Here is a 57,671-nt window from a genome sequence, read left to right as displayed (position 1 = left end):
CTACGTAAACCGGCCAGACGCCTGGATCGAGATGGTCAGTGGACTCGAGCGCGACGACCGTGCCCGACACGTTCCAGATCGGGGCGAGATCGCGGCTGATCTGCAGGTTGAGTGCCTGCGCGACACGGACGACATCGGTGTAAGGTACGGCGGCGGATTGCGATACGATTCCAACGCGGGCGGTCAACATGGCATGTCTCCTGGGTGAGGACGGAACAGCTCATACCAGCGTGACGCGTTGTTATGGCGTGGCCATGACAGCAGTGTGTCCGTCCCGCAAAGCGGACACGAACGAGTCACACATTTGCGCTCTAGACGACTGGTCTAATTGAGGCCATAATCCGGTTCCTATGAGAGCTAGCCACCCCCACATTCGCCGCCACATCCTCGACGCCGGGCGCGCGCTGATCGCGCGCAAAGGTTTTGTCGCGGTTGGGTTGAACGAGATTCTGACGACTGCCGAGATTCCGAAGGGCTCGTTCTATCACTACTTCGGCTCGAAGGAATCGTTCGGCAGCGAGTTGCTGCGGCAATACGTTGCCGACTACGCGGTGCGTCTCGACGAGCTGTTCGGTCGGCCCGGCGTCAACGGTCGTGACAAGCTGCTGAGCTATTGGGCTGCCTGGCAGCAGGAGCAACTGGATCAGGACGGCGACGAAAAGTGCCTGGTGGTGAAGCTGAGCGCGGAAGTCGGCGACCTGTCCGATGAGATGCGCGTGGTGCTGCGCGACGGCGTCGACCGCCTGATGGGGCGTCTTGCTTCCGTGATCGAAGAAGGCCAGGCAGACGGCTCGCTTTCGCCGGAGATCCGGGCTCGGGAGGCGGCGGAACTCCTGTACCACATGTGGCTCGGCGCGGCGCTCGTCACCAAGCTCCGCCAGGATGGAAGCGCGATGGCGCAAGCCATGGCGGTCACGCAGAGCGTCCTGCGCGCGGCATGACATGGCCGCGGCCGAGGCGGTGATGTTGATTAGGTTCTTCGGACAGCAGCATCAACCGAAGCACTCAGAAAACCATTTGCAGAAGCACCCAAACAAGCACTCGCAGAACCCCTCACTCCGCGCAGAACGGAGCCCTCATCGTTGCACATTCCAGGAGATCGACTTTGCGTAGCGTTATCTATTCCTCTTTCGGCAATCCCGCCGAGGTACTGCAGGTCGCGGAACGTCCCACGCCGAATCCTGGCGCGGGCCAGGTGCGCATCAAATCGACCTTGTCGCCGATTCACAATCACGACCTCTGGACGATTCGCGGTCAGTACGGCTACAAGCCGAAACTGCCGGCCGTGGGCGGCACGGAAGTCGCCGGCGTGATCGACGCGATCGGCGAAGGTGTCGAACACCTGAAGCCCGGTCAGCGCGTGGTGGTGGCCGGCATCTACGAGGGCTGGGCCGATTACGTTCTGGCCCCGGCGGCAGCGGTGGTCCCGCTGCCTGACGCGATCAGCGACGAAGTAGGTTGCCAACTGATCGCCATGCCGTTGAGCGCGGTCATGTTGCTCGAATATCTGCACCTCGAACCCGGTCAGTGGTTCATCCAGAACACGGCGAACGGTGCGGTCGGTAAGACTCTGGCGATGCTCGCCAACGCGCGTGGCATCAATGGGATCAATCTGGTCAGGCGTGAGGCGGGCATTGCGGAATTGGCCGAGGTCGGTATCGGCAATGCAGTGTCGACCGAAAGCGACGGCTGGAAGAAGCGGGTTCGCGAGATCGTCGGCGATGCACCGATTATGGCGGGTGTCGATTCGGTGGGCGGCGACGCCAGCGGTGACATCTTCGGTCTGCTTGGCGAAAACGGCACCCTGGTGTCGTTCGGTGCGATGTCCAATGAACCGATGCGCCTCAGTTCCGGCGATGCGATCTTCAAACAGGCGACCGTCAAGGGTTTCTGGGCGAGCAAGATTTTCGAGGTCACTTCGGGGGCGGATAAAGCGCGAATGATCGGCGAATTGCTGAGGCTCGCTGCGTCGGGTGAACTGAAGCTGCCGGTGGAAGCCGTCTTCAACGTCGAGAACGTGGCGCAAGCTGCAGCGGAGAGCGGGAAGAGCGCGCGCAAGGGCAAGGTGCTGTTGCGGTTCTAACGAGCAGAGGCGTGTTGCTGCATCGACGCACAAGTTTATGCCGTGCAGTGTCACGCTGATGCCCGTTCGCAAGATCCTTCCAATGCCTGCCCACGTGAATCGTCGAACGGTTTCGCGGCAGGCGTTGTCCGCGCTTTCTCTCACCGACTCAACAACCCACTCCATGATCGAAGTCCATCACCTCAACGAATCCCGTTCGCGCCGCATTACCTGGTTGCTGGAAGAACTCGGCCTCGACTACACGCTCGTTCAATATCAGCGGAATCCGCAAACCCGTCTCGCTCCGCCGGAACTGATGGCGATCCATCCGCTGGGCAAGGCCCCTGTGGTTCGCGACGGCGAGAAAGTGATTTTCGAGTCGGGTGCGATCGTAGACTATCTGATTCGCCGCCATGGCAACGGCCGCCTCGCCCCTGCATACGGAACCGACGAGTACGATCGTTACGCGCAGTTTCTGCACTATGCCGAAGGCTCGGCCATGCTGCCGCTGATGCTGAAGGTGTACACGGCGCGTCTTGGCGAAGGTGCGGCTCCGTTGCAACCGAGAATCGAAAGTGAGTTGCAGAATCACCTCGGCTTTCTGAATCAGGAATTGGCCGGCCGCGATTACCTGATGGGCGATGAATTGACGGGTGTCGATATCCAGCTCTCGTTCGTCGCGCAAACGTGCCTCAAGTTTTGCGGACGCGACGCGTTCCCGAATATCACTGCGTTTGTCGATCGCATCGAGGCGCGCCCCGCGTACCAGCGTGCGATGGAGAAGGGCGGCGCGTAAGTGATTGAGGGCTGCCGCGGCGCCATCGCTCGCCCGGCGCAGTCCCAGATCAATCAATCGATACAGTGACGCCCCTGCAGTTCCACATGTAACTGGACGAGCCACGCACGCGCGCAGTACGCGTCGATCGATGCCTGGTCGGCGGGCTCGTCGGGCAATCTGACCTGGTGTGCCGCTAAAGCCGCATCGAACGCGCGGCGTGCGCCCCATCGCAACGAAAACATGACGAGCAGTGCGAGTGCGATCGTGGCCCCGTGGTAGGGCAGCGATGGCGGGTTGTCGTCGAACAGGCCGAACAGCACCGAAAGGGTCAGGCTCGGTATGATGGCGACGCACGTCGAGAGGCAGAGGAGCACGGCGTTTGCGCGCAGTGCGGTCGTAGTGGTGAGTTTCATCGAGTGAGATCCCGCAATCGGATAGCGGTCTCGATGCTGAACTCGCATGACTTACCTGATACTTACGGCCGGCGGGCTTTTCTGAGGCATGTGCTGCCGCGATCGTTCCCTATCCCGTGTGCTGCAACCCAAAACGTCCGTTCCACCGCTTCGAGTAAGTAACGAGTAAGTCCAGTGGTTCTAGAGTCGATGCCGCCTCATCCATCAACTCAGGACTCGACGTGAAAAAAACTCTTCGCCGTGAGCGCAGGCTGTTACTGGCTATCGCATCGTTCGCATCATTCTGCGCGTATTCGGGCACGGCCTGGGCCGACGGCCAGAGTCCGGAGCCGCCCACAGCGGACGACACAGGTTTCACCGTGCTGAACAATTCCACGAACGTGACGCATTGGGGTCTGGGCGTGGGCGCGGGCATCGAGCAGGCGCCTTACAAAGGCTACGGCACGAAATACACACCGATTCCGCTGATTTCGTTCGACAACAAATGGGTGCATGCATTTGGCACGGCTGTCGATCTGAAGATCGGCAAGTGGAGCAACGTGAGCCTCGCCTTGCGCGGACAATACGCCATCGGCGACGGCTACAAGGCGTCGGATGCACCGATCCTAAGCGGCATGCAGAACCGCAACGGCGCGTTCTGGTACGGCCCGGCGCTTGCATGGCACACCGCATACGGCACACTCTCGGGCGATTTTCTGGAGGGCGGCAACAAGGGCCAGAAAGCCACGATCGATTTCAGCAAGACCTTCGAGTACGGCAAATTCGAGTTCGAACCGCACGCCGGCGTGGATTGGTTGAGCAGCAAATATGTCGATTACTATTACGGCGTACGCTCGTCCGAAGCGCGCGCCGGGCGCCCGGAATATGCCGGCAAGGCGACCTACGACATCTCGGTCGGAACGCGTATCGACTACAAGTTCACACGCCATCAGATCCTGATTCTCGACGTCGGCGTCGCGCACCTTGGCAGCGGCATCACCGACAGTCCGCTGGTAGGCAAGCGCTATATTCCGCAAGCCAGGGTCGGCTACCTTTACGAATTCAACTGAGCACCACCGCATGTCGCGTGTCGCACTGATCGAAGACCACGAGCGCCTGGCCGGCATGATCCGTCAGGCGCTTTCCGCTGCAGGCATCGAGACCGATGTGTTCGGCACCATTTCGGAGGCGCATTATGGTGTGAGCCGTGCCGACTATGCGGTGCTCATCATCGATCGCGGGTTGCCGGATGGCGACGGCCTGACTTTTCTGCGGACGTTGCGCACGGCAGGGCAGATGACGCCCTCGCTCATGCTGACCGCGCGCGACGCGCTGCATGACCGCGTCGACGGATTGGAAAACGGTGCGGACGACTACGTGACCAAGCCCTTCGCCATGAGTGAACTGGTCGCGCGGGTGCGTACGCTGATGCGCCGGCCGGTAGCGCTGACGGATCTGGTGATTTCGTTCGGCGACGTCACGGTCGATCCGCAGCAACGCGCCATGCGCTGCGGCGCGCAGTCTGTTCTGCTGGCGCCTGCCGAGTTGCAGATCGTGCTGTGCCTCGTGAAGGCGGCGGGCGCCACCGTCCGGCACGCGGCGCTCGAACATGCCGCGTGGGGACTCGGCGAAGCCGTCACGCCCAATGCGCTCGAAGTCACGCTGCATCGCCTGCGTAAAAAGCTGACCACGCTCGGCGCGACGACACGGCTCGCCAATATTCGCGGCGCGGGCTTCGCGCTTCAGGTTGCGGCCGGCTCCGCCGCGCAGCACTAAATCAACGGCCCATTGCTCACCATGCTCAAACACTGGATTCGCAGTTTGTCCGCGCGGCTTTGGGTGACCAGCATTGTTGCTCTCGCGATCAGCCTGACCGTGCTGGCGACGGCTGCTACCTATGCGTTCAGTCACTTCCCTCAGCAGATGCTCGGGTTGCACGAGGAAATGGAAAGCGCCACGGCGATTACCAGTGGACTCCGGTTCGACGGTGCCGGCCGTCTGGTTTCCGTGGCGCTTCCTTCGCAGAAGGCCTGGCTTTTCGAGGTGGCGCCGACGGAACTGAAGTACCGGGTACTCGACGAACGCGGCAACGTGTTGCTGGCGTCGGAAGGTGCCCAGGGGAGTGAAGCATGGATTGCGGGTGATCTATCCAGGGCCGTTGGCAATGTTCGGCGGGCGGAGATAGGGGCGAAGCCATTCGAAGTCCTGACGCTGCGGGTTGTGCGCGGCCCGGCAGTTTTCTATACCCAGACCGCAACGTCGGAGCGCTTCGTCGACGCGCTTATCGACGCCAAGGTCAGGCCGATGCCGGCGATCATCAAGACGATCATTGTCGTGGCCACGATCATTTTTGGCCTGACTTTCCCATTTACCGTGCATCGGGTGCTCAAGCCGCTCAGAGAGGCGTCGCGCGCGGCTGCGCGGATTACGCCGCGCAACCTCACGACGCGGCTCTCCGTCGAGGGCGTTCCGAGTGAAATCAAGCCGTTGATCCATGCCTTCAATGAAGCGCTCGACCGACTCGAAAACGGCTTCGCCGTGCAGCAGCAGTTTCTCGCGTCAGCCGCGCATGAATTGCAGACGCCGCTCACCTTGATCCGCGGTCAGATCGAACTGCAGCCAGGGATCAACGACAAGGAATTGCTGTTTCGCGAAATCGATCTGATGGCGCGTCAGGTTCGGCAACTGCTGCATCTCGCCGAAGTTAGCGAGTCGCAGAATTTCAGTTTCGGCGAGGTGAATATCGTCGACGTGGTGCAGGACGTTGTGGCTTATCTTGCGCGCAAGGCCGACCGCAAGCACGTGACGCTCCGGCTCGAAACCACGGTCGCGTCGCCGTCGATCTGGGCGGATCGAAGTGCGTTGTTCATTCTGCTCAAGAACATCGTTGAGAACGCGATCAATGCGTCGCCGGCGCATAGCTCGGTCGTGCTGATCGTCGATGCCGTCTCGGTGCAGGTTCAGGACGAAGGACCGGGCATCAGGCAGGAGTATCTGCCGTTTCTCTTCAAGCGGTTCTGGCGCGCGCCGGATGCACGGCATGACGGCGCCGGACTCGGTCTCGCGATCTGCAAGGAGATCGCGACGGCTCACGAATGGCGCTTGACCGTGAGCAGTCTGATGTCAGGCACACGCTTCGCGGTGTGGTTCTCGTAGCGCCGCGCTTGTTGCGCTTGTATCGATCTTCAGCCGATTTTCAACCGGCCATCAAGCCGGTTCGCTCAACGCAGGTTCATTAGCGATCTGTTTGATGATCGCCTCCATCAAGCCCGGAAAGCGGGCATCCAACTCGTCACGCCTCAGCGAATTCTGATGCACGGTGCCGGCAACGCGCGTGCGTACCAGCCCCGCTTCACGCAGGATCCGGAAGTGATGGGAGACGCTCGACTTGGGGCGGCCGCCGTCGAGGTCGCCGCAGGTGGCCTCGTCGACCGTTGAAAGCTGACGGACGATCTCAAGGCGCACGGGGTCGCTAAGAGCATGAAAGAGCCGTCCGAGCGTGAAATCCTCGGCGGCAGGATGGGTATAGGTGCGCATTGTGCAAATGATAAAGGTTTCTGCCATACTCCATAGTTCGATGTTTGTCGAACTACCGTACAAGCATGTTCACAGGAGTTTAGCCCGATGTCAGCATTATTTCAGCCCTACAAGCTCAAGGACGTTTCCTTGCGCAACCGGATCGCCATTCCGCCGATGTGCCAGTACACCGCCGAAGACGGCCTGATCAACGACTGGCACCGCGTCCACCTCGCCGGTCTGGCGCGCGGCGGTGCGGGGCTGGTGATCGTCGAGGCGACGGCGGTGTCGCCCGAGGGCCGTATCACGCCGGGCTGCGCGGGCATCTGGACCGACGAGCAGGCGCAGGCTTTCGCGCCGGTCGTTGCGTCGATCAAGGCAGCGGGCGCCGTGCCGGGCATCCAGATCGGCCACGCGGGCCGCAAAGCCAGCGCCAACCGTCCGTGGGAAGGCGACGACCACATCGCAGAAAGCGACTCCCGCGGCTGGCGGACCATCGCGCCGTCGGCGATCGCCTTCGGCGGCGGGCTGCCGAAAGTACCGAAAGCGATGACGCTTGACGACATCGCCCGCGTGCGCGAAGACTTCGTCGCCGCTGCCAAGCGGGCCCGTGATGCGGGTTTTGAATGGCTCGAACTGCACTTCGCACACGGCTACCTCGGCCAGAGCTTTTTCTCGACGCACTCCAATCAACGCGATGACGCGTACGGCGGCAGCCTCGAAAACCGCAGCCGCTTCCTGCTGGAAACCCTGGCCGCTGTGCGCAAGGTGTGGCCTGAGCATCTGCCGTTGACGGCGCGTTTCGGCGTGATCGAGTACGACGGACGCGACGAGGAAACACTCGCCGAATCGATCGAGCTCGCGAAGAATTTCAAGCGCGAAGGGCTGGATATGCTGAGCGTCAGCGTGGGCTTCTCCACGCCTGCCGCACGTATTCCATGGGCGCCGGCGTTCCTCGCGCCGATCGCAGAGCGTGTGCGCCGCGAAGCCGGTATCGCCGTTTCGTCCGCGTGGGGCATCGATACGCCGGAACTGGCGGACCGCTCCATCAAGAACGAGCAACTGGACCTGGTGATGGTCGGCCGCGCGCATCTGGCCGATCCGCACTGGCCGTACCATGCGGCGCGCAAGCTGGGGATTGAGCGTCCGTCGTGGACACTGCCGGCGCCGTACGCGCATTGGCTCGAACGTTACGCCGTCGCCTGAACGTTGCGGGACGCGTACGCTAAGCGAAGGCTCTGAAAACGTAAAAAGCGCGTGGCAGGGTGTGAATTTCATTCACTCTGCTACGCGCTTTTTGTCGTTCAGGCCTGCTGCGGATTGCTTATCCTTTGACGTGCTCCGTCGAGAGCCAGCCGCCGCTTACACCGATCTGCGCCACCTGTTTTGCCACCGCGTCGGCGAGGCGTTTTGCGTCCGCTGAAACGCCAGCCTTCTTGGTTTCGGAGACAGCGTGCAAGCTGCCGCCCACAGCAGCCGAAGTCGCGATGCTTCCGGCGGCTGCACCCACGCCGGCTGTTTCGACCATGCCAGGTGCTTTGCCGCTGTCGCCGGTGGCATTGAAACTTTGCACCAGCCGCGCGGTGCCGCCAGCCGGCTTGTAGAGAATCTGCACGGAGCTGCTTACCTCGCTCTTGCCGGCGCCGAGTCCAATCAGCACGCGGCGGCGGCGATTGCCCGCGTCGATCGTGTCGAAGCTGCCTTGCACGAGCAGGACGTTCTGGTCGGCCGGGGCGGGGATGTCCGAACGAATCGCGCGCAACCCCATCGATTGCAATTGATGCACGATTTCGTTAGCCACCTGCTCACGCACGGCGATCGCATCGGCTGATTGTTTTTCCGCGGCGGACGAACCGTCGAGTTGCGCCTTCAATTTCTTCAGCATGCCGCCGTTGTCCAGTTTCACCTGATCCGGATTGGTGTCGAAGGTGTAGACATAAATATTGTCCGGGCGCACTTGCGGCTGTGCGCTGGTCTGGGTCGCGTTGTTGATGCTGCCGCCGGCGCAACCGGTCAGGAGCGCGCTGCCGCAGACCATCGCAACGCATGCAAAACGGGCGGCATTCTTTTTGAGGAAACTCACTGAAGTGAACATGTTCATCCTGTCGTCGGCACGCGGTGCCGTTAGCTTCGAATGCATCTTCCGATGATCGGGCAACCGTGGGATCGTTGATCATCGGGGTTGCATTCGCACACGCGTTTTCACGCAAAGCACCCTTGATCTCATGCGTCTTTTTTCGTACGCACCGGCAGCGAAACGAAGTATGGGCGAGTCACTTCCCGAACTCCATTCAACAATTATTTCGCGCAATGTCACGGCGAAACATGCGGCTGTGGGGCAGGTTTGGCATGGGGTGAATGCGACGGGAGAGTGTCAACTCAAGGCAAGTTTGACGATGCAGCAAAGAACGAAGACAAGAAGAACGGCGGCGACGGCCATATTGAGCGGATAGCGCATTGTTCACCAGGCACTAGCGTTACGGTGCTCTCATCCTAATCACCTGAGGGAAGATGAAAAGTGGGCAGTGAGGCGGCAATGTGCGACAGCTAACGCAGCGCGCCGATCGGCTGCGCTGCTTTTCGACGGAAGCGCTTCCAACCGATTTTCTATCGGGACGAATTGCCGTGTCCCTTGCTTTGGGTTGGAATTACCGGCCGTTCGACTGCGTGATAATCGAGTCCGCGCTTTATTGCTGAGCAGCCGGTTGCACCTCTGCCGGCATGCCATGCGGCTGCCTGTTCGTCGCAACGAGATCTTCCGACAGACTGGTGCGCAGCGTCGCAATCGCCTGGTCAGGATTGGCCGGCTTCAACTGCTCGCGGGCCAGCGAGTCGTACACGTAGTGACGCAGCATCGGATCTTGCGTCTTGCTCAACACCTCGTGATACACGGCGATGATCTCGCCTTCACGCCCGCTCATCGCATACAGGCGGCGCAACTGTTCCAGATCGTTGACTACCGCGAAACCCGGACCCATCGGCCCATGCGGGAAAGCTGGCCCGTCGCCGTGATGCGGTTCGCCGTGCGCGGGGGCCGAAGCGGGCGGCGGTGCGGCCGCTTCCTGTGCCAGCGCGCCAGTGGCGGCTGCGGTCAAAACGGCGGCCAGTGCCGCGCTCAGCATTCCTTTTTTCATGATGTCGCTCCCATTGAGACAGCACCGGGGCAACGTGCGCCGGTACATGGGAAACGATAGTCGACATGCCGTTTTGCCGGGTTACTGAAGCTATCTTGTAACTTACAGGGCCTTGCATCCTTCGTGGCCTAAACGTCAAACGTTCCGGCAAAGAGACGCCCAACGCCAGGGTGTGCCCGCTGGCGCAATGTGATCGGATGGCGCATGATTGATGCAATGTGCCGTCCGACCCCAGAAGCAGTACGCCTCCATGGGAGACGCGGCGCACACGACGCCACTGCTGCCTATGCCGGAGAAACCCATCGCGGCGAGGCACTGCGGGCGAGTATTCAACCGTTAAGGAGGATTTCGCATGAGCCAACCTGACGCCACCAATCCATTTGGCGACTTCACCAAAATGCTGGAGCAGTTCAAGCTTCCCGGCTTCGACGTACCCGCCATCATGGAAGCGCGACGCAAGGACGTGGAAGCACTGGTTCAGGCGAATCAGACCGCATTCCAGGGTATGCAGTCACTTGCGCAGAAACAGACCGAGATGCTGCGCACCACGTTGGGCGAATTGCAGTCGCTCACCGGGCAGTTGTCGGCCGGCGGCGCCGCGCCTCCGGCGAAAGCTGCTGAACTGATCCAGCAAAGCCTGCATAAGTCGCTCGCCGACATGCAGCAGTTGGCGCAAGCCGCGTATCAGACGCAGGCTGAGTCGTATGCGGTGATCGCAAAACGCGTAGAAGAAAATGTGCAGGAGCTTAAATCGCTCTTGCAACAGCAGCAGAAAAAGTAACGGACGCGGCTTGCTGAAGCCGCAATGAACTAGCAGCGAAGTACCCGATGCCGCGGATGACCATCAAGTTATCCGCGGCATTTTTTTTGCCGCTTCGAACCGCATAAGTACGCGATTTTCTCTTCACACAAAAGCAGTCCGCATGTGCCGCAATGATCAGATGAAACAGGTCTGCAGACGCGAATTATTCAGCGGCCGCTTACATTATTGGTGACATGCGACACGCATTAATATTTTTCTACTGTGGCCCCGTTATTTAATGCGTGTGTTCGCTTTAAACAGGACGTGTCGGCAAAATCTGCGCTCAAGCGACGTCCCTTGGTGATCCTGTCCTCAAATATCAAACAGGTTCAAACGGCGTCGAGCAAGCAGAAGGTTTAAATCATCCCGCAAACGATTGCCATGCCCTTGCGCGGTCACTAAAGTTTCGCGCAGCCACTCCGTAGACGCATTCACGCAACCCAACCGGTGTGAATGCAGAACCGGCACCGCCGGTCAGGAGTGCGCCCCTGGATTCCCCGTTCGTGATCGGCTCATCCGCCGGCCACGAGCGTTTCACCTCGAAGGAAATCTCTTGAAACCGATGCTTTCTACAAGCATTGCTCGCGCAATGCTCGGGGCAGGCTGCGCGCTGTCGTTTGCCGCGCACGCCACGCTCGGCCAGAACGTCAGTTCTGTCGACAGCGATCAGACGAGCCTTCACGCCGTGGCTCATACGGTCACTACGCAAAGCGCGTACTCGGTGCACCTGGTGACGATGCCGTCCGGCACGCTGGTGCGCGAGTACGTCGCGCCCAACGGCATCGTCTTCGGTGTCGCGTGGCAGGGCCCGACGCTGCCGGATCTGAAAACCATGCTGGGCGCGTCGTTCGACCAGTACGTCGCCGCTACCGCAACCCGGCGTGGCACGCCGCTCGCGGTGTCCGGCAGCGATCTGGTGGTGTTCTCCGGCGGGCACCTGCGCGCGTTTGCCGGCTACGCCTATCTGCCGCAAGCGGTGCCTGCGGGCGTCGATGTCGGCGTCATTCAATAACGGAGCGAATCATGCGCCATACGTCTTCGTTCGTTACCCTCCTGTGCGCGGCGCTGCTCGCGTTGCTCGTCAGTGCCTGCGGCGGTGGAGGCGGCGGCTCCGGCGGTTCCAGCTCCTCATCGAGTTCCGGCACGACGAGCCTTTCGGCTGGTCCCACCGTCACCAATACCTCGCCTTCGCCGCAGGTGGTGGCCGCCAACGCGGTGCGCGTAACGGTCGACTCCGGCGTGAGCAATGTGCCGAACATGCCGTTCGTCAGCATCACGATTTGTGCGCCCGGCACCAGCCAGTGTCAAACCATCGATCACATCCTGGTGGATACCGGTTCGTGGGGCGTGCGCGTGTTCGCCTCGCAACTGCCCGCCTCGATGGCGCTGCCGCAACAGAAGGACGCCGCGGGCCATCTGGTTGCCGAATGCATGCAGTTTTTCGACGGCTACACATGGGGTTCGGTGAAGCTCGCCGACCTGCAGATCGCCGGTGAAAAAGCGGCCTCGCTGCCGATCCAGGTGATCGACCCGAACTACGCTTCGGTGCCGTCGGATTGCGCGAGCGTCGGCGCGTCGCGCAACACGCCGGGTACGTTGCAGGCCAACGGCATTCTGGGCATCGGCGTGTTCAAGCACGACTGCGGCGCGAACTGTGTGCAACAGGCGGTGGCCGGCACGTATTACGGCTGCAGCGGCACGACCTGCACGTCGATTCCGCTTGCTGAAGCGCTGCAAGTCGCCAATCCGATTCCGTACTTCGCCACCGACAACAACGGTTCGATGTTGAGCTTGCCGACGGTGTCGGGCGGCGCGCAGTCGGTCAGCGGGCAACTGGTGTTCGGCATCGGTACGCAGACCAACAATGCGCTGGGCAGCGCGCAGGTGATCGGCGTGAGTCCGTCGAACGGCACCTTTACGACGGTACAGAACGGCACGACGTATTCGAGCAGTATTCTGGACAGCGGCTCGACGGGTCTGTTCTTCCAGACCAGTGTGATGCCGGCATGCGCGAGCCCCAATAGCGCCTACTACTGCCCGGCGTCGACCGAGTCGTTGAGCGCGATGATCCAGGGGGTGAACGGCACGACGAGCGCGGTGAGCTTCAGCGTCGGCAATGCCACGACGATCTCGCAGACGTATAGCGGCGATTCAGCGTTGCCGCTGCTGGCGGGACCGGCCTTTGTAACGTCGTCGATTTTCGACTGGGGCCTGCCGTTCTTCTACGGGCGCAACGTGTACGCCGCCGTCGAGCAGCAGACGACGCCTGGCGGTACGGGGCCTTATGTCGCGTATTGAGTGATCGGCCAGGTTTGGCTCCGATGAAAAAAACCCGCTGCCGGTTGATCGTGCAGCGGGTTTTTTTATAGATTCTCGAAGCGTTCCACGTGCGGGGGGTGTGACTGACTGGACTAACGCCGGCGTGTGGCCCGCTTGGCGGGTGCTGCTTTGACGGCGGCGGGTTCGGATTGCAAGGGCGGCGCTGACGGCGCGATTGTCTGCATGACGGGCGCCTGCACCGGCTCTTGCGACATCATAGGTTGAGCGACGGGTTGTGGCGCAGACAGCGGCGCCGGCTTCGCCGCTTCACGTGGTTGCGTTTTATCACCGGCTGCCGCAATCACCCGATGCACGAATCGCAGCTTATCCACGACCGGCGAGGCCAGCGTGAACGGATACCCGTCGGGCATGCCGAGACTGCGATTCAGGCTGTTCAACGCATACGTGAGCGGAAACCAGCGTTTCATCAGATTCTCGAAGCTCGCGTCTTCGATGGGCGTGCGGTCGGTCAGCGTCGGCTCGCTCGGGTCGTCGGGCAGCAAGGCGAGGCCATATGAGGTCGACGTATCCAGCACGTCGACGATCAGCATGTAGTGCGCCCACGTTTCGGCCCAATCTTCCCAGGGATGCATCGTCGCATAGGCGCTGATATACGAACCCTGCCAGTCTTTTGGCGCGCCGTCGCGGTAGTAGGCCGTCAGCGCTTCGCCGTAGTCGGCGCGCTCATCGCCGAACAGCTTGCGGTAGGGCTCGAGCCAGCGCGGGTCGTTCTCGACCAGCTGGCTGAAGTAGTAGTGGCCCGTCTCGTGGCGAAAGTGCCCGAGCAGCGTGCGGTAGGGCTCTCCCATCGCGCTGCGCACCTTCTCGCGGTAGGCGTCTTCGGCTTCGGCGATGTTCAGCGTGATCAGGCCGTTGTCGTGGCCGGTCATGACGCGCTCACCGTCGCCGCCGTCCTCGAGGAATTCGAATGCCAGGCCGGATTCGGGATCGTCCTTGCGCGAGGGCACGTCGAGGCCGAGCGCGGCCAGCGTGTACAGCAGACGCCGCTTCGCCATTTCCAGCCGGTACCAGTAGAGCCGGTTGTCCGGCGCGCTCAGATTCGGAATCGTGCGCGTGAGCTGGCAGGCGCGGCACAGCGTGTCGGGCGAGTCGGCGGGGATCATCCAGTTGCAGACATTTTCGACTGCGTAGTTGTGGCATTGCCGGAACAGCGCACCCTCGCCACGCGGGTGCAGGCTGCGCCAGCGGCCTTCACCGGCGTCTTCGAAAGCGCTGATTTCGGCCAGTTCAGGCACATATCCGAGCAATGCCTCGCAGCGTTCGCAACGAACGTTTTCATAGAACACAAGGTGCGAGCAGCGATTGCAGTGGAAGGTTTTCATTGATCGAACCTGGGTGGTGGGTGGCAGTCTTGGGGCGAAGCTAACGCGCAATCTTCATGCCGCATTTGCCAGACGTCACTGGTTTAACGCACATTACGTGCATGATCGTGCATCGGCGCTGCGCCGCTTTGGTGCGCGGCTGCTGAAAAGGTAAGGGAAAGGCGCGCTGATCGATCGACCGGACGGTCGACAGATGCGGCAAACTTCGCAGCAGGCGGTAATCCGGGCAGTACAGCCAGTTCTCGCGGTTTTTCGATCCACGGCATGAAGCTTGCTTTTTGGCGGGCTGCCATCCCTTGTCCAGGAGTCCGGTGTGTCCATTCGCGTCGCGTTGAATCATGTCACACATTACCGCTACGACAGGCTGGTTGCGCTGTCGCCCCAGGTCGTGCGTCTCAGGCCTGCGCCGCATTGCCGGACCCCCATCCTGTCTTATTCGATGCGGGTCGAACCGGCTGAACACTTCATCAACTGGCAGCAGGACGCGTTTGCCAACTATCAGGCACGCCTCGTGTTCCCCGAGAAGACGCGTGAATTCAAGGTGACCGTGGATCTGGTCGCCGAGATGGCGGTCTACAACCCGTTCGATTTCTTTCTCGAACCGTCGGCGGAACGGTTTCCGTTCGAGTATGCGCCCGGCCTCGCGCTGGAGCTCGCCCCGTACCTCGTCAAGCGGCCGATGACGCCGCGCTTCGCCGAGTTCGTCGCGAGTATTGACCGTAAGCCGATGGTCACCGCCGACTTCCTCGTCGGACTGAATCAGCGGCTGCAACGCGAGATCCGCTACCTGATCCGCATGGAGCCCGGCGTGCAGACGCCCGAGGAAACGCTGGTCAGCGCCGCGGGTTCGTGCCGCGATTCGGGCTGGCTGCTGGTCGAGACGCTCCGGCAACTGGGGCTGGCGGCGCGCTTTGTCTCAGGCTACCTGCTGCAACTTGCCCCCGACGTCAAATCCATCGACGGCCCGAGCGGCACCGAAGTCGACTTCACCGACCTGCACGCATGGTGCGAGGTCTACCTGCCGGGCGCGGGCTGGATCGGCCTCGACCCGACCTCCGGCCTGCTGGCCGGGGAGGGCCATATTCCGGTCGCCTGCACGCCGGAACCCGGCAGCGCGGCGCCGATCTCCGGCGCGGTCGACGAATCCGAAGTCGAGTTCGAGCACACCATGTCGATCGAACGGGTCCTGGAGACGCCGCGCGTCACCAAGCCCTTCACCGAAGAAGTGTGGAGCGACGTCGTTAAAATGGGCGAGCAGGTCGACCAGCGCCTGACCGAGATGGACGTGCGCCTGACGATGGGCGGCGAGCCGACCTTCGTGTCGGTGCGCGATCGCGACGCCGCCGAATGGAACACCGACGCCCTCGGCCCCACCAAACGCGGCTACGCGGTCGCGCTGATGGACAAGCTGCGCTCGCGCTACGGCGCAAACGGTTTTCTGCATATTGGCCAGGGCAAGTGGTATCCGGGCGAACAGTTGCCGCGCTGGGCGATGTCGCTCTACTGGCGCGCCGACGGTGAGCCGTGCTGGCAAGACCCCACGCTCTTCGCCGACGAACGCGAGCCGGGCACCTACACGGCCGCCGACGCCCAGCGTTTCCTCGCTCATCTGGCGACCAAGCTAGCGCTCGACACGGACTGCATCCAGCCCGGCTTCGAAGACGTCTGGTACTACCTGTGGCGCGAGCGCCGTCTGCCGGTCAACGTCGATCCGCTCGACGCGCGTCTGGATGACGAGCTGGAGCGTGTGCGCCTGCGGCGTGTGTTCGACGCGGGCCTGGGCGGCGCGACCGGTTTTGTCCTGCCGCTCGCACGCGAACGCGACGTGCCGAACGAGCCGCCGAAGTGGGTCAGCGGCCGCTGGTTCTTCCGCGACGAACGCATGTTCCTGATTCCCGGCGATTCGCCAATGGGTTATCGCTTGCCGCTCGATTCGCTGCCGTGGGTGTCGAAGACCGACTATCCGTATCAGCACGCGCACGATCCGTTTGCGCCACCGGTGCCGTTGCGTCCGGCCGCGCAATTGCGCATGCAATACGACGGCGAACAGCGCACCTTGAGCGCCGCCGATGCGCGGCGTGCGGCGGCGTTGTCGTCGTCAGCGGCGGATCTGTTGAGCGGCATGGCGGGCAGCGGCGTGGTGGCCTTTGCGCCTCAGTCAGGCGACCAGCAGCCGCCGGAGCGTGGGCAGTCGTCGAAGGAAACGCTGCGTACGGCGATCTGCGTCGAAGCACGCGACCCGAAACGGGCTGCCGGTCCGAAGGCGGAAACCGAAGCGTTCGGCAGCGGGCGCTCGCTGCTGCATGTGTTCATGCCGCCGCTCACCGAACTCGACGACTATCTCGACCTACTCGCGGCGATCGAAGCGACGGCCGCCGAATTGCAGATGCAGGTGGTGCTCGAAGGCTATCCGCCGCCGCGCGATGCGCGCCTGAAGGTCCTGCAGGTTACGCCGGACCCGGGTGTGATCGAGGTGAACATTCATCCGGCTTCGAGCTGGGAGCAACTGGTCGACAACACGGAGTACCTGTATCAATCCGCGGCCGAGAGCTATCTGAGCAGCGAGAAGTTCATGACCGACGGCCGCCATACGGGGACCGGCGGCGGCAATCACTTCGTGCTCGGCGGTGCGACGCCTGCCGATAGTCCGTTCCTGCGCCGTCCGGATCTGCTGGCCAGCCTGATCGCGTATTGGCATAACCATCCGTCGCTGTCGTATCTGTTTTCCGGGCTCTTTATCGGGCCGACGAGCCAGGCGCCGCGCGTCGACGAGGCACGCAACGACCAGGTGTACGAGTTGGAGGTGGCGTTCCGCGAGCTGCAGCGGCAGATCGATCTGCTCGGCGGACGCGACAGCGCGAACCTGCCGGCGTGGATGATCGACCGCTCGTTGCGCAACATCCTGATCGACGTGACGGGCAATACGCACCGCGCCGAGTTCTGCATCGACAAACTCTATTCGCCCGATGGTCCCACTGGCCGCCTTGGCCTGCTCGAGTTGCGCGGCTTCGAAATGCCGCCGCATGCACGCATGAGTCTCGTCCAGCAGTTGCTGCTGCGCGCGTTGGTGGCGCGCTTCTGGCACACGCCGTACACGCAGCGGCTCACGCGCTGGGGCACGGAACTGCATGACCGCTTCCTGCTCGGCACCTTCGCCAAGATGGATTTCGACGACGTACTCGGCGAACTCAACCAGGCGGGCTTCGCCTTCGAGAGCAGCTGGTTCGCGCCGCACTTCGAATTCCGCTTCCCGCTGGTCGGCGAGACCACGGTGAACGGCGTCTCGCTGACGATCCGCAACGCGCTCGAACCGTGGCACGTGATGGGTGAGGAGGGCTCGCCGGGCGGCACGGTGCGTTACGTGGATTCGTCCGTGGAAAGGCTCGAAGTGCGCGCGCTCGGTTTGAACGACAACCGCCATGTGGTGACGGTCAACGGCGTGCCGGTGCCGCTTCAGCCGACGGGCCGCGTCAGCGAATATGTGGCCGGCGTGCGCTTTCGCGCCTGGGCGCAACCGTCGGCGCTGCATCCGACCATCGGTGTGGATGCGCCGCTCACTTTCGACCTGGTCGATACATGGACTGGCCGCTCGGTCGGCGGATGCCAGTATCATGTCGCACATCCGGGCGGGCGCAACTATCAGACCTTCCCGGTCAACGCCTACGAGGCCGAAAGCCGGCGGCGCGCACGCTTCTTCGCATCCGGTCATACGCCGGGGCCGCTTACGGTCGGTGTACCGCAGCGCAGCCTCGAGTTTCCGTTTACGTTGGACCTGCGCTACTGGTAACCTGGTAGACTGAAGCGGCAGCATACTTTTAAGAACGACACGACCTTGGCCTTTCAATCGACTTTTCCTTTCGAAACGTCCGCGGCACGCGCGGACGCTTCGTCCTTATTACGGCTGTTGCCGGCCTACGAAGGACATTGGGACGAGTTACGCGATGCCTCGGGCGTGTTGCGCGAGCCGTGGCGGCAATTCTTCGAGCGGCTCGGCGAAGACGGCATCGCGCGATTGGAAGATCACCGCGCCTCGGTCGCGCAGCAGATCCGCGACAACGACATCAGCTACAACGTCTACGCGGATAACGGCGAGCCGCGGCCGTGGGCGCTCGACCTGCTGCCGTTCCTGATTAGCGAGGCCGAGTGGGCGCATATCGAGCGTGGCGTGACGCAGCGCGCGCATCTGCTCAATGCCATCGTCGCCGATATTTATGGGCCGCAGACCTTGCTCGAGCGTGGGCAGTTGCCGCCTGCGCTGGTGTTCGGGCATCCGGGTTATCTGCGTTCCGTGAAGGGCTTCACGCCGCCTGGCGGCCAGTATCTGCAGGTGGTCGCCGTCGATCTGGCGCGTACGCCCGCCGGCAATTGGACCGTCATGGCGCATCGCACCGAGGCGCCATCCGGCCTGGGTTACGCGCTGGAAAACCGGCTGATCGTGTCGACGCTATTTGCCGAACCGTTCCGTGCGATGCGCGTGAGCCGCCTCGCGCCGACGTATTCACAACTGATCGCGACGCTCGCGCAGGCCGCCCAGGCCACCATGTCGCCCGACAGTTCGGGCGCCGATGGTTTGCCCCATATCGCGCTGCTCACGCCTGGTCCGTTTAGCGAAACCTACTTCGAGCACGTGTTTCTCGCGCGCTATCTCGGCGTGACGCTGGTCGAAGGCAAAGACCTGACCGTGCGTGACGACATGCTGTATCTGAAGACGCTCGCCGGTCTCGAGCGCGTGCACGTCGTGCTGCGCCGTCTGGACGATGCGTTCTGCGATCCGGTCGAACTGCGCGCGGATTCGAGCATCGGCGTGCCGGGCCTGTTGCAGGTGATGCGCGCGGGCAATGTGATCGTGTCGAACGTGCCGGGTTCGGGCTTTGTCGAATCGCCTGCCTTGCATGGTTTTCTGCCGGGCATCGCCGAAGTTTTACTCGACGAAGACCTTGTGCTGCCGAGCGTGGCCACCTGGTGGTGCGGCGAAAAGGCGGCCCGCGTCCACGCATTTGGGCGTCTGGAGGAAGCGTTCATCGTACCGACGTGGCCCGTCGCGGCACGCGATGCGCCACCGGGAATCGAGCAGGGCAGGCAACGGCTGTCGACATGGCGCGAGCGCATCGAAGCGATGCCGGACACCTATACGATCCAGCAGGCACAGCGCTTTTCCTGCACGCCGCGTTACGAAGACGGCACCATTGGCCGCCGCCCGTCGGTCCTGCGTGTCTATGCGATTGCCGACGTCAACGGTGGTTGGCACGTGATGCCAGGCGGCTTCACGCGGATGGCCGCCGAGCGCCAGGCGACGGTGTCGATGCAGTACGGCGGCAGTAGCGTCGACACGTGGGTGCTGTCGAGCCAGCCGACGTCGACCTTCACGCTGCTGCCTTCGCCGATGCAACCCGCCGACCTCGCGCGCAAGCATCGCACCGTGTCGAGCCGGGCGGCGGAAAACCTGTTCTGGGCCGGACGCTATGGCGAACGTGCCGAAAACAACGTGCGGCTGTTGCGCCTGATTCTTGGTTCGCTGGAAGGCAACGACGCCGACGCGATGTTCCCCACGCTGGTCGAGCTCGCCACGCATTGCGGTCTCGTGCAATCCGGCGACATGTTTGCGCCGAACTCGCCGCAAGTGTTCGAACGCGCGTTGGTCGCGAATCTGAGCGAGAGCACCGGCCCCACTAGCATTGGCCAGAACCTCGCATGGCAAGCACGTTCGAACGGCGAGGTGCGTGGGCGTTTATCGAACGACCACTGGCGCACGATTCTCGCGGCGCGCAACGATTTCCGCGATGCATTGCAGACCTTGATGCCGGCTGCGGTGGGCAATGGCAACGGCAATGGCGGCGGTAGTGGTTCAGCGCCGGGCGGCGCGAATGGTAACGGTCGCGCTGAGCGCAGCGAACGCTACGATCGTTATGACCGCGTGACGCTGATGAACGCGCTTGAACGTTTGTCGGTGCAGCTATCGGCGATCAGCGGCGCGCAAGGCGACCGCATGACACGCGACGAAGCGTGGCGTCTGCTATTCGTGGGGCGGCACATCGAACGCGTGTCGGCGATGACGTCGTTTTTGCGGGTGGTCGCCGATAAGGGCCAACTCTCTACGCCAGCCGGATTCGATCTGTTGCTGCAATTGTTCGACAGCACGCTGACCTATCGCTCGCTGTATCCGGGCCGTTTCGAAGTGCCCGCCTTGCTCGATCTGCTGGTGATCGAGCCCACGAATCCGCGCGGCGTCTATGGCGTCTATGAGCGCCTGCGCAAGAAGCTCGATGAGATCGCCGTGGCGGCGGGCAGCATGCGGCATCGTCCGTTTGCGGAATTGATGCCGCCCGCCGCTTCCTTGCCGGCGCTCGAATCGGTGTGCGCCATCGACGAAAACGATTCATACGCCGACCTGATTGCGGTGTGCGATCAGATTGGCGGCTACGTCGGCGCGGCGGCGCATGAGATCAGCGCGCGCTATTTCAGTCATGCCAGTACGGTGGCTTCGCAGGTGTGGTCATGAAGAACGCGCCGACAGTCTTGTCCGTCTCCCATCGCACGACCTACCACTACTCCACGTATGTGGAGACCGCCCAGCATCTCGCGACGATCCGGCCGATCGCCTGTGCGTGGCAGCGCGTGGTCTCGCACAGCGAAAAGATCGAACCGGAACCGTCGTATCAAACCAGCCGGATGGACGCATTCGGCAACGACGTCCTGTACTTCGCGCTGGACGCCCCGCACGAGCGCTTGCAACTCGTCAGCGAAACCACGGTGGCGCTCATGCCGCGCTGGACCGACCTCGACCCCGAGGAAACGCCGGAATGGGAGTGCGTCGCGGACGAGTTGCGGTTTTGGGTGGGCGGCGAGTTCCGGCCTGAGGTGGAGTTCTGCTTTGCATCGCCGAACATCGTGCCGCGGCCGTCGTTGCGCGCTTATGCCCTGCCGAGTTTTCCGCCCGGCATGCCGATCGTGGCGGGGGCGATCGATCTGATGCACCGGATTCACAAGGACTTCGCGTACAAACCTTCGGCGACGATGTTCGACACGCCTGCCGAGCGCGCCTTCGAATTGAAGAGCGGGGTATGCCAGGACTTCGCGCAGGTGATGATCGGCTGTTTGCGCTCGCTAGGTTTGCCGGCGCGCTACGTGAGCGGTTATCTGCGCAACGATCCGCCGCCTGGGCAGCCGCGCTTGATCGGTGCGGATGCTTCGCATGCGTGGGTGTCCGTGTATTGCCCGGAGAGTGGCTGGATCGATCTTGATCCCACCAACGACGTGCTCGCCGATATGGATCATGTGACGCTCGCGATCGGCCGCGATTACAGCGACGTGTCCTTGCTGCGCGGCATGATCCTAGGGGGCGGGGCGCATCGGGTGGAAGTGGGCGTGACGGTGCTCGCGCTCTAAGCGGCTGCTTTTACTCGTTTTACCCCTTCAGCAAGCCACTTTCTGGTTGAACGAATCCGCCATACGTGCCGCACGTCCGCTGCGGCACGCTCTTTTATCCCGCTTTCGGGGAAAACCCTCTCTCTTCATTCCCATTCAGCGGGAATCCAATTTTTGAAATCCGAGAATGTTCTGGCATTCTGATTCCGTTATTCATTATGGGTAGTTTTCATCGTGAACGCGGAACAGGGTATGACAGGAGCTGAACGGGTGCTGCTGGTGCTGGCCGCACTCGCCAGTCATGGCAAGGCCATGTCGGTCAAGGATCTGCTCGCTGTCACCGGTCTCGCGCAAAGCACGCTGTACCGGCAAATCGCGTTGCTCAAGCGCTGGGGTTTCGTCGCTGAAAACGCGGGGCATTACGCGCCGGGTCCGATCAGCCTGCAACTCGCGCTTGGTTTCGATGTGAATTCGCTGCTCGTCGAAGCGAGCCGCACCGAGATGCAGCAACTGGCGCGCGCTTCGCAGGAAAGCATCGGGCTGGTGGTCGCCGTCAAGCATCAGGTGATGTGCCTGGAAATGGTCGACAGCCAGCACTCGTTGCGCTGCTCGTTCGAGAAAGGCCGCGCCGTGCCGCTGAAAGCCGGCGCTTCGGCGAAATCCCTGCTGGCGTTCATGGCCGACAAGGCACGCACCGAAGTACTCGACAACCTGTTCGAAAACGACCCTGCCGGCCGCGCCGCGATCGAAACCGAACTCGAACAGATTCGCGCTCAGGGCTACGCCGTCAGCGACAGCGAAGTCGATCCGGGCGTGTGGGGCGTGAGCGCCCCGATATTTCATCGCAGCGGACGCGGCGCCGGAAGCAGCGCGTCGATCACGCTGATGGCGCCGTCCACGCGCGCCATCGGCCGCGAAAGCCAATTCATCGACGGGACGCTACGTACGGCCCGCGCTATTTCCGAGCATATGCAAACCGATTGATCGGGCAGGGCCGCTCGCGGCCGTATTCGATCTGGATACCGAACGAACTGAACTAACCGAACGAACCACAAGGAGCCCTCCCATGAAACTGAATCGACTGTTGTCCCTCGCATGCGTTACGTTTGCGGTGACGTTCGCCGGGTTTTCCGGTGCAGCGTCCGCACAGACGCCGGACGTGCTGAACGTCGCCACGGATGCGACCTTCCCGCCGATGGAGTACACCGACAACGGCGCGCGCACCGGCTTCGACGTCGACATGATGAATGCGCTCGCGAAAGCCATGGGCAAGCGTGTGCAATGGACGGATATCGACTTCAAAGGCCTGATTCCGGGCTTGATCGCACATCGTTTCGACGCGGCGATCTCCGCTATCTACATCACCGATGAACGCGCGAAAGTGGTCGACTTCACCGATTCGTACTACGCGGGCGGCCTCGTCGCGCTGGTGAAAAGCGATTCGCCGATCAAGTCGGTGACCGACCTGAACGGCAAGAAAGTCTCGGTCCAGGTGGGCACGAAGTCAGTCAACTTCCTGCGTGACAACTTCCCGCAAATCAACCGTGTCGAAGTCGAGAAGAATCAGGAAATGTTCGACCTGGTGGGTATTGGCCGTGCTGACGCAGCCGTGACCGGCAAGCCGGCCGCCTATCAGCTGGTGAAGACGCGCGGCGGTTTCCGCGTGCTCGAGAAGCCGCTGACGACCGAAGCATACGGTATCGCCGTGCGCAAGGACGAGCCGCAACTGAAGGCGGCATTCAACACGGCGCTGGCGAAGATCAAGGCGGACGGCACTTACGCGGCGATCGTCAAGAAGTGGTTCGGCGCCACGGCGCAATAACCGGCTGAGCAGACACAATGGAACTCGATTTTTCGCCGGTGATTGCCGGCTGGCCGGACATCATGCACGGCGCGCTGGTGACGGTCGAAGTGACCGCCGCCGCGCTCGCGCTGAGCTGTGTGCTGGGCCTGCTGATCGGTATTGGCCGGCTCACGCCGAAGCGGCGCATTGTCTACGCCTTCTGTACGGCCTACCTCACGTTTTTCCGCGGCACGCCGTTGCTCGTGCAACTTTTCCTGCTGTTCTTCGGCTTGCCGCAATTCGGCATTCTGTTGCCGGCTTTCGTGTGCGGGATGCTTGGGCTTGGCCTGTATTCGGCGGCTTATGTGTCGGAGATCGTGCGCGGTGCGATTCAGTCGGTGGATCGCGGGCAAATGGAAGCGGCACGCTCGATCGGCATGTCGTCGGGGCAGGCCATGCGCGCAATCATTCTGCCGCAGGCGATCGTGCGGATGATCCCGTCGCTCGGCAATGAGTTCATCGCGTTGATCAAGAATTCGGCGCTGGTGTCGCTGCTGACGATCGACGATCTGATGCATGAAGGCCAGAAGATCATCAGCGTGTCGTACCGTTCGCTCGAAGTGTATCTGGCCATCGCGCTGGTGTATCTGGTGTTGACGCAGGTGACGAACTACGCGCTGCATCGTGTGGAGCGCCGCTTGCGTGCAGGAGGGATGGTGCAATGAACACCGCAAAAGTAGATGAACCTATCGTCAGCATTCGTGGGCTGACCAAATCGTTCGGTTCGCATACCGTGCTCAACGGCATCGACTTCGACATTCAACCGCAGCAGGTGGTGGTCGTGATCGGGCCGAGCGGCTCGGGCAAGAGTACGTTCCTGCGTTGCTGCAACGGGCTTGAACAGGCCGAAGGCGGCACGATCGATATCTGCGGGCATCGGCTGGTCGATCATGGTGAGATGCTCAAGGAACGCTCGCTGAATGCGCTGCGTACCGAAGTGGGCATGGTGTTTCAGTCGTTCAATCTGTTTCCGCATCTGTCCGTGCTGCATAACATCACGGTCGGTCCGCGGATGTTGCGTGGCGCCAGCAAGGCCGAAGCCGAAGCGGCTGCAACCGCGTTGCTGGAAAAAGTCGGTCTGGCTCACAAGGCGCATGTGATGCCGGCGAGCCTGTCGGGTGGGCAGAAGCAGCGCGTTGCCATTGCTCGCGCGTTGGCGATGCAACCGCGCGTGATGTTGTTCGACGAGCCGACTTCCGCGCTCGATCCTGAGCTGGTCGGCGAAGTGCTGCAAGTGATGAAGCTGCTCGCGAGCGAAGGCATGACGATGGTGGTCGTCACGCACGAAATGGGTTTCGCGAAGGAAGTCGCCGACGTGGTGGTGGTGATGGACGGTGGCGTGATTGTCGAGGCGGGGCCGCCGGCTGAGATTTTCTCGGCGCCGTCGCAGCCGCGCACGCGGGCTTTCCTGCAGGCGGTGTTGTCGCGCGCATGAGAGTTCTGTTCGACGACAAGGTGTGGAGCGGCCGTTCCGATGAGGGTGAGCCTGGCGACACCCGGCGTATTTTCAATCAGGTGGTGCCGTTTGGTGGTGCGCGGCGGCATGAGGATGGTTTACGCGCCGCGCCATTCGGTGAAAGCGATGCGACGGTGATCGTCGGCTTTGGTTCTGACGAAGGCGTGCGGCGCAATCAGGGACGCGTTGGCGCGGCGCATGCGCCGAAGGAGTTGCGCCGTGTGCTGGCCGGTCTGCCGGCGAAGACGTCGATGACGACGCTCGCCGATGCGGGCGATGTGGTGTGCGATGACGGCGATCTCGAAGGCGCGCAAGCGGAACTCGCGAACCTGGTGAGCGACGTGCTCGCGAGCGGCGGCCGGCCGTTGGTGTTCGGCGGCGGTCACGAGGTTGCGTGGGGGACGTATAGCGGTTTGCGCTTGCATCAGGATCGCGTGGATGGGGCTCGAGCTGAGGCCGTGGCCGCCACAACCCGCAAACTACTCATCATTAACTTCGACGCCCACTTCGATCTGCGTCAGAAGCGGCCGGCTAATTCAGGCACGCCATTCGATCAGATTGCGAACGACTGCACCGAGCGGGGTGTGCCGTTCAACTACGCCTGCTTCGGCATCAGCGATCTGGGCAACACCGCTTCGCTGTTCGCGCATGCGGAGGAACTCGCCGTGCGCTACGTGCTCGACGTCGATATGCAGGAACCGCAATTGCCGCAGCGTCTGGACGACCTTCAGCAATTGCTGGATTCGGCGGACGACGTTTACCTGACTATCGATCTCGACGTGCTCCCGGCCGCTACCGCGCCGGGCGTATCGGCGCCTGCCGCGTTGGGCGTGCCCTTGTCGGTCGTCGAAGCGATGGTGCAGCGCGTGCGGGCATCGGGCAAGCTGCGCGCGGCGGATATTGCGGAGTACAACCCGTCGCTCGATCAGGACAAGCGCACGGCGAGGGCGGCGTCGCGGTTGGCATATCGGTTGCTTTAGCACTCCCTTACTCCACGAACGCCCCCGGACCGCAAACCGGCCTGTCGAACCCTCCGAGGTACTGTCTGAGCGAAAGTGGCCTTGACATAGTGCGTATGCACATATACACTCCGCAACATGACCCGTCCTCTCTCTTACGACGAATGCAACTGTTTCGCGCTGCGCCAGGCGGCCCGGCACGTCACGCAAATCTACGAGCGCCATCTTGGCGAGGTAGGGCTGACGGCTGCGCAGTTCACGATTCTCGCCAAGCTCGCGCGCACACCGAACCTGCCGATGCTGGACCTCGCAGACGCCATGGTCATGGAGCGCACCACGTTGGTCCGCGCCATGAAACCGTTGCAGCGTGACGGACTGGTGGTTGCCGAATCGGCGGAGCATGACGGCCGCACGTTTCTGTTCAGTCTCACGGAGAAGGGCGAAACAACCTTCGATCAGGCGGCAATCGCATGGCGTGCCGCACAGGACGAATTCGAGGAAAAATTCGGCCACGCACGTGCCAAGGCGCTGCGCTCCGAGCTCTTCGGCATCACCGGATAAACAAAGCGTATGAGCTCGTTTCGACGAGCTTTTTTACGCCTGATTATGTGCATACGCACTCACGAAAGGAAGCGTAGCGATGGACGGGCTTTTCGACGACGACTGCTTTGCGATCCGCCAGGCCGCACGCTATGTGTCGCAGATTTACGATCGTCACCTGGAGAACGTCGGCCTCACCATCACGCAGTTTTCGCTGATGGGGCGCTTAAAGCGCGTGGGTCCGATGACCATGAAGCAACTGACCGAAGCCATGCGCATGCAGCGCACCACGCTGGTTCGCACGATCCAGCCGCTGCGGCGCAACGGGCTGGTGTCGAGCGAGACGCTTGGGGCGGATGCGCGGGCGTTGTCGATCGCACTGACGGCGGCCGGCGAGGAACGTTTGCAAGCCGGGCGCAAGCATTGGTATGCGGCGCAAGCCGAATTCGAAGATCGCTTCGGCGAGCAGCGCGCGGCGGCACTGCGTACTGAGTTGTTCGCCATTACAAAAGACCCCGTTTGAATCTGCCCCGCGTGAAGCGGGTCAAGCCGGCGCAGCACAACGCGCTTTTTTCCAAGCTTAACGAGTGCATACACACATACAGACATCATGTCCACTACACCCTCGACTATTGCTCCGCCCAGCGCGGCGAACGCCGCCAAACCGGCACGGCGCATTCCGTGGATGCTGCTCGCGGTCATCACTGTGCTCGCGGTGCTGGCGCTTGCGGCGTCGTACTGGTTCTTCGTCGGCCGTTTTGTCGAAACGACCGACGACGCGTACGTCGGCGGTGATGTGACCGTGATGTCGCCGAAAGTGAACGGTTTCGTGACGGACGTGCTGGTGCGGGACAACCAGTTCGTCCATGCGAATCAGGTGCTGATCCGGCTCGATGCACGCGATTACGACGCTCGTCTCGCGCAAGCCAGTGCGGAAGTGGAGAGTGCACAGGCGGCTGTTACCGAGTTGCAGGCGAAGAAGTCCCTGCAGCTTGCCACCATCAACGAGCAGGCCGCCGAAGTTCGCGCCTCGGGCGCCGAGCTGACGCGCAGCACCGCCGATCAGGCGCGCTATCGTGAACTCGTGAAGGACGATGCGGTATCGAACCAGGTCGTGGAGCGCGCGGATGCCGATCTGACCAAGGCGCATGCCGCGGTCGACCGCAGCAGCGCAGCCCTGATCGCGGCGCAACGGCAGATCGCCGTGCTCGACGCGCAGATCGGCGACGCACAGGCGCGCATCGCCACCGCGCAGGCGGCGCAACGGGTCGCGGCATTGAATGTGGAGTACACCACGATCCGTTCGCCGATCGACGGCTACGTCGGTAATCGCACCGCGCGCGTCGGCTTGCTGGCGAACGTTGGCGTGTCCCTGCTGACCGTGGTGCCGTCGAGCGGACTGTGGATCGACGCCAACTTCAAGGAAGATCAGTTGAAGAAGATGCACGTTGGCGACGGTGTCGACGTCGATCTCGATGCATCGAGCAAACGGATTCACGGCGTGGTTGAGAGTCTCGCACCCGCGACCGGCGCGACCTTCAGCGTGCTGCCGGCGGAAAACGCGACCGGCAACTTTACGAAAATCGTGCAGCGTGTGCCGGTACGCGTGCGTCTCGAGGTGCCGAAGGACATGGAGGGCGTGCTACGCCCAGGCCTGTCGGCGACGGTGAAAGTGCATCTCGACGCTGCTCACGGTTAAACGATCATGACTCAGGTCCTTGCCAATCCCGCCGACCTGCCGACACGCACCAAAGTGTTCGCGTTCGTGCTGATGTGCCTCGGTTTTTTCATGGCGACACTCGATATCCAGATCGTGGCGTCTTCGCTCAAGGATATCGGCGGCGGCTTGTCCGCGAGCCAGGATGAGCTCTCGTGGGTGCAGACCGCGTACCTGATCGCGGAGATTCTCGTGATCCCGATGTCCGGCTGGCTCACGCGTGTGTTCTCGACGCGCTGGGTGTTCGCGTTCTCCGCGCTGGGCTTTACGGTCACCAGTATGTTGTGCGGCCTGGCATGGGACATCAACTCGATGATCCTGTTTCGCGGTCTGCAGGGCGCGCTCGGTGCCGCGATGATTCCGACCGTGTTCACGACGGCATTCGTGCTGTTCCCCGGCAAGCAGCGCCTGATTGCGTCCACCACCATCAGCGCGCTCGCCACGCTCGCACCGACGGTCGGTCCGGTGATTGGCGGCTGGATCACATCGCAATGGTCGTGGCACTGGCTGTTCTATCTGAATCTCGTGCCGGGTCTCGCCGTCACGCTGTTGGTGCCGAAGTACGTGCACTTCGACAACGTCGATCTCTCACTGCTGAAAAAGGGCGACTATCTCGGCATCCTGCTGATGTCCGGTTTTCTGGGTTGCCTTGAATACGTCCTGGAAGAAGGGCCACGCAAGAACTGGTTCGGCGACGACGTGATCCTCACGTGTACCTGGGTAGCGGCGATCTGCGGATTCCTGTTCATCGTGCACGCGTTCACCGCAAAAGAGCCGATCGTCGATTTGCGCGCGCTGGCGATCCGCAACTTCGGCATTGGCAGTCTGCTGTCCTTCATCACAGGGATCGGGATTTTCTGCGCGGTGTTCCTGACACCGGTGTTCCTGTCACGTGTGCGCGGCTTCGATTCGCTGCAGATCGGCGTGGCGTTGCTGTCAGTGGGATGTTTTCAACTGGTCGCGATGGTCGCGTATTCGATAGTCGCGCGTTTTGTCGATATGCGCCTGTTGCTGGTGTTCGGCCTGGTGCTGTTCGGCGTCGGCTGTTATCTGTATGTGCCGCTGACCAATCAGTGGGGCTGGCAGGAATTGCTGATCCCGCAGGCGTTGCGCGGCATTGGCCAGCAATTCTGCATTCCGCCCATCGTCACGATGGCCCTCGGTTCATTGCCGATGTCGAGGCTTCGATCCGCCAGCGGTCTCTTCAATCTGATGCGCAATCTCGGCGGCGCGATTGGCATTGCCGTGAGCAGCACCATGCTCAACGATCGTTTGAATCTCCACTACGAGCGGCTCGACGAACATTTGAGCACGGGCCGTCCGGTAATCGAGTCGATCTTGCAGCAGCAAAGCGCGCACTTCGCGGCAGTCGGCGGCGATGCGCTGAATGCGGCCAACGCGGGCCTCGGGGCGTTGCATGGGCTGCTGATGCGCGAAGCGCTCGTGCTCACGTTCTCCGACACGTTCTTTGCGCTGTCGCTCTGTTTTGTCGTCGGTTTGCTGAGCGTGCTGTTCTCGCGCCCGTTTGGCAATACCGCGCCACCGCCCGATGCTCATTGAGGAACTCAGCATGAAACCAATCGTTATGAAAGTACTCGCGAGCGCGGCACTGCTGACTCTGGCGGCATGCGCGGTGCAGCCTGAAACGCACGCGGACCTGCAGCATACGGTTCAGACCGTCGCCCCGACCGCGTGGAATGTCGATGCTCCTCAAGACAGCATCAACGCCAATACATGGTGGGCGCAATTTGGCGAACCTGTCATGCATCAACTGGTGGAATCGGTGCTGACGGGCAATCTCGACGTGCAGGCCGCGGTGGAACGCGTCAAGCAGGCGCAGGATCTCGCGAAGCAGAATCGCGCGGCCTTGCTGCCTGAGTTGAACGCTAGCGCGACGGCATCGGACTCTCGCCAGAACACGCCACCACCGCTGGGCTATGTGCGTCAGGCCGGCGTCGGCGTGACGGCCAGCTGGCAGCCGGACGTTTTCGGTGGCGAACGTCTCGCTGTTCTCGCAGCCGAAGCGCAAGTGTCGGGTCGGCAGGCCGCCCTGAATCAACTGCGCCTGGCACTCGCGGCGAACACAGCGGCGGCGTACATCGATCTGCGCTGGGCGCAATCGCAATTGCAGATTCTCAGCGACAACGAACAGATCCGCGCCCGTGCGCTGAAACTTACGCAGCAGCGTTTGCATTACGGATTGTCGACGCAACTCGACGTCGCGCGTGCACAGAATCAGTTGGAAGACTTGCAGGCGCAGATCCCGCGCATCCAGTCGGCCGTGCAGCATCAACTCAGCCTGATCGCAGTGTATTCGGGGCGCACGCCGGAGAGCGTCGACGGCTTGCTGCTCGCCAACGCACGCGACATTCCAGTGCCCGCGCAAAGCGTGCCGCAGATGCTGCCGTCTGAAGCGCTGCTGCAGCGCCCGGACGTACGCAATGCTTACGCCACGGTCGAGCAGCGCGCGGCGGAAGTGGGTGTGTCCAAAGCGCAGCGCTATCCGCAGTTCAGGCTCAATCTCGCCGATGGTCTGCTGGCCTCGTCGTACCTCGGCTTGCCGACGCTGACCGATAACCTCTTCAGCGCGGCATTGAACGCAACGAGTCCGATCTTCAACGCTGGCCGCATCACCGCGAATATCGATGCGAGCGAAAGCCGGATGCGTGAGTCGCAACTCGGCCTGCAGCAAACCATGCTGCAGGCGCTCAAGGAAATCGAAGACAACCGCAGTGACCTGGTGAGCGGCGCGGTGCAGGTGCAACGCCTGGGCGGCGCGCTGGATGCCTCGAACCACGCGCTGCGTCTGTCGAGTGAGCTATACAAGGGCGGCGCGACAGACTTCCTCGATGTGCTCACCGCGCAGGAGGCGTATCTGCGCGATGCCGAATCGTTGAATCAGGCCAAACGCGAGCATGCGCTCGCAGCGGTCGCGCTGTACCGCTCGCTCGGCGGCGGCTGGGATGTCCCCGAAACGGTCACGGCCGCATCGGCGAATTGATGCGCGTGGATGTGACGGTGAAAGTTGTAGTCCAACTGGAGATGAATGATGAGTACGCGTGAAGTAGTGATCTGCAATCCGGTGAGAACGCCGATCGGCGCATTCGGCGGATCGTTGAAAGAAGTACCCGCAACCGAACTCGGCGCGGTCGCGGTGCGTGAAACGCTGCGGCGCAGCGGTCTCGATCCGGCCGCGTTGGCCTCGGTGGTGCTGGGCAACGTGATTCAGGCGGGCAACCGGATGAATCCGGCGCGTCAGGCGTCGATTGGCGGCGGCGTGCCGGTGGCCGTGCCTGCGTTGACGGTCAATCGTGTGTGCGGCTCGGGCGCGCAGGCGATTGCATCCGCGGCCCAGGAAATCTGGCTTGGTCTCGGCGATGCAGCCGTGGCCGGCGGCATGGAAAACATGGACCGCGCACCGTATCTGCTCGACGGCGGCCGCTGGGGCTACCGGATGGGCAACGCGCAAATCCATGACAGCCTGCTGCGCGACGGCCTGAACGACGCGTTCTCCGGCGAGCATTCGGGCTGGCATACCGAGGACCTCGTCGCGCAGTTCGACCTCACGCGCGAAACGCAGGACCGTTGGGCCGCGCGTTCGCAACAGCGTTTTGCCGAAGCGCAGGCGCGCGGCGATTTCGACGCTGAACTGGTCGCCGTCGAAATTCCGGGGCGCAAAGGTCCGCAGCAATTCACGAGCGATGAACAGCCGCGCCCGGATACCACGGTTGAAACGCTCGCCAAACTGCGTCCGGCATTCCGCCCGGACGGCACGATTACCGCAGGCAACGCGCCGGGCCTGAACAGCGGCGCGGCAGCCATGCTGGTCGCCGAACGCGGGTTCGCTGAGGCGCGTGGTATCGAGCCATTCGCGCGGCTAGTGGCGTTTGGCATCGCGGCCGTCGAACCGGGTATGTTCGGCCTCGGTCCGGTGCCGGCCGTGCAAATGGCCCTGGCTCGTGCGGGTTGGCAACTCAATGACGTTGAACGCTTCGAGATCAATGAAGCCTTCGCTGCCGTGCCGATCGCAGTGGCGCGCAGACTCGGCATCGCGGATGAACTCATCAATGTGCAGGGCGGCGCGATCGCGCACGGTCATCCGATCGGTGCGACCGGTGCGGTGTTGACGACACGCCTGCTTCATTCGATGCGCCGCGACGGCCTGAAACGCGGCATCGTCACGTTGTGTATCGGCGGCGGGCAGGGGATTGCGCTGGCATTGGAAGTGATTTGAGATCGGTGGCTGCGGCGCGTCGCGATGGCGGTGTCACGAACCGCGATCGCGCCGTGGCCGTTTTGATGCCGTTTAGATGCAACGTGCATCAATCGCCCAGTGCCGTGCAGCAAACAGTCGTTACGCGATGTTGAAAGTTTTTTCTCCAGCATCAGTTTCGTTTAGCATCATTGCCACTTTCACAAGAACACCAAGAGACATGGCACTGATCGCTCGAAACATCCTCGGTATTGCCGTACTGCTACTCATCGCTTTTATCTTTTCAACCAACCGGCGCGCCATCCGCTTACGGACTGTAATTGCGGCGCTGCTTGCGCAGATTGGTATCGGCGCTTTCATTCTCTTCGTCCCATTTGGTAAGACGGTCCTGGCTGCCGCTGCGTCCGGCGTCAATCACGTACTCGGCTATGGCAACGCGGGCATCGAGTTCCTGTTCGGCGGCCTCGTGCAGGCGAAGATGTTCCAGGTCTTCGGCGACGGCGGCTTCGTTTTCGCCGTGCGGGTGTTGCCGGCCATCATCTTCGTGACCGCGCTCATTTCCGTGCTGTACTACCTCGGCGTGATGCGCTGGATCGTGATCGTGCTCGGCACGATATTCCAGAAACTGCTCGGCGTATCGAAGCTCGAATCCTTCTCAGCCGTTACAACGATCTTCCTTGGCCAAAGCGAAATGCCTGCGGTGGTCAAACCGTTCACGCGCGATATGACCGGTGCCGAACTGTTCGCGGTGATGTCGAGTGGCATGGCGGCGGTTGCCGGTTCGGTGCTGGCGGGTTATGCGGGCCTTGGCGTGCGGGTTGAATATTTGCTCGCCGCGTCGTTCATGGCGGTGCCTGGCGGCTTGCTGTTCGCCAAGATCATTCACCCGACCACCGAGCCGAGCCGTGTACATCTCGAGGACCTCAGCTTCGATGAAAAACGCCCCGCAAATGTGATTGAAGCCGCGAGTTCCGGCGCGACCGTGGGCCTGAAAATCGCCGTGATGGTAGGCGCGATGCTGATCGCGTTCGTCAGCCTGATCGCATTGCTCAACGGCATTGTGGGCGGCATAGGGGGTTGGTTCGGCCATCCGCAACTGTCGATGCAATCGGTGCTCGGCACGGTATTCGCGCCGCTCGCGTATCTGATTGGTGTGCCGTGGAGCGAAGCCGCAATCGCCGGCAATTTCCTCGGGCAGAAGATCATTCTCAATGAATTCGTCGCATATGCGTCGCTGTCGCCGTATCTGAAAGATGCCGCAAGCGTAAGCGCCGCCGGCCTGCAGGCCCTCGACCCGCGAACCCTTGCTATTCTGTCGTTTGCGTTGTGCGGCTTCGCGAACTTTGCGTCGATCGCGGTGCTGACGGGCGGCTTTAGCGCCGTCGCGCCGGAACGCCGCGCCGAAGTCGCACGCTACGGCCTGCGTGTCGTGCTCGCCGCGACGCTCTCGAACCTGATGAGCGCTACGATTGCGGGCATGTTCCTGACGCTGAATTGAATCGAATTGAGGATCGTTGCATGAACATGGAACAACTGCTGGAACGCGCGGGTGTCGCGCGAGAGAAGGCCTATGCGCCTTATTCGAAGTTCAAGGTCGGCGCTGCGCTCCTGACCAAAGACGGCACCGTATTCGACGGCTGCAATGTCGAGAACGCCTCGTACGGATTGTGCAATTGCGCTGAACGTACGGCGTTTTTCAGCGCGATCGCAGCGGGCTATCAGCGCGACCAGTTCGCCGCGCTCGCCGTGATCGGCGATACGGATGGACCGATTGCTCCATGTGGCGCGTGCCGCCAGGTGATCATCGAACTGGGCGGCCCCGAATTGCCGATCCGGCTCGGCAATCTGCATGGCGCCACCCGCGACACCACTGCGCGTGAACAATTGCCGGACGCGTTTTATCTATGAGTAAGCACAAGGTTATCTACGACACCGATCCCGGTGTGGACGATGCGATGGCGCTCGTTTTTCAGGCGCTTCATCCGGACATCGAATTGCTGGGTCTGACAAGCGTATTCGGCAACGCCACGATCGAAACCACTACGCGCAATGCGCGGTTCCTGGCTGGGCGGTTCGCGCCGGGCGTGCCGGTTGCGCAGGGTGCCGCGGCACCGCTCAAGCGTGCGGCACCCGAACCGCTCGCCTGGATTCACGGCGACAACGGGCTTGGCAACATCGCGATCGAAACCGATGCTGAAGCAGCGCTCGACGCGCGCCCCGCATACCGCTTCATTATCGACACGGTGCGCGCTCATCCCGGCGAAGTCACGTTGATCGCGGTGGGCCCGCTCACGAACCTGGCATTGGCGCTGGCCGACGATCCGCAGATCGCGCCTCTCGTCAAACAGGTGGTCATCATGGGCGGCGCGTTCGGCACGGACGGCGTGCTCGGCAACGTGACGCCGGCGGCAGAAGCGAACATCCTCGGCGACCCCGATGCTGCTGACATCGTGTTCGGCGCACAGTGGCCGGTTGTGATCGTCGGGCTCGACGTTACGCAGCGCACCATCATGAGCCGGGATTATCTGGCGTCGCTGCGCGAGCGCGGCGGTGCAGCAGGGCAGTTCGTGTGGGACGTGTCGCGGCACTACGAAGCCTTTCATGAGCAAAGCGCGCAACTTGAAGGCATTTACGTGCACGACTCGTCGGCAGTCACTTACGTGCTGGCGCCGCATCTTTATACGACTCGCAGTGGTCCCGTACGGGTGCTGACGGACGGTATTGCCGTGGGCCAAACCATCCAGAAGCCTTCCACGATGCCGGTGCCCGCGCCGGACTGGGACAGTCGGCCCGACAGCACGGTGTGCCTGGGCGTGGATGTGCCGGGGATGCTCGCGCTCTACGAGCGCACTATTTGCGGCACGCTGTAGGGTGATCTTGCGAAGCTGCCGCCGTTTGGTAGGGGCGTCGCCTCTTCAAGTGCCGCTCTTCACGTAACCCGGCGCGAGCAAACGCCTGGCGGCGTGGCAATTGATCTGACATAAGAAATAAAGCGGAAACACCGGGGCCGCTGTGCAATGCAGCAAACCGGCCCGCCATTGTGGCCGATGCATATCGTCAATCTTTGCTACATTTCTGCAGACGTGCTGCGCAGGCGGTTTTCGAGGCCTTGGCATACCGACCCGGCGCGCGTGACCCAAATCTATCAAGAGGCAAAAGATGCGAATTCTAGTAGTAGGGGCGGGCGCCGTGGGCGGCTACTTCGGCGGACGTCTCGCAGCGGCCGGACAGGACGTGACCTTCCTCGTGCGTCCCGGCCGCGCGGAAAAGCTTGCGCGTGACGGCCTCATCATCAACAGCGCGCGCGGCAATCTCGCCTTGCGCGACGTCAAGACGATACTCGCCGGTGTCGCCGCGGAGCCGTTCGACCTGGTGCTGCTCAGTTGCAAAGCCTACAGTCTCGACGACGCGATCGATTCATTCGCACCGCTGGTCGGCGAATCCACGCTGATTCTGCCGATGCTCAACGGCATGCGCCATATCGACGTGCTCAAGGAAAAGTTCGGTGCGTCACGCGTACTGGGCGGTCAATGCGTGATCGCGGCGACGCTCAGCCCTGACCAGCACATCATGCATCTGAACGAAACGCACGCGATCACCTTCGGTGAACTGGAAGGCGGCACGTCCGAGCGCGTAGAGGCGATTGCGGACGCGATGGCCGGCGCGAATTTCGATGCCGTGGTCAGCGACAACATCTTGCTGCGCATGTGGGAAAAGTGGGTGTTCCTGGCCACACTCGCGGCGAGTACGTGCTTGATGCGCGGTTCGGTCGGCGATATTCTGGCTGCGCCGGATGGCAAGCGCATCATCGAAAACCTGCTCGGCGAGTGCCGTGGCGTCGCGGAGCACACGGGCTTTACGATGGGCCCGGACTTCGACGCTCGAGCTACCCAAACACTCTTTACACCTTCGCCGCTAACAGCTTCGATGTTGCGCGACGTCGAAAATCACTCGCATACCGAGGCGGACCACATTCTTGGCGATCTGATCTCGCGCGGCGGCGATGCGCAGAAGGGCGAGCACGGCCTATCGTTGCTGCGTATCGCCTATAGTCATCTAAAGACGTATGAAGCAAGGCAGGCCCGTACATCCTGAGTGACGGGAACGCGGGCGACGGGGACGGCAACAGCAGCCTAACGTTTCGGAGGTGAAGCATGCCGAGTCCAACCGGATCCGTACCCGCGCTCAGTGCCGCTTCGGCGACGATCTTCTCGATCGGCATCGTCTTTCTCGGCTACTGGGGCTTGTACGACCAGACGAAATGGCACGTGTCCGACGTCTTCGTCTTCGTGTTTGCGATGATCGGCTTCGGCTGCCTCGGGCTCGTGCCTTGGATGGCGACGAGCCCCGTTGAACCGGAAAACAGCGACGTCCGCATCCGGGTTGCGCGGCACATGTTCCTTATCGGCGTGCTGTCAATCTGGCTGGGCGTGGCGATTTCGGTGATCTTCTGATTAACGCTCGATCTGCCTGTTCCAGCGCGTATCCCACTGCGCGCGGTGCGCATTGATCGTGTCCCAATCCACCACGGTCAGCTTCTTCACCATATCGTCGACGTTACCCAGGCTTTGCTGCATCGGCGGCGTCATCTTCGCGAGACGATTGGTCGGAATCTGCTTGCCGGCCTCGGCGGCCTTGGTCTGAGCCGGCGCGGACAGCAGGAACTGCGCGAGCTTCTGCGCCAATTGCGGGTCCGGGTTGTTGTTGACCACGCACAGATCGACGAGCAGCAACACCGGACCTTCCTTCGGACTCACATAACCAACCGGAATGCCCTTGTCCTGCAGATCGCTGACGGCAGTCGGCGTCAACGGGAACAGGCCCGCTTCGCCCGTCTGGACCATTTCGGAAATCTTCGCTGAGTTCGGCACGTACTCCACCACGTTCGGGCCAACTGTCGTGGCCCATTTCGTGAAGCCCGGTTCGACGTTCTGCTCGCTGCCGCCCATCAAGCGATTGATCGCCAGAAAGCCGTGCAGGCCGAAGGTGCTGCTCGAAGCGGACTGGAACACCACCTTGCCTTTGTACTTCGGATCGGCAAAGTCCATCCACGAAGTCGGCGGCGCCCAGCCTTTTTCAGCAAACAGCTTCTTGTTGTACGCAATGCCGGTCATGCCGAGTTGCACGCCCGCACCCATATCGTCCTTCATGCGCGCGAACGGGTAGAGCTCCTTGAGCACCGGCGAATCGTCGAGCTTCTTGCACACGCCCATGCTGACCGCGCGCGCCATCACGCCGTCGTCGAGAAACACCACGTGGATTTGCGGATTGGCCTTGTTGGCGAGCAGCTTGGCGAGAATGTCCGACGAGGTGCCGGGCACCACGACCACTTTGACGTTGTTGGCTTTCTCGAAGTCGGGCAGGACCTGGCTCGTATAGGCCTTTTCCATCGGACCGCCGTTCATGCCGATGTAAATGGTCTTGGTCTCCGACCATGCCGGTGCGGCCGCACCGAATGCGCACAATGCGGCCAGCGCCGCGATCGTCTTGAACAGTTTCATTGAGGGGCTCCTGAGTTTCATTAATCGATAACGAGGCGATAACGAGGCGATGACTGGGCGATAGCAAAGCGGTAAGCGGTAAGCAATAAGCGATAACTAGGCGACGGATGGCGCAGCAACAGCAGCGAAGCGATTGATCGAAAAAGCGTCGAGCGGTGTGGCCGTGGCGCCGTCGATCACGAGATCCGCGAGTATTTCGCCGACCCCTGGCGCCAGCAAAAACCCGCCGCCCGAAAAGCCGAATGCATGCAGCAAACGCGGTACCGTGCGGCTCGCACCGATGATCGGATTGCTGTCGGGCGTCTCGCCTTCCACGCCACTCCATGTGCGGATCAGCAGCGCCTCGCGTAGCGGCGGCAGCAGGGCGCACGCATCGCGCATCACGGCGCGGGTGGTTTCCGTCGACGGTTGACCGTATTCGCCGTCGCCATGTCCGCGGCCGCCGCCGATCACGCAATTGCCGCGCGCCACTTGCCGTGCGTAGATGCCGCCGCCGTACACGCCGAGGTTGTGCGTGATGAAATGCGGCAGCGGCTCGGTAACCCACATGTTCGGGTAGATCGGTTTCATCGGTGCGGTTTCGCCGAAGTACCCGGCAACCGTATTCGCCCATGCGCCGGCGGAATTGATCAGCCAGTCGGCGCTGATGCGCGTGTCGCCGGCACGTAACTGGAAGCGTGTGCCGTCGTGATGGATATCGGTCAGTTCGGTTTGCTCGCGCACGTCCGCGCCTGCGGCGCGCGCGGCACGTGCGAACGCGGGTGAGACCAGACGCGGATTCGCATGGCCATCGGTCGCACAAAGCGAGCCGCCGACGGCTGCCGCGCCCAGCCACGGATAACGTTGCCGGAACGTGGCGCCGCTGATGACCTGCGCTTGCAGTCCGTGGCCGCGCGCCATGTCCGCCCATGCTTCGAGCGCGGCAAGATCGGCTTCGCTGCGCGCGAGCCGCAAATGTCCTGACACGGTGAATTCTCCGTCGATGCCGATCAGCTCCGGCAAGCCGTCCCAGATGCGCCGTGCACGCATGGCGAGCGGCATCTGTTCGGCCGGTCGTCCCTGGACGCGCACGCCGCCGTAGTTCACGCCGCTTGCCTGCGCGCCGCAATAGCGCCGCTCGAACAGGCCCACGCGCAAGCCGCGTCGCGCGAGCGCCAACGCTGCCGATGAGCCGACCAGTCCGCCGCCCGCAATCGCCACGTCGTAGTGCAGGGTGTCACTCATCGCGCGCCTCTTCGGGAATCTCGGTCACATCGTCGGCATACATAGCGGGCGATAGCGGAATCGGTTTGACAGGTGGCTGGCTACGCAAGCGGCCTACGTCTTCGAGTGGTTTGCCGGTTTCTTCCGCCAGCAGCGTCAATGCCGCTTCGCCGCACATGCGTCCCTGGCAACGGCCCATGCCGACACGCGTGAGCGCTTTCAGTCGATTGATCTCGTTCGCTTCGCCACCACGGATGCAGCGCCGCAAGGTGCCTGCATCGATTTCTTCGCAGCGGCACACGGTCATGTCGTCGGGCCATTGGGCTGCGCATTTTGCCGGTGGTGCAAATGCCGCTTCGATACCTTGGCGAAACACAGCGATACGTTGCAGGCTGCGGTCGAGGGCCGCTGCGTCGCGCATGCCGGGACCACGTGGATGCGCGATGCCGAGGTCGTCGAGTAGCGCCAATGCCGTGCGACGCCCGGCGAGTTCGGCAGCGTCGGCGCCCGCGATGCCCGCACCGTCGCCAGCCAGATAGATGCCTCGCACGGTGCTGCGGCCGGCCGGGTCGAGTTCGGGTAGCCAGCAACGGTTGTGCGTATCGAAGCGGAAGCGGCACCCGGCAAGATCGGCGAGTTGGGTTTCAGGCTTGAGGCCGAAGCTGATGCCGACGGCGTCGCATGCGAGGGTTTCGGTCTTCGAGCCAACGGTTGAAGAGCGCCATTCAATCGCACTCACGCCTTGGTCGCCACGAATGCCGATCAGGTTCACATCGCGTTCGATCCGCACGCCGTGCATCTTTAGCCAGCCGACGTAGTACAGCCCTTTGGCGAACGTAGCAGGTTGCCACGCGAGTTTTGGCGCCGCGGCAATCTGCTGCGATAGGGGACTCGTGTCGAGTACGGCCACCACCTGTGCACCGGCTTTCACGTACTGATAGGCCACGAGATAGAGCAGCGGTCCTGTACCTGCGAGCACTACGCGCTGGCCGATCGCACAGCCTTGCGCCTTCAAAGCGACCTGTGCCGCGCCCAACGTATAGACGCCTGGCAGTGTCCAGCCCGGCACTGGCAGCACGCGATCGGTGGCGCCGCTTGCGATGATCAGATGCGAAAACGGCACGCTGATTTCGCGTCCTGCGTGCAACGTATCGAGGCGACCTGGTGCACAAGCCCAGGCCAGTGTGTCGGGGCGATAGTCGAGATGCGGAAGCAGCGAGGCCATCGTCGTATGTAGCGCGTCGGCTTTGTGCGCTTCAAAGCCATAGAGCGCTTTCTTCGAGCGCTGAAACGCGCCGCTCTCGGGTGGTTGACGATAAATCTGTCCGCCCCAGCGAGCGTTTTCGTCCAGCACGATGGGCTTGACGCCCGCTGCAACGAGTGTCTCGGCGGCGCGCACGCCCGCCGGTCCCGCGCCGACGATCACCACACGGTGTTCGTTGCTCATTGCGTTTCTCCGTTTGCCGTCACGACGGAGCTGGCAGCGGAAGCAGGACCGGCAACGAAAGTAACCTCAGCGAGCCGAGTAACCACCTGCATACCCTGCGTCACCAGCGTCGAGCACGCGCGCAAACGCAGACCCTCTTCGGTCCGCATCCAGCAATCCTGGCAAGCGCCGATCAGGCAGAATCCGGCGCGCGGCGCGCCGCTGAATTCGCTTTCGCGCACGCGACGTTGTTGCATCAGCACGGCGGTAAGCAGCGTATCGCCCTGCAACGCAGTGACTTCATGGCCATCGATAAAAAAGCTAAGCGGTTCACGCTGCGTCTCCGCAACGCGAACGAATTGCGCATCGCGTTTCGGCACGGCGGATTCGGAGGACGGCAAATTCGACGGCATGTTAGAGAGAGCAGTAGAAGACATCAGTGCTGGCCGATCAGAATCCGGTTGAGCCCGTACACGCGATCGAGCAGCAGCATCGCGCCGGCCGTAATGAAGATCACCAGCGCGGAAACGGAGGCCATCATCGGGTCGATCGATTCGGTCGCGTACATATACATACGTACCGGCAGCGTGACGGTTTGCGGCGAGGTGACGAAGATCGACATGGTCAATTCGTCGAAACTGTTGATGAACGCGAGCAACCAGCCGCCGGTAATGCCCGGCAGAATCATTGGGAAGGTGATGCGGCGAAACGTGGTCCATGCGTCGGCGCCGAGCGAGTGCGCGGCATGTTCGACGCTGCGGTCGAGACCGCTGACCGAAGCCAGCACGAGCCGCATCACGAACGGCGTGATGATAATCATGTGCGCGAGCACGAGCCACGCGAACGAACCGGTCGCGCCGATCAGCGCGAAGAAGCGCAGCAGTGCGATGCCAAGCACGAGGCCGGGAATCACCAACGGCGACAGCAATAAGCCATTAAGAAAACCACGGCCCGGAAAGCGCGCACGACCGATGGCCAACGCGGCTGGCAGAGCGACGATCAAAGACAACGTCGCTGAGGCGAACGCCAGTTTCAGGCTGTTGAAGAACGCCGAGATAAAGTCCGGGTAGTTGAGGATCGCGCGGAACCAGCGCAGCGATACGCCGTGTGTGGGCAGCGTGAGCGTTTCATCGGGCGTGAAGGCGACCAGCACGACGATCACGAGCGGCGCGAGCACGAACGCGATGACGAGCGTGTGGAAAATCAGCGCAATCGGGCCGTTTTTTCTCATGATGATCTCGCGAGGTTCAGCCGAGGCTTCTGGTGTACTTGCGTTCCAGAACCCGGTAGTAAGTGAGCATCACGATCAGATTCGCGACCAGCAACAGGAGCGCGATAGTCGCGCCGAGCGGCCAGTTGAGCGAACCGAGGAATTCGTCATAGACGGCGGTGGCGGCCACTTTCAGGCGCCGTCCGCCGAGCAGGCCGGGAATCGCGAACGCGCTCGCCGACAGGCCGAACACCATCAGGCTGCCCGACAGGATGCCCGGCGTGAGTTGCGGCAACACGATGCGGCGCAAGGTCGTGGCGGGCGACGCCATCAGCGAAAGCGCGGCATTTTCCGTTTGCGGGTCGAGTTTCTGCAACGCGGTCCACACCGGAATCACCATGAACGGCAGCATGACGTGCACCAGTGCGATGACGATTGCGAAAGTGGTGTATTCAAGCTTGTACGGTCCAAGCCCGACAAGACCGAACGCCTGATTCACGAGACCATTGCTATTGAGCAGCATGCTCCAGCCGAACGCGCGCACCACGACCGAAACCAGCAGCGGCGCGAGAATGATCAGCAGGAACATCGAGCGATACGGATCGCGCATGCGCGACAGGACGTAGGCTTCGGGCGTACCGATCACGACGCACAGCAGGGTGGTCAGAAAGGCGATGCCGAAGGTGCGCAGGAAGATCGTATGGAAATACGACGATTGCAGCACTTCCGCGTAATTGCAGAACTGGAACGCGGCGAGCGGGCCGCTCGCTGGATCGAAGCGGTAGAAGGTCAGCACCAGCGTCATGACGAGCGGCACCAGCACCAGCGTCGCAAACAACAGGAAAGCCGGCGCGCACATCAGCCATAAGGGCAGGAATGCGTGCCACGGGGCGCGGCGCGCGTTGCCGGTCTTCACGCTGTCGTCGTTCGAAGCGGGCAGCGTACTAGCCATGATGCGCATCCCGTTGAATGAAGCGGATCGCCTCGCTATTCCAGTCGACGCCGACCGCCGTGCCTTCCGGCAGCGGCTCGGTGCCTTCGTTCTGGCAGCACACCAGCACTTCGCCGAGCCGGCTGTCCACGCGGTACAACCATTGACTGCCGAGGAAGAAGCGGCTCGTCACGGTGGCCGCCAGACGTCCCGCATTCGGCGCGCACAGGCGCAGTTTTTCCGGACGAATGCACAACGTGACCGCGTCGCCGACGCCGATCACGCGTTCGCGCGCGGGCAGTTGCGCGGTGTGGCCGGTCTCCGCGAGGTCATGTCCAAGGTCGATGCGGATCGCGTCGCCGTCGCGCGACACCACGGTGCCAGGCAGCATGTTCGCCTTGCCGATGAACTGCGAGACGAATCTGTTCTCAGGCCGTTCGTACGCTTCGTACGGCGTGTCGATCTGCGTAATGCGGCCGGCTTCCATTACCACTACGCGGTCGCTGATCGACAGCGCTTCCGACTGGTCGTGCGTGACCATGATGGTGGTCGTGCCGATCTTGCGTTGAATGGCGCGCAGTTCGAACTGCATGTCTTCGCGCAGCTTGGCGTCGAGGTTCGACATCGGTTCGTCGAGCAGCAGCACGGGCGGCGCGATCACGATCGCGCGGGCAATCGCCACACGCTGCCGCTGACCGCCGGACAACTCGCGCGGAAAGCGGTGCGCGAGCGTATCGAGCCGCACCAGTGCCAGCGCTTCGCGCACACGTTCCTTGCGTTCGGCCTTGTCGATGTTGCGCATTTCCAGACCGAAGCCGACGTTGTCCGCGACGCTCATATGGGGAAACAGCGCGTAGCTTTGGAACACGATGCCAAGGCCGCGCTTGTTCGGCTTCATATGCGTGATGTCGCGGCCGTCGAGCGTGATGCGGCCGCGCGTCGTTTCAACGAAGCCCGCGATCATCTGCAGCGTGGTGGTCTTGCCGCAACCCGACGGTCCGAGCAGCGAAACGAACTCGCCTTTCTCAACCGACAGGTTCACGTCGGCGACTGCCTGCAGATCGCCGAACGATTTCGCTACGTCCGTGAGTGTGAGGAACGACATGATCTGGCCTTTGGATGGATCGACACCGGTTCAATCGGCTACTGCCTCGATGGAGCCGACTCTATCCAGCCAAATTGCATGGCGTCAATTTCAAATTCCGTTTGCCGGTATAAGTTTAGAAAAAATTCCGATGAACGGAATATATTCGGCAAGACTGGTATCAACTCTTCCGTTCCATGATCTCCGGAAAATCCCTATGAATCAGAATGAAGTGCAAATGGAACGGGCGTGCCGGGAATATTCCATTCACGGATAATTCCCTCTATAGTGTTCCGGTCAATGAAATAATTCGGAGCACCTGAGATGAATGCTGCCACCCAACGAGATGCCGATCCCGCACTGGCCGATGCGGGCAGTCCACCCGGCCCGGGGATGCTGGAGCGCGCTTTTGCTGTGATCCGTGCGTTATCCGAAGCGCAACCCGACGGCGGCCGCGTCACGCGTCTCGCGAAGGCGGTGGGTCTCACGCAAGGCACGGTGCACCGCATTCTTCATGCGCTGATCGCGGAAGGCATCGTCGAACAGGACGAAAATTCGAAGCTGTATCGGCTGAGCGTCGATTTCTTCGCGCTCGCCGCGCAGGCCGGCAATCCGAGCGGCATGCGCACGCTGTGCCGTCCCGCGTTGCTGCGGTTGTGCGCGAGTCTTGGCGATACGATTTTTCTGCTGGTCAAAAGCAGCTTCGATGCGGTGTGTCTCGACATCTGCGAAGGGCCGTTTCCGATTCGCTCGTTCACCGGCGATATTGGCGGGCGCGTGGCCTTGGGTGTCGGACAGGGGAGTCTGGCGATTCTCGCGTTCCTGCCGGAAGCGGAGCGCGAAGAGATCATTCGCTTTAACGTGCCGCGCATTCGCGGCTATGGCGTGCTCGACGAAGTGTATTTACGCACCGAGATCGAGCGTGTGCGCCAACTCGGTTACGCGGGTCGCAATAGCGGAGTGCTCGACGGCATGGCGGGTGTGGCGGTGCCGATTCTGGATCGCACCGGAGTGGCAGTGGCGGCGCTGAGCGTGGGCACGCTGGCGGCGCGTCTAGGCGACGATCGTCTGCCGATGGTGGTCGAGTTGCTGCGCCGCCAGGCAGATGCGATCGGCCCGCAAACCAATCCCTTCGACGTCGCGCTGCGTCGGCCGATGCATGGTTTGTCGCGAGCTATGACTACGGAGCGGATCGCGGGGTAATCCGAAATTGAAGCTGAAAGCGCAAAGGGCGTCACGTCTGGCCATAACGTGACGCCCTTCGATTTTTTTGGCTTCCGGTCATGTTCTGCCAAGGCGCTTTCATGACGGCGTCACGCGGATACAACATAAACATCTAATACCGCTATCGAATCTCGCTTGCTAGATTGCTCCCAAGAGCTATTCTCAACAATTGAGGGCTGCATCAATGCCGGCAACGACAACCGAAGCGGGCATCGCTTTCAGCAGGGCGCACTATCGAGGCGCCTTCTGATGCCGGCTACTCCTGTTCGCGACGTAGAACCGTGCTTCCAAACAACCCATTGCAGTTTCTCTGGCTGCGAGGTGACAGCATATGCCTGCTCGAGATCGTGACGACTCTCCGTCGATGTTCAACCTGTCGCGCCGCAAGGTAATCATTGGCGGCACGCTTCTGGCCGGCAGTCTCGCCGCAGGTCCGGCGCTGCCGGCGCTCTTGCCCGAAGCCGATACGCCGTTCATGCAGCTCTCGAAGCTCCTCATCCCGCACCAACTTGATGCGGAGATCGGCAAGCGCATTGTCGCTGCGCTAACCACCCTACGACCGACACTTGCCCAGGACGTGCCGGCCCTTCTCGCCATCGCGAGCAAGAAGGACGCGCGAATCGTGGAGGACTTTTTCCCCGACGTGCCAGAAGGCCCGCTTAAGGAAACAGCACTTTCGATTATCTCCGCCTGGTATATGGGCGTGGCGGTCGATGCGCCGGATGCTCAGGTATTCGCCTACGAGAACGCGCTGATGTACCAACCCACACGGGACGTCATGACGATTCCTTCGTATGCGAAGTCCGGGCCGAACGGGTGGAATGCCGACGCCCCGCCGCTCACCGACATGCCCAAATTCTGATTCGCTCACGCGTCGAATATAAGGAAACTTCAAGATGGCAACTGATGACAGCGCCGATCTCGTCGTCGTGGGCACAGGGGTGGTGGGCTGCCTGATCGCCGAGCAGGCCCTGGACGCGGGATTGTCCGTGTTGATGCTGGAGGCTGGACCTCGAGTCGACCGCTGGCGGATCGTCGAAAATTACCGCAACCTTCCACCGAACCTTCGAACGCATTGGGACGCGCCTTATCCACCCAGACCGTGGGCGCCGCATCTCGAGACGCGCACGCCGCATGAGCAGGAAGAATACCTGCAACTGGAAGGTCCGAATGCACGTGCGTACATGCAAGGTTATGTGCGCTACGCCGGCGGCGCGACCTGGCACTGGGCAGGCATTTGCTGGCGCATTACACCGGAAGACATGCGCATGAAGAGCCTGTACGGCGTCGGTCGTGACTGGGCATTCAGCTACGATGTGCTCGAGCCGTACTACACGCGTGCGGAGTACGCGATCGGCGTGTGCGGACCTTCAGATCCTGCACTGCAATGGCCGCCGAACGCAAAGCGCTCGAGGCCCTATCCGATGGGCCCGATTCCGTTCGGCCCTGGCGAGCAGCGCTTTACCGAAGTGGCTGCGAAACTTGGTCTCGTGAATCTGCCGGCGCCTCAGGCACGCAACAGCGGCGTGTCGTATCAAGGACGCCCGCCATGCTGCGGCAACAACAACTGCTTTCCCGTCTGTCCCATCGCAGCGAAATACGACGCGGCGACTGCATTGCCCCGGATCGAGTCGAAGGGCGGCCGCATCCTCGCCAACGCTGTCGTCTATAAAGTCGAAACCGGCGAGAAGAACGCGGTGCAGGCCGTGCACTATTTTGATTCCGACAAGCAGTCGCACAAGGTCACGGGCAAGGTGTTCGTGATCGCGTGCAACGGGATCGAGACGCCGAAGGTCTTGCTGCTATCCAAAGACGAGCGCAATCCGAACGGTGTGGCGAATAGCTCCGATCAGGTTGGCCGCAACATGATGGATCAGCCCAAGCTGGTCGCCGAAGTCGAATTGAGTGAGCCGTTGTGGACCGGGGTCGGGCCGGTGCAGAGCAGCAGTATTTTGAACACGACGCAGGGTGAGTTCCGCAGCCGTTATACGGGCGCCATGTTTCGCATGGAAAACGCGGCGCGTAGCGCGATCGGTGGTGTCGCCGCCTTGAAGAAGGGACTCGTCGGAAAAGCACTGGACGCCGAGATTCGCCGGCTTTCCGCCTGTACGGCGAAGCTGACTGTCGAGCATGAACCGCTTCCTTTGCCATACAACCGCCTGACTTTGTCGAGCAAGAAGGATTGGCTGGGCATCAACAAGCCGAACATCTACTACGACGTCAGCGACTACGTTCGCCTCAGCGCGAAGGAATACACCGTGCCCTTGCTGAAGCGGCTCGCGGCTGAGCTCGGCGCGACCAAGGTGGACATATCGCCTGAGTTTCTCAACAGCGATCACATCATGGGCGGCTGCATCATGGGCGCAGATCCTGCGACTTCGGTCGTCGACGTGGATTGTCGCGCACACGATCACCACAACCTTTTCCTGCCGGGCGGCGCCGCAATGACCACCGGCGGCGGCGTTAACAGCACGATCACAATGGCGGCGCTGGCGTTGAAGGCCGGCGACGCGATCGTCGCTCAACTCAAACACGGCTAATCATGCGCAACATCCGTATTCGCCATGGCCGACTATCGGCGGCCTTTGCCGGAATGTTCGTTGCTGTCTGTGCGCATGCCGCCGACGCTCCGGATCAGACGGCGGAATTAATCAAGCGCGGAGCGTATCTGGCGACGGCCTCGGATTGCGTTGCCTGCCACACCGCGCCAGGCAAGAAGCCATTTGCCGGCGGGTTGCCCATTAGCACCCCGGTGGGCACGATCTATTCGACGAACATCACGCCGTCGATGGACAGCGGGATAGGGCGGTACACAGAAGAGGACTTTTCCCGCGCGCTGCGTCTGGGTATCAGGCGCGATGGTGCCAACCTCTATCCCGCGATGCCGTACACGTCGTATGCGCGCTTGACGGACGTGGACACGCAGGCGTTGTACGCGTACTTCATGCACGAAGTGAAGCCGGTTGACGAGCCGGGCCCAACGACGAGTCTGCCGTTTCCGATGAACATACGCGCATCGATGAAGGGCTGGAATCTGCTGTTCCTCGACCCGAAACCCTATGCGCCGGACCCGCAGCAATCGGTGGAATGGAACCGCGGAGCGTATCTGGTGCAAGGCCCTGCGCATTGCAGCACCTGCCATACCGCGCGTGGCTTCCTGATGCAGGAGGACATGAGCCGTGAGTTGGGCGGCGCGCAGGTCGGGCCGTGGTATGCCCCCAACATAACGTCCGATACGGCTAGCGGCATTGGCAACTGGACGAAAGAGGAGCTCGCGCAGTATCTGCATACAGGGCGCGTACAGGGAAAGGCTCAGGCAGCGGGCAGCATGGGTGAAGCCGTCGAGCACAGTTTCCAGTACCTCGATATGGCGGACATCGACGCGATCGCCACTTACGTCAAGAGCGTTCCGGCTATTCGTGATTCGGCCGATGCAGGCACGCGTTTTACTGCGGGGAAGATTTCGTCGGAATTGAGTACGTTGCGCGGAGCCGACGGCATTCAAACGGTCGGGGAGGCCAACCCGAGCGGTGCGGAGTTATTCCAGGGCAGTTGTGCGTCCTGTCACTCGGCTCATGGTGAAGGCAGCAAGGATGGCTATTTCCCGAGCCTCTTCCACAACTCGGCGACAGGCGCGCGCGATCCGAACAACCTGATTGCCGCCATTCTGTATGGTGTGGATCGCAAGACATCGGCTGGGCAAGCGTTCATGCCGGGATTCGGCGGCAAGCCAACCGATGCCATGCAGCTCACCAACCGGGACATCGCGCTACTGGGCAACTACGTGCTGAAGCAGTATGGACGCACCGATGCAACAATCACGGAGGAAGACGTTGCCGAGATTCGCAGTGGCGGTCCCTCGTCCAACCTTATCGCGCTTGCACGAGGAGGCATGGCGGCAGGCGCGGTAGTCGTCGTGCTTATCGTGATTTTTTTCGTCGTCCGCCGTAGAAAGAGGCGCGCTGCGTGACCTGAAAAAAGTTCGATTGGCCGCGCTCTTCAGCGCGGCCAACGCCGGCAGCAACTGCGGACGAGTCGGTTTGCTCAGACCTTCACGGTCCCGGCGTTCTTTCGCGACTATTGGGTCAGAACACCTTCACCGGCACATTCACCACCAACCGGTACTCCATGTTGTTGCCATCGGAGTAATAGCGCGAGGCGTTGTGCCACATCGCGATGAACGTGACCTTGGTGTCCTTGAAGCGACCGCTTTGCAGCGTATAGCTCGGAATGAAGCCGAACTCGTGATGGTGGCCGTGCACCGGTTCGCCGTTCTTCCAGTACAGGTTATGCAGCGGTGCCGACGCCGAAGCATTGTCCGCGGCACCTGCCGACGCATCCGCACCCCAGCCATATTCGCCCCAGAACATCGCCTTGAGTCCCGGCACACCGGCGTATTTGCCGTCGAACGTATAGCGCAATTGCAGCGATTGCTCATGCGGCGCGTTGTAGTCGACGTCCATCGAGTTGGTCAGGTAGATACCGTTGGTCTCGTTGACGTAGTCGAAGAACTGGTCGCCAAGCACTTGCTGATAGCCGAGCAGCAGCGCATGCGGGCCGTGCTGTGCGGAAACCGACAGGCTGTACGCGTTGCTGTTGATATGCCCCTGGCGTGATGCGCCGGTGTCGTGCGTCGAGTAGATATTCGCGAGACCGCTCCACTTGATCGTGGTGGGGTCGCCGAACGATTGCGCGACCGAGCCGTAGTACTGACGCCAGACGTCGTCCGCCTGGTCGACGTACAGCGCCATTTCGCCGTTCTTCGCGTAGTGCCACGTACCGCCCACGTAGGTCAGGCGGTCGATGCGCGTGCCGCCGTACGAGGTGGTCAGGTTAGTCAGGTTCGTGTGGCCGCGTGCATCGACTTTGGTGAAACTGCCGGCTTCGAGCGTGGTGTGAACCAGATCGTTGCTGACCAACGAGACACCGAGGAAAGTCGGCGGCAGCGCGCGGTTGTCATGCGGTTCGAGGAACGGGTTGGCGACGGTCTGCAGACCGTACTTCACGATCGTTTCTGAAATGCGTCCCTTGATGTCATACATGCCGGGGTAAGCCCACGCGAGCTGCTGCGAGCCGCCGCCGTCCTTGCCGACGTGCACCATGTTGCCGGCGCCGTTGCCGCCGTCGAGCTTGAGCGCGGCGAACAGTGACGCGTCGAAACCGAAGCCAACCAGGCCTTGGGTGAAGCCGGACTCATAGTTGGCTTGCGCGCCCTGAACCCATGCGTGACGATAGATCGCGTTGGGCGCCTGGAAGTAGTCGGAGTAGTTGCGGAACTGCAGGTTCAGATGACTATCGGCGATAAAGCCTTTGCTCGCCGCCTGGCTCGACAGGGGCGTGGGTGGCGTGACTGTCTGATTGGCTTCCGCGTTGACGACGGCGTTAGTCGTGTCGGGTTGATCGTTGCGCACCTGGCCGCCCTGTTCGGCTCTGCGCTTACCGGACGTGGTGGCTTGCGCAATTTGCGGAGTTTCTGACGAGGGCGTTGCTTGCGAGCGTTGCGTAGGAGACGGAAACGTTTGCGCGAGTGTTTGAGTTTTCGTTGTATCGGAGGTGGGCTCCAATACCGCGTCGTCGGCGTAGGCGCTCGCGCCGATGGTCAGCGCGGGCAGCGTGAATGCGCAGTAAAAGAAGGTGGCTGCATTGGTTTTTTTTGACCACTTTTTTGTTCGGCTATCTTTCATGGTGTACGTCTCTGTTATTTTGGTGAATCCTTGGCTGGCGGTTAGCCAGTCCACGCTTATCGCTCGTCCCGCTGATGGCAGGACGAACGAATCCATCGGCGCGACGGCCCGCCGCGCCGGGGAATACGGTTTTAAGTTTTCAGACCTGGTTCTTTAGCGATCCCTCGAGGAGACGTCCTACGCGGCGTCCCCCACGCGAATGCACGCGACGCGTGTCGCGCTCGCGCCATGCGTGACAGCCTGCGGAATCTCGTTGGCGCAGGCCTCGATCGCATCCGGGCAGCGCGTGCGAAACGCGCAGCCGGAGGGTGGGCTGAGCGGCGACGCAATCTCGCCACGCAACAGCAGATGACGGCGTGCGCGTTCAACCACCGGATCGGGCACCGGCACGGCCGACAGCAACGCACGCGTGTACGGATGACGCGGCGTGCCATATACGTCGCGCTTGTCGCCGAACTCCATCACACGTCCCAGATACATCACCAGCACGCGGTGGCTGATCGCCTTGACGACCGCGAGATCGTGCGCGACGAACAGTAGCGACAACGACAATTCGCGCTGCAGATCGCGCAACAGGTTGACGATTTGCGCCTGGATCGAAACGTCGAGCGCCGACACCGGCTCGTCGCAGATCACCAGTTGCGGTTCACCGATCAACGCGCGTGCAATGCCGACGCGCTGGCACTGGCCGCCGGAAAACTCATGCGGATAGCGGCGCAGATGCTGCGCGTTGAGGCCGACGCGTTCGAGCATCGTCAGAACGCGCCGTTGCACGTCTGCGCGGGCGATGTCCTGGCCATGCGTGCGCAAGGGTTCGGAGACGATCTGTTCGATCGTCATACGCGGGTCGAGCGAGGCGAGCGGGTCCTGGAAAATCATCTGCACGTCGCGGCGCAAGCGCGAGGTATCGCGCTGAGCGCCCGTCAGGACAGTTTCCTTGTCGAGCCAGCGCACGCTGCCGCTCGCCACCGGCGCGAGGCCGATGATCGCGCGCGCGAGTGTAGATTTTCCGCAACCCGATTCGCCGACGAGTCCCACGGTTTCGCCGCGCCGCACGCTGAACGACACACCGTCCACCGCGCGCAGCGTCGCTTTGCCGGACCACGGAAAGCCGCCGCGCGGCACGCCGAATTGCACCTTGAGATTGTCGACCGTCAACAGCGTTGCCGGACTTTGGCCCTGGCTTGCAATGGAAGTGGCGTTCATACGTGTTGTACCTCCATGATTTCATGCACCGGGCGGTGGCACGCGCGCAACGCATCAGCAGATGTAGGCGACGCGATGAGCGCAGGCCGCGACTCGCGGCAGCGGTCGGAGCAATACGTGCAGCGCGGTGCGAATGCGCAGCCTTCGCCGACTTCGCCGGGCAAGGGCGGGTTGCCGGGAATGGTTTGCAGCGGACGGTCATCGTCGTCGGTGAGGCGCGGCAGCGCGTTCAGAAGACCGATCGTGTACGGATGGGTGGGGGCGGCGAACAGCGTGGCGGCATTCGCCTGCTCGACGGTTTGGCCGGCGTACATCACCATCACGTCGTCGCACAAACCGGCCACGACGCCCATGTCGTGCGTGATCAGAATGATTGCGGTGCGGCGTTCGCGGTTCAGTTCGCGCAGCAGCTCGATGATTTGCGCCTGCACGGTCACGTCGAGCGCGGTGGTCGGCTCGTCGGCGATCAGGATTTCCGGCTCGGAGAGGAGAGCCATCGCGATCATCACGCGTTGCCGCATGCCGCCGGAGAACTCGTGCGGATACATATTGATGCGCCGCGCAGCATCGGGAATACGCACCGTTTCGAGCGTTTCGATCGCACGGCGGCGCGCTTCGCGGCGCGACATCTTGCGATGCAGTTGCAGCGTCTCGGTCATCTGCCGTTCGATTGTCAGGAACGGATTGAGCGAGGTCATCGGGTCCTGGAAGATCATGCCGATGCGGTCGCCGCGAATCCTGTTCAACTCGGCCTCGTTCATCGTCAGCAGGTTCTCGCCGCGATAGGTCGCGGCGCCCGACACCTTGCCGTTGCCGGCCAGCAGGCCGAGCAGCGCCATCACCGTCTGGCTTTTGCCCGAGCCCGATTCACCGACGATGCCAAGCGTGCGGCCCGCTTCGAGCGAAAACGATACGCGCTGCACCGCGTCGACGGGTGCGCCCTCGCGGCGCGTGAAGCGCACGCTCAGGTCTTTGACTTCGAGTAGCGGCATGTCAGCGGTCCTTCGGGTCGAACGCGTCGCGCAGACCATCGCCGACGAAATTCACGGAATACAGTGTGATGCACAGCATCACGGCCGGGCACAGCAGCAGCCAGGGCATCGAATCGAGTTTCTGCGCGCCGTCCTGGATCAGCACGCCCCAGCTTGTCATGGGTTCCTGCACCCCGAGGCCGAGGAACGACAGCACCGATTCGGTCAGCACGATATTCGGCACCGTCACGCTCGCGTAGACCACCACCACGCCGAACAGATTCGGCACGATGTGGCGGGCGATGATCGAACGCGAACTCACGCCGATCGCACGGGCGGCGTCGATGAATTCGCGCGAGCGCAGCGACAGCGTCTGACCGCGCACCACACGCGCCATGTCGAGCCACGAGAACGCGCTGATGGTGAGCACGACCAGATAGAACGCGCGGCCGAACAGCGTCATCATCAGGATGGCGATCAGCATGTAGGGGATTGCGTACATCATGTCGACGATACGCATCATCACCGCGTCGACGCGGCCACCCAGATAGCCGGCGGTGGCGCCATACGCCACGCCGATCAGCCCCGACACCAGTGTGCCGAGCAGGCCGACTTCGAGCGACACGCGCCCGCCCTGCAGCGTGCGCGCGAGCAGATCGCGGCCGAGTTCGTCGGTGCCGAACCAGTGCATGTTTTGCAGCGTGGGCGCGAGGCTGATTGCGCTCCAGTCGCTATCGATCGGGTTGTTCGGCAGGAACCACGGACCGGCCACGCAGGCAATCACGATCAGCAGCAGGACGACAAAGCCGGTGAACGCCGCGCGGTTGCGCACGAAGCGCGCGGCAGCGGTGGCGAGCGGGCCGCGCGAACGCGGCGCGTTGGCAATGGCCGCGAGCGGATCGAGCGCCGCGGCAGTCGTTTGAAATGAGCGGGACATGGATCAGTACCGGATACGCGGATCGAGCCATGCATACGCGAGGTCGACCAGCAGATTGAACAACACGGCGACGGCGGTCGTCAGCACGACGAGGCCGAGCACGAGGGTGTAGTCGCGATTGATCGCGCCGTTGACGACCAACTGGCCGAGACCCGGCAGCGCGAACACCGATTCGGTGACCACGGCCGCGGTGATCGACGAGATGCAGATCGAGCCGAGCAGCGACACGACCGGCATCAGCGCGGGCTTCATCGCATGGCGCAACACGATCGTGCGGCCCGGCAGGCCTTTGGCGCGCGCCGTGCGGATGAAGTTGCCCGACAGCACTTCGATCATGCTGCCGCGCATCACGCGCGCGATCCCGGCGACGTTGATGATGACGAGCAGCACGATCGGCAGCACGCGATAGCGCCACTCGCCTTCGCCCCAGCCGCCGGCCGGCAACCAGCCGTGGCCTTCAGAAGTCTTCAGCAGGATCGCGAAGATCCACACCAGCACCGGTCCGAGCACGAACGGCGGCACCACATTGCCGATATTGCCGAGCACCATCACGAAGTGATCGACGAAGCGGTCACGCCGCACCGCGGCCAGCGTGCCGAGCGTGACGCCGATCACCAGTGCGATCGGCACCGATACGCCGCCGACGCCAAGACTCACCGGCAACGCTTTCCACACGAGATCGTTGACGCTCCAGTCGGCGTAGCGGAACGACGGGCCGAGGTCGCCATGCAGCAGCGAGCCGAGGTAGTGGAGGTACTGCAGCCACAGCGGTTCGTCGAGGTGGTACTTGGCGTTGAGGTTCGCGAGCACGGCCGCCGACAGGTGTTTCTCCGTGTCGAACGGCCCGCCGGGGGTGAGGTGCAGCAGCAGATAGCACGCGGTGATCACGGCGAGAATCGTCGGGATCGCCCAGAGCGTGCGGCGCAGCGTGTAAGCCAGCATGACGGTGCTCCCGCGCTTAGTGCTTGATCAGATACATGTCTTGCGTGGCGCGCTGGTCGACGTAATTGGTCGACGTGTAGCCGCCGACATACGACTTGACCAACCGGTCCGCCGAGTACTGGAAGAGCGACACCAGCGGGTAGTCGTTCATGGCCAGATCGTGCGCCTGCGTGAGCAGGGCGGTGCGCTTCGCGTCGTCGAGCTGCTGGTTGCCTTCATCGACCAGTTTGTCGACTTGCGGGTTGCAGTAGCGCTGATCGTTCTGCACGCTGTTGCAGCGTATCAGATCGAAAAACGAGTTGGCGTCGTTGTAATCGACGAACCAGCCGTCGCGCGAGGCCTGCACCTTGCCGTCGTGGCGTTGCTTGAGCAGCACCTTGTATTCGACGTTTTCGAGCTTGGCGGTCACGCCGAGCTTGGTGCGCCATTCTGATGTAGCAAACAGCGCGACTTTCTTGTGCAGGTCGTTGGTGTTGTAGGTGAGGGTGAACGTCAGCGGCTTCGCGTCCGAATAGCCTGCGGCCTTCAGCAGGTTGCGCGCGTAATCGACGCGCTTGGCCATCGGCCAGCTTGCCCAATCAGGCGTGAAAACGTTCGAGCCTTCTGTGCCCTTGGCGATCAGGCCGTACATCGGCACCTCGCCGTCGGCCGTTAGACGCTTGGTCAGCAGGTCGCGGTCGAGCACCATCGCCAGCGCCTGGCGCACGCGCTTGTCCTTGAATGCCGGGTCTTCGTTGTTCAGGCTGTAGTAGTAAGTGGCGATCTGCAGGCCGGTTTTCAGTTCGGAGCCGAACTGCTTGCTCACCTGCGCATAGATGCCCGACGGAATCGAATACGTGTAATCGAACTGGCCAGCCTGATACATGCGCATCGCTGTTTCGTCGTTTTCGATCGGCAGATAGGTCACTTTCGTGATCACGACCTTGCTGGCGTTCCAGTAGGTGCTGCTTTTGGACGCCACCAGCCGGTTGCTCGGCTGCCAGTCGGTCAGCACATACGGGCCGTTACCGACGAAATTGCCCGGACGGGTCCAGTCGCCGCCGAATTTGGTCACGGTGTCACGATTGACCGGGACCATGGCCGGCATGGCGGTCAGTTGCGGGAAGAAGGCGGCGGGCACCTCGGTGGTGACTTCGAGCGTGTACGGATCGACGGCACGTGCGGCGAGGCTCGTCAGCGGCGCTTTGCCGGCGAGAATCGCCTTGGCGTTCTTCACAAACTCGACCAGCACCGTGTATTTCGAACCGGTTTTCGGATCGAGCACGCGTTGCCATGCATAGATGAAGTCAGCCGCCGTGACCGGCTGGCCATTGCTCCAGCGCGCGTCGTGGCGCAGCTTGAAAACCCACGTAGTCGGCCCGGTGCGCGTCCACGATTGCGCAACGCCCGGCACGATCGCGCCGGCCGCGTCGATGCGCGTCAGACCTTCAAACATGTCGAGCGCGATCGTGTCGCCGGTCCAGGATTCGATATGCGCAGGGTCGAGCGATTCGGTTTCGGCCGGCACCTGGCGGGTCATTTCCTGGCTGGCGGCGAGGGTGACACCTGCGGGTACGTTGACGGCGTAGGCGGAGGGCTGAAACGTAAGGACGAGCGCAGTCAGCGCCGTCGCGTAAGCAAACGGGGTTTTCATCGGTTGAGGTCGCAGGAAAGGTCGAGAGAAGAACGCGCTGGCGCAGGGGCGCCCGGTTATCTGCGGTGCTCGGGCCGGGGCGGCCCTTGTTGCCCGTGTTGATTGCGCGACATGCAGGATTCCTTACATTTCGTAATGCAGGCGAACCCTGGCCGGATCAACCGGAAAAGGTGCCTGCCTCTTAGAACAGTCTTGGTGTGCCCACCCAGACGACTACCGACTCTTTGCGTGCGGTATTCACCCAGCTGTGCGGCACCGTCGATTCGTAATGCGCGCTGTCTCCCGCGTGCAACACAAACGTCTTGCCTTCCAGCGTCAACGACACTTCGCCGTCGATCACATAAACAAACTCTTCCCCGGCATGCGTGGTGACTTCCGAGCGTTTCTGCCCGGGCGGCATCCTCACGAGGATCGCTTCGAGCTGACGGCCGCCCGTCAGATTGGTCAGCCGTGCAAACAGATTGGCCGAGTCCGCAAAACCGAAAAACTTCAACTGATCGCCGCGGCACACCGAGCGTTCTTCGCTTGGTGTGTCGACGAAATACTGCACCGTCACCCCGAGTGCGTGGGCAATCCCGGCCAGCGAAGTGATGGACGGTGACGCCAGACCCCGTTCGACTTGCGACAAAAACGGTTTGGAAATACCCGCTGCTGTTGCCGTGTCATCCAGCGTGCGCTTGAGCCGTTGCCGCAGCGCGCGGATCTTACTGCCGAGTTCGAGTGCCGGATTCTTCTTTTGAATTGTCGTGACCATAGCAGGAGGAAATTAGCCCGTCAAAATTTGTTTGATATAAGTAAATATGGTTTGATTGCGGTCCAGGCCGGGGTGGCGGGCCGTTCAGCGCCCGGTCGTGCAAGGGGCCGCAATTTCGAGACAACGCTCTATGTTGCCAGAACCGAAATCCGCGTCAGCCGTTTTGACCGGTAATCGGCGAGAAACTGGAAGCGGATGCGGTAAAGACTGCTGTATGCAATGGATTTCGGCATTGATGCAGATTGAGTATGAGGAGACGTTAAAGGCATGACATCAAAGACTATTTTCAGCCAGGCCCCCAATGGGGAACGATGGAATATGGCGTGTAAAAACAGGTAATTGGCGTGGCATCAGTGAATTCCCTGAGTGACGAACGGTGCTTCTGTTTGCAGAATCGGGCCCGCTTGGCGGATGGGCGCATGTGTTTGTATCAGACGCAGCGCCGGCCGCTGTTTTTTATTCCGCACGCAGCGATCCTGCACGGCGGAGCATTGTCCGGCACGTTCCATCAGAACGCTCGCCGGCA

The 57,671-nt window shown here is 62.1% G+C and carries 53 protein-coding genes (1 of these 53 cut by a window edge); 33 read left to right on the top strand and 20 right to left on the bottom strand.

Annotation, left to right across the window (positions count from 1 at the left end; translation table 11 throughout):
- On the bottom strand, nt 1–190 hold the start of the coding sequence (locus tag BM438_RS14400; protein ID WP_093634892.1) for a phospholipase D-like domain-containing protein. The gene continues 2,291 nt to the left of window position 1, outside the view; 190 of the gene's 2,481 nt are visible here — the first part of the coding sequence; the start codon lies at nt 188–190; its stop codon lies off the left edge, out of view.
- A 160-nt stretch (nt 191–350) separates the two neighbouring features.
- Between BM438_RS14400 and BM438_RS14395 the strand changes: the two genes are divergently transcribed.
- The 3 genes from BM438_RS14395 to BM438_RS14385 all read left to right on the top strand — a co-directional run bounded on the left by BM438_RS14395 (nt 351) and on the right by BM438_RS14385 (nt 2,858).
- On the top strand, nt 351–941 hold the full coding sequence (locus BM438_RS14395; RefSeq protein WP_093634891.1) for a TetR/AcrR family transcriptional regulator: 591 nt from the start codon (nt 351–353) through the stop codon (nt 939–941).
- Nucleotides 942–1,105: 164 nt separating this feature from the next.
- Nucleotides 1,106–2,083 (top strand): zinc-binding dehydrogenase, encoded by a 978-nt coding sequence (locus BM438_RS14390; RefSeq protein WP_093634890.1) that lies wholly within the window; start codon nt 1,106–1,108, stop codon nt 2,081–2,083.
- A 163-nt stretch (nt 2,084–2,246) separates the two neighbouring features.
- A complete protein-coding gene (locus BM438_RS14385; RefSeq protein WP_093634931.1) occupies nt 2,247–2,858 on the top strand; it encodes a glutathione S-transferase family protein in 612 nt (203 codons plus the stop codon).
- Nucleotides 2,859–2,911: 53 nt separating this feature from the next.
- Here BM438_RS14385 and BM438_RS14380 read toward each other — a convergent pair whose 3' ends face one another.
- Nucleotides 2,912–3,253, bottom strand: a complete 342-nt coding sequence (locus tag BM438_RS14380; protein WP_093634889.1) for a hypothetical protein — start codon at nt 3,251–3,253, stop codon at nt 2,912–2,914.
- Nucleotides 3,254–3,474: 221 nt separating this feature from the next.
- On the opposite strand from BM438_RS14380, the gene BM438_RS14375 reads away from it, so the two are divergent.
- Genes BM438_RS14375 through BM438_RS14365 form a run of 3 tightly spaced genes read left to right on the top strand, consistent with a single transcriptional unit; the run spans nt 3,475 to nt 6,388 of the window.
- Nucleotides 3,475–4,302 carry a MipA/OmpV family protein gene (locus BM438_RS14375; protein ID WP_093634888.1) on the top strand — a complete coding sequence of 276 codons (828 nt, stop codon included), beginning with the start codon at nt 3,475–3,477 and terminating at the stop codon, nt 4,300–4,302.
- A 10-nt stretch (nt 4,303–4,312) separates the two neighbouring features.
- A complete protein-coding gene (locus BM438_RS14370; RefSeq protein WP_093634887.1) occupies nt 4,313–5,008 on the top strand; it encodes a response regulator transcription factor in 696 nt (231 codons plus the stop codon).
- 21 nt (nt 5,009–5,029) lie between these two features.
- Entirely contained in the window at nt 5,030–6,388 is a 1,359-nt protein-coding gene (locus tag BM438_RS14365; RefSeq protein ID WP_093634886.1) for a sensor histidine kinase, read from the top strand.
- 51 nt (nt 6,389–6,439) lie between these two features.
- On the opposite strand, the gene BM438_RS14360 is transcribed toward BM438_RS14365, so the two are convergent.
- Complete coding sequence (locus BM438_RS14360; RefSeq protein ID WP_054040413.1) at nt 6,440–6,769, bottom strand: ArsR/SmtB family transcription factor; 330 nt, start codon at nt 6,767–6,769, stop codon at nt 6,440–6,442.
- Nucleotides 6,770–6,856: 87 nt separating this feature from the next.
- Between BM438_RS14360 and BM438_RS14355 the strand changes: the two genes are divergently transcribed.
- Nucleotides 6,857–7,954, top strand: coding sequence for an NADH:flavin oxidoreductase/NADH oxidase (locus tag BM438_RS14355; protein ID WP_093634885.1), 1,098 nt, complete (start codon nt 6,857–6,859; stop codon nt 7,952–7,954).
- A gap of 118 nt (nt 7,955–8,072) precedes the next feature.
- On the opposite strand, the gene BM438_RS14350 is transcribed toward BM438_RS14355, so the two are convergent.
- Nucleotides 8,073–8,843, bottom strand: a complete 771-nt coding sequence (locus BM438_RS14350; protein WP_093634930.1) for a DUF4410 domain-containing protein — start codon at nt 8,841–8,843, stop codon at nt 8,073–8,075.
- A 592-nt stretch (nt 8,844–9,435) separates the two neighbouring features.
- Nucleotides 9,436–9,882: a tetratricopeptide repeat protein gene (locus BM438_RS14345; RefSeq protein WP_093634884.1), complete on the bottom strand. Its 447-nt coding sequence runs from the start codon at nt 9,880–9,882 to the stop codon at nt 9,436–9,438.
- 352 nt (nt 9,883–10,234) lie between these two features.
- Here BM438_RS14345 and phaP point away from each other — a divergent pair, with 352 nt between their 5' ends.
- The 3 genes from phaP (at nt 10,235) to BM438_RS14330 (ending at nt 12,982) form a co-directional block, all read left to right on the top strand.
- On the top strand, nt 10,235–10,663 hold the full coding sequence (phaP, locus tag BM438_RS14340; protein WP_093634883.1) for a phasin family protein: 429 nt from the start codon (nt 10,235–10,237) through the stop codon (nt 10,661–10,663).
- 583 nt (nt 10,664–11,246) lie between these two features.
- The gene (locus tag BM438_RS14335) at nt 11,247–11,696 is read left to right on the top strand and encodes a DUF2844 domain-containing protein (protein ID WP_093634882.1); all 450 of its coding nucleotides are present in this window, start codon (nt 11,247–11,249) and stop codon (nt 11,694–11,696) included.
- A gap of 11 nt (nt 11,697–11,707) precedes the next feature.
- A complete protein-coding gene (locus BM438_RS14330) occupies nt 11,708–12,982 on the top strand; it encodes a DUF3443 domain-containing protein (protein WP_093634881.1) in 1,275 nt (424 codons plus the stop codon).
- Nucleotides 12,983–13,095: 113 nt separating this feature from the next.
- Here the strand turns inward: BM438_RS14330 and BM438_RS14325 are convergent, their stop codons facing one another.
- The gene (locus BM438_RS14325; RefSeq protein ID WP_093634880.1) at nt 13,096–14,346 is read right to left on the bottom strand and encodes a zinc-binding metallopeptidase family protein; all 1,251 of its coding nucleotides are present in this window, start codon (nt 14,344–14,346) and stop codon (nt 13,096–13,098) included.
- A 313-nt stretch (nt 14,347–14,659) separates the two neighbouring features.
- Between BM438_RS14325 and BM438_RS14315 the strand changes: the two genes are divergently transcribed.
- From BM438_RS14315 to BM438_RS14225, 19 genes are all read left to right on the top strand, one after another.
- The gene (locus tag BM438_RS14315) at nt 14,660–18,133 is read left to right on the top strand and encodes a transglutaminase family protein (RefSeq protein ID WP_093634878.1); all 3,474 of its coding nucleotides are present in this window, start codon (nt 14,660–14,662) and stop codon (nt 18,131–18,133) included.
- A 45-nt stretch (nt 18,134–18,178) separates the two neighbouring features.
- The gene (locus BM438_RS14310) at nt 18,179–20,845 is read left to right on the top strand and encodes a circularly permuted type 2 ATP-grasp protein (protein ID WP_093634877.1); all 2,667 of its coding nucleotides are present in this window, start codon (nt 18,179–18,181) and stop codon (nt 20,843–20,845) included.
- Entirely contained in the window at nt 20,842–21,732 is an 891-nt protein-coding gene (locus BM438_RS14305; RefSeq protein WP_093634876.1) for a transglutaminase family protein, read from the top strand. Before BM438_RS14310 ends, BM438_RS14305 begins: the two co-directional genes overlap by 4 nt.
- Nucleotides 21,733–21,963: 231 nt before the next feature.
- The gene (locus tag BM438_RS14300) at nt 21,964–22,695 is read left to right on the top strand and encodes an IclR family transcriptional regulator (RefSeq protein WP_093634875.1); all 732 of its coding nucleotides are present in this window, start codon (nt 21,964–21,966) and stop codon (nt 22,693–22,695) included.
- A gap of 82 nt (nt 22,696–22,777) precedes the next feature.
- Nucleotides 22,778–23,533, top strand: a complete 756-nt coding sequence (locus BM438_RS14295) for a transporter substrate-binding domain-containing protein (RefSeq protein WP_093634874.1) — start codon at nt 22,778–22,780, stop codon at nt 23,531–23,533.
- Nucleotides 23,534–23,550: 17 nt separating this feature from the next.
- Nucleotides 23,551–24,219 (top strand): amino acid ABC transporter permease, encoded by a 669-nt coding sequence (locus BM438_RS14290; protein WP_093634873.1) that lies wholly within the window; start codon nt 23,551–23,553, stop codon nt 24,217–24,219.
- Nucleotides 24,216–24,989, top strand: coding sequence for an amino acid ABC transporter ATP-binding protein (locus BM438_RS14285; protein ID WP_093634872.1), 774 nt, complete (start codon nt 24,216–24,218; stop codon nt 24,987–24,989). Before BM438_RS14290 ends, BM438_RS14285 begins: the two co-directional genes overlap by 4 nt.
- Nucleotides 24,986–25,990 carry a formimidoylglutamase gene (hutG, locus tag BM438_RS14280; protein ID WP_093634871.1) on the top strand — a complete coding sequence of 335 codons (1,005 nt, stop codon included), beginning with the start codon at nt 24,986–24,988 and terminating at the stop codon, nt 25,988–25,990. Before BM438_RS14285 ends, hutG begins: the two co-directional genes overlap by 4 nt.
- Before the next feature lie 117 nt (nt 25,991–26,107).
- Nucleotides 26,108–26,530 carry a MarR family winged helix-turn-helix transcriptional regulator gene (locus BM438_RS14275; protein ID WP_093634870.1) on the top strand — a complete coding sequence of 141 codons (423 nt, stop codon included), beginning with the start codon at nt 26,108–26,110 and terminating at the stop codon, nt 26,528–26,530.
- A gap of 79 nt (nt 26,531–26,609) precedes the next feature.
- On the top strand, nt 26,610–27,032 hold the full coding sequence (locus BM438_RS14270) for a MarR family winged helix-turn-helix transcriptional regulator (protein ID WP_093634869.1): 423 nt from the start codon (nt 26,610–26,612) through the stop codon (nt 27,030–27,032).
- A gap of 87 nt (nt 27,033–27,119) precedes the next feature.
- Nucleotides 27,120–28,208: an HlyD family secretion protein gene (locus tag BM438_RS14265; protein ID WP_200619282.1), complete on the top strand. Its 1,089-nt coding sequence runs from the start codon at nt 27,120–27,122 to the stop codon at nt 28,206–28,208.
- Between the two features lie 6 nt (nt 28,209–28,214).
- Entirely contained in the window at nt 28,215–29,786 is a 1,572-nt protein-coding gene (locus BM438_RS14260) for a DHA2 family efflux MFS transporter permease subunit (protein ID WP_093634867.1), read from the top strand.
- A 10-nt stretch (nt 29,787–29,796) separates the two neighbouring features.
- The gene (locus BM438_RS14255) at nt 29,797–31,227 is read left to right on the top strand and encodes an efflux transporter outer membrane subunit (protein ID WP_093634929.1); all 1,431 of its coding nucleotides are present in this window, start codon (nt 29,797–29,799) and stop codon (nt 31,225–31,227) included.
- A 48-nt stretch (nt 31,228–31,275) separates the two neighbouring features.
- Nucleotides 31,276–32,460: a thiolase family protein gene (locus BM438_RS14250; RefSeq protein ID WP_093634866.1), complete on the top strand. Its 1,185-nt coding sequence runs from the start codon at nt 31,276–31,278 to the stop codon at nt 32,458–32,460.
- Nucleotides 32,461–32,659: 199 nt separating this feature from the next.
- On the top strand, nt 32,660–33,937 hold the full coding sequence (locus tag BM438_RS14245) for a NupC/NupG family nucleoside CNT transporter (protein WP_093634865.1): 1,278 nt from the start codon (nt 32,660–32,662) through the stop codon (nt 33,935–33,937).
- 20 nt (nt 33,938–33,957) lie between these two features.
- Nucleotides 33,958–34,347 (top strand): cytidine deaminase, encoded by a 390-nt coding sequence (locus BM438_RS14240; RefSeq protein ID WP_054040364.1) that lies wholly within the window; start codon nt 33,958–33,960, stop codon nt 34,345–34,347.
- Nucleotides 34,344–35,309, top strand: a complete 966-nt coding sequence (locus BM438_RS14235; RefSeq protein WP_093634864.1) for a nucleoside hydrolase — start codon at nt 34,344–34,346, stop codon at nt 35,307–35,309. The genes BM438_RS14240 and BM438_RS14235 overlap by 4 nt, the downstream gene beginning before the upstream one ends.
- Before the next feature lie 289 nt (nt 35,310–35,598).
- Complete coding sequence (gene panE, locus BM438_RS14230) at nt 35,599–36,534, top strand: 2-dehydropantoate 2-reductase (protein WP_093634863.1); 936 nt, start codon at nt 35,599–35,601, stop codon at nt 36,532–36,534.
- A gap of 59 nt (nt 36,535–36,593) precedes the next feature.
- On the top strand, nt 36,594–36,893 hold the full coding sequence (locus tag BM438_RS14225) for a hypothetical protein (protein ID WP_093634862.1): 300 nt from the start codon (nt 36,594–36,596) through the stop codon (nt 36,891–36,893).
- On the opposite strand, the gene BM438_RS14220 is transcribed toward BM438_RS14225, so the two are convergent.
- The 7 genes from BM438_RS14220 to BM438_RS14190 form a co-directional block, all read right to left on the bottom strand.
- Nucleotides 36,894–37,940, bottom strand: coding sequence for an ABC transporter substrate-binding protein (locus BM438_RS14220; RefSeq protein WP_093634861.1), 1,047 nt, complete (start codon nt 37,938–37,940; stop codon nt 36,894–36,896).
- A gap of 96 nt (nt 37,941–38,036) precedes the next feature.
- Nucleotides 38,037–39,164: an NAD(P)/FAD-dependent oxidoreductase gene (locus BM438_RS14215; RefSeq protein WP_093634860.1), complete on the bottom strand. Its 1,128-nt coding sequence runs from the start codon at nt 39,162–39,164 to the stop codon at nt 38,037–38,039.
- Nucleotides 39,157–40,590 carry an FAD/NAD(P)-dependent oxidoreductase gene (locus tag BM438_RS14210; protein ID WP_093634859.1) on the bottom strand — a complete coding sequence of 478 codons (1,434 nt, stop codon included), beginning with the start codon at nt 40,588–40,590 and terminating at the stop codon, nt 39,157–39,159. The genes BM438_RS14215 and BM438_RS14210 overlap by 8 nt, the downstream gene beginning before the upstream one ends.
- Nucleotides 40,587–41,006, bottom strand: coding sequence for a (2Fe-2S)-binding protein (locus BM438_RS14205; protein ID WP_425270736.1), 420 nt, complete (start codon nt 41,004–41,006; stop codon nt 40,587–40,589). Before BM438_RS14205 ends, BM438_RS14210 begins: the two co-directional genes overlap by 4 nt.
- Complete coding sequence (locus tag BM438_RS14200; RefSeq protein WP_054040373.1) at nt 41,006–41,800, bottom strand: ABC transporter permease; 795 nt, start codon at nt 41,798–41,800, stop codon at nt 41,006–41,008. The genes BM438_RS14205 and BM438_RS14200 overlap by 1 nt, the downstream gene beginning before the upstream one ends.
- 16 nt (nt 41,801–41,816) lie before the next feature.
- Entirely contained in the window at nt 41,817–42,731 is a 915-nt protein-coding gene (locus BM438_RS14195) for an ABC transporter permease (RefSeq protein ID WP_093634928.1), read from the bottom strand.
- Nucleotides 42,724–43,815, bottom strand: coding sequence for an ABC transporter ATP-binding protein (locus BM438_RS14190; protein WP_093634857.1), 1,092 nt, complete (start codon nt 43,813–43,815; stop codon nt 42,724–42,726). Before BM438_RS14190 ends, BM438_RS14195 begins: the two co-directional genes overlap by 8 nt.
- Nucleotides 43,816–44,118: 303 nt before the next feature.
- On the opposite strand from BM438_RS14190, the gene BM438_RS14185 reads away from it, so the two are divergent.
- The 4 genes from BM438_RS14185 (at nt 44,119) to BM438_RS14170 (ending at nt 48,988) form a co-directional block, all read left to right on the top strand.
- Entirely contained in the window at nt 44,119–44,997 is an 879-nt protein-coding gene (locus BM438_RS14185) for an IclR family transcriptional regulator (RefSeq protein WP_093634856.1), read from the top strand.
- Between the two features lie 385 nt (nt 44,998–45,382).
- Nucleotides 45,383–45,880, top strand: a complete 498-nt coding sequence (locus BM438_RS14180) for a sorbitol dehydrogenase family protein (protein WP_208620657.1) — start codon at nt 45,383–45,385, stop codon at nt 45,878–45,880.
- Nucleotides 45,881–45,914: 34 nt separating this feature from the next.
- The gene (locus BM438_RS14175; RefSeq protein ID WP_093634854.1) at nt 45,915–47,558 is read left to right on the top strand and encodes a GMC family oxidoreductase; all 1,644 of its coding nucleotides are present in this window, start codon (nt 45,915–45,917) and stop codon (nt 47,556–47,558) included.
- A 2-nt stretch (nt 47,559–47,560) separates the two neighbouring features.
- The gene (locus BM438_RS14170; RefSeq protein ID WP_208620656.1) at nt 47,561–48,988 is read left to right on the top strand and encodes a cytochrome c; all 1,428 of its coding nucleotides are present in this window, start codon (nt 47,561–47,563) and stop codon (nt 48,986–48,988) included.
- A 115-nt stretch (nt 48,989–49,103) separates the two neighbouring features.
- On the opposite strand, the gene BM438_RS14165 is transcribed toward BM438_RS14170, so the two are convergent.
- The 7 genes from BM438_RS14165 to BM438_RS14135 form a co-directional block, all read right to left on the bottom strand.
- Nucleotides 49,104–50,702, bottom strand: coding sequence for an OprD family outer membrane porin (locus BM438_RS14165; protein WP_093634853.1), 1,599 nt, complete (start codon nt 50,700–50,702; stop codon nt 49,104–49,106).
- A gap of 177 nt (nt 50,703–50,879) precedes the next feature.
- A complete protein-coding gene (locus BM438_RS14160) occupies nt 50,880–51,908 on the bottom strand; it encodes an ABC transporter ATP-binding protein (protein ID WP_093634852.1) in 1,029 nt (342 codons plus the stop codon).
- A complete protein-coding gene (locus tag BM438_RS14155; protein ID WP_093634851.1) occupies nt 51,905–52,900 on the bottom strand; it encodes an ABC transporter ATP-binding protein in 996 nt (331 codons plus the stop codon). The genes BM438_RS14160 and BM438_RS14155 overlap by 4 nt, the downstream gene beginning before the upstream one ends.
- Nucleotide 52,901: 1 nt before the next feature.
- A complete protein-coding gene (locus tag BM438_RS14150; protein WP_093634850.1) occupies nt 52,902–53,816 on the bottom strand; it encodes an ABC transporter permease in 915 nt (304 codons plus the stop codon).
- Nucleotides 53,817–53,819: 3 nt separating this feature from the next.
- Nucleotides 53,820–54,758, bottom strand: coding sequence for an ABC transporter permease subunit (locus tag BM438_RS14145; RefSeq protein ID WP_093634849.1), 939 nt, complete (start codon nt 54,756–54,758; stop codon nt 53,820–53,822).
- A gap of 16 nt (nt 54,759–54,774) precedes the next feature.
- Nucleotides 54,775–56,391 (bottom strand): peptide ABC transporter substrate-binding protein, encoded by a 1,617-nt coding sequence (locus BM438_RS14140; RefSeq protein WP_093634848.1) that lies wholly within the window; start codon nt 56,389–56,391, stop codon nt 54,775–54,777.
- 181 nt (nt 56,392–56,572) lie between these two features.
- Nucleotides 56,573–57,145, bottom strand: coding sequence for a cupin domain-containing protein (locus BM438_RS14135; protein ID WP_054040392.1), 573 nt, complete (start codon nt 57,143–57,145; stop codon nt 56,573–56,575).
- Between the last annotated feature and the right edge of the window lie 526 nt (nt 57,146–57,671).

Origin of the sequence: Paraburkholderia aspalathi, from assembly GCF_900116445.1 — a bacterium.
Lineage (GTDB): Bacteria > Pseudomonadota > Gammaproteobacteria > Burkholderiales > Burkholderiaceae > Paraburkholderia > Paraburkholderia aspalathi.
This window is presented reverse-complemented; position numbering and strand designations above follow the sequence as displayed.

Coding starts and splice junctions, on each gene's coding strand:
- BM438_RS14395 (WP_093634891.1), top strand. CDS start 351: ATGAGAGCTAGCCACCCCCACATTCGCCGCCACATCCTCGACGCCGGG.
- BM438_RS14180 (WP_208620657.1), top strand. CDS start 45,383: ATGTTCAACCTGTCGCGCCGCAAGGTAATCATTGGCGGCACGCTTCTG.
- BM438_RS14285 (WP_093634872.1), top strand. CDS start 24,216: ATGAACACCGCAAAAGTAGATGAACCTATCGTCAGCATTCGTGGGCTG.
- BM438_RS14150 (WP_093634850.1), bottom strand. CDS start 53,816: ATGTCCCGCTCATTTCAAACGACTGCCGCGGCGCTCGATCCGCTCGCG.
- BM438_RS14210 (WP_093634859.1), bottom strand. CDS start 40,590: ATGAGCAACGAACACCGTGTGGTGATCGTCGGCGCGGGACCGGCGGGC.
- BM438_RS14215 (WP_093634860.1), bottom strand. CDS start 39,164: ATGAGTGACACCCTGCACTACGACGTGGCGATTGCGGGCGGCGGACTG.
- BM438_RS14380 (WP_093634889.1), bottom strand. CDS start 3,253: ATGAAACTCACCACTACGACCGCACTGCGCGCAAACGCCGTGCTCCTC.
- BM438_RS14360 (WP_054040413.1), bottom strand. CDS start 6,769: ATGCGCACCTATACCCATCCTGCCGCCGAGGATTTCACGCTCGGACGG.
- BM438_RS14240 (WP_054040364.1), top strand. CDS start 33,958: ATGAACATGGAACAACTGCTGGAACGCGCGGGTGTCGCGCGAGAGAAG.
- BM438_RS14370 (WP_093634887.1), top strand. CDS start 4,313: ATGTCGCGTGTCGCACTGATCGAAGACCACGAGCGCCTGGCCGGCATG.
- BM438_RS14355 (WP_093634885.1), top strand. CDS start 6,857: ATGTCAGCATTATTTCAGCCCTACAAGCTCAAGGACGTTTCCTTGCGC.
- BM438_RS14345 (WP_093634884.1), bottom strand. CDS start 9,882: ATGAAAAAAGGAATGCTGAGCGCGGCACTGGCCGCCGTTTTGACCGCA.
- BM438_RS14290 (WP_093634873.1), top strand. CDS start 23,551: ATGGAACTCGATTTTTCGCCGGTGATTGCCGGCTGGCCGGACATCATG.
- BM438_RS14365 (WP_093634886.1), top strand. CDS start 5,030: ATGCTCAAACACTGGATTCGCAGTTTGTCCGCGCGGCTTTGGGTGACC.
- BM438_RS14135 (WP_054040392.1), bottom strand. CDS start 57,145: ATGGTCACGACAATTCAAAAGAAGAATCCGGCACTCGAACTCGGCAGT.
- BM438_RS14155 (WP_093634851.1), bottom strand. CDS start 52,900: ATGCCGCTACTCGAAGTCAAAGACCTGAGCGTGCGCTTCACGCGCCGC.
- BM438_RS14175 (WP_093634854.1), top strand. CDS start 45,915: ATGGCAACTGATGACAGCGCCGATCTCGTCGTCGTGGGCACAGGGGTG.
- BM438_RS14245 (WP_093634865.1), top strand. CDS start 32,660: ATGGCACTGATCGCTCGAAACATCCTCGGTATTGCCGTACTGCTACTC.
- BM438_RS14205 (WP_425270736.1), bottom strand. CDS start 41,006: ATGTCTTCTACTGCTCTCTCTAACATGCCGTCGAATTTGCCGTCCTCC.
- BM438_RS14140 (WP_093634848.1), bottom strand. CDS start 56,391: ATGAAAACCCCGTTTGCTTACGCGACGGCGCTGACTGCGCTCGTCCTT.
- BM438_RS14255 (WP_093634929.1), top strand. CDS start 29,797: ATGAAACCAATCGTTATGAAAGTACTCGCGAGCGCGGCACTGCTGACT.
- BM438_RS14160 (WP_093634852.1), bottom strand. CDS start 51,908: ATGAACGCCACTTCCATTGCAAGCCAGGGCCAAAGTCCGGCAACGCTG.
- BM438_RS14335 (WP_093634882.1), top strand. CDS start 11,247: ATGCTTTCTACAAGCATTGCTCGCGCAATGCTCGGGGCAGGCTGCGCG.
- BM438_RS14260 (WP_093634867.1), top strand. CDS start 28,215: ATGACTCAGGTCCTTGCCAATCCCGCCGACCTGCCGACACGCACCAAA.
- BM438_RS14385 (WP_093634931.1), top strand. CDS start 2,247: ATGATCGAAGTCCATCACCTCAACGAATCCCGTTCGCGCCGCATTACC.
- BM438_RS14190 (WP_093634857.1), bottom strand. CDS start 43,815: ATGTCGTTCCTCACACTCACGGACGTAGCGAAATCGTTCGGCGATCTG.
- BM438_RS14200 (WP_054040373.1), bottom strand. CDS start 41,800: ATGAGAAAAAACGGCCCGATTGCGCTGATTTTCCACACGCTCGTCATC.
- BM438_RS14300 (WP_093634875.1), top strand. CDS start 21,964: ATGACAGGAGCTGAACGGGTGCTGCTGGTGCTGGCCGCACTCGCCAGT.
- BM438_RS14235 (WP_093634864.1), top strand. CDS start 34,344: ATGAGTAAGCACAAGGTTATCTACGACACCGATCCCGGTGTGGACGAT.
- BM438_RS14195 (WP_093634928.1), bottom strand. CDS start 42,731: ATGGCTAGTACGCTGCCCGCTTCGAACGACGACAGCGTGAAGACCGGC.
- BM438_RS14265 (WP_200619282.1), top strand. CDS start 27,120: ATGTCCACTACACCCTCGACTATTGCTCCGCCCAGCGCGGCGAACGCC.
- BM438_RS14325 (WP_093634880.1), bottom strand. CDS start 14,346: ATGAAAACCTTCCACTGCAATCGCTGCTCGCACCTTGTGTTCTATGAA.
- BM438_RS14145 (WP_093634849.1), bottom strand. CDS start 54,758: ATGCTGGCTTACACGCTGCGCCGCACGCTCTGGGCGATCCCGACGATT.
- BM438_RS14170 (WP_208620656.1), top strand. CDS start 47,561: ATGCGCAACATCCGTATTCGCCATGGCCGACTATCGGCGGCCTTTGCC.
- phaP (WP_093634883.1), top strand. CDS start 10,235: ATGAGCCAACCTGACGCCACCAATCCATTTGGCGACTTCACCAAAATG.
- BM438_RS14250 (WP_093634866.1), top strand. CDS start 31,276: ATGAGTACGCGTGAAGTAGTGATCTGCAATCCGGTGAGAACGCCGATC.
- BM438_RS14185 (WP_093634856.1), top strand. CDS start 44,119: ATGAATGCTGCCACCCAACGAGATGCCGATCCCGCACTGGCCGATGCG.
- BM438_RS14225 (WP_093634862.1), top strand. CDS start 36,594: ATGCCGAGTCCAACCGGATCCGTACCCGCGCTCAGTGCCGCTTCGGCG.
- hutG (WP_093634871.1), top strand. CDS start 24,986: ATGAGAGTTCTGTTCGACGACAAGGTGTGGAGCGGCCGTTCCGATGAG.
- panE (WP_093634863.1), top strand. CDS start 35,599: ATGCGAATTCTAGTAGTAGGGGCGGGCGCCGTGGGCGGCTACTTCGGC.
- BM438_RS14275 (WP_093634870.1), top strand. CDS start 26,108: ATGACCCGTCCTCTCTCTTACGACGAATGCAACTGTTTCGCGCTGCGC.
- BM438_RS14295 (WP_093634874.1), top strand. CDS start 22,778: ATGAAACTGAATCGACTGTTGTCCCTCGCATGCGTTACGTTTGCGGTG.
- BM438_RS14305 (WP_093634876.1), top strand. CDS start 20,842: ATGAAGAACGCGCCGACAGTCTTGTCCGTCTCCCATCGCACGACCTAC.
- BM438_RS14165 (WP_093634853.1), bottom strand. CDS start 50,702: ATGAAAGATAGCCGAACAAAAAAGTGGTCAAAAAAAACCAATGCAGCC.
- BM438_RS14270 (WP_093634869.1), top strand. CDS start 26,610: ATGGACGGGCTTTTCGACGACGACTGCTTTGCGATCCGCCAGGCCGCA.
- BM438_RS14220 (WP_093634861.1), bottom strand. CDS start 37,940: ATGAAACTGTTCAAGACGATCGCGGCGCTGGCCGCATTGTGCGCATTC.
- BM438_RS14350 (WP_093634930.1), bottom strand. CDS start 8,843: ATGTTCACTTCAGTGAGTTTCCTCAAAAAGAATGCCGCCCGTTTTGCA.
- BM438_RS14330 (WP_093634881.1), top strand. CDS start 11,708: ATGCGCCATACGTCTTCGTTCGTTACCCTCCTGTGCGCGGCGCTGCTC.